A 57671-nucleotide genomic window follows, 5' to 3' on the forward strand; every position below is an offset into this window, starting at 1 on the left:
TTTTATCATGAAAACGCGCAATGATTTCCTTGGCTAAATCTATCTTAACATCCCGTGGATTTAAACCCTGGGCTACGTCCACTTTCAATCTTTTAATATGCTCGATAGAGTTAAAGCTAAGTAGCTCTATATAACGCCACATCAATTCATCAGAGATAGACATTATTTTACCAAACATACTGTCTGCTGGCTCAGTAATACCAATATAGTTATTAAGTGATTTAGACATTTTTTTAACGCCATCTAATCCTTCGATTAAGGGGGTCATAAAAACAACTTGCGGCTCCATACCAAAATGCTTTTGTAATTCACGCCCCATTAATAGATTAAATTTTTGATCTGTACCACCTAGCTCTATATCGGCTTTTAGGGCAACTGAATCATAACCTTGGACTAATGGGTAGAGAAACTCATGAATTGCAATGGGTTGTTCTGTTTTATAACGCTTACTAAAATCATCCCGTTCTAACATTCGCGCCACAGTAGACGTCGCTGCTAGCCGAATTAAATCTGCTGCATTCATTTTACCTAACCATTGAGAGTTATAAGCGATGGTTGTCTTGTCAGGATCTAGGATTTTAAAAACTTGTTGTTGATAGGTTTTAGAATTTTCAAGAATAGCTTCTTGGCTTAATGGCAACCGTGTTGCATTTTTTCCAGTAGGATCCCCAATCATCGCTGTAAAATCACCGATTAAGAAAATAACTTGGTGACCTAATAATTGAAATTGACGTAATTTATTTAATAAAACCGTATGACCTAAATGTAAATCAGGCGCGGTGGGATCAAAACCTGCTTTTATTATTAGAGGGCTATTTTTAGCTAATTTTTTTGCAAGCTCTTGTATAGGAAGGATTTCTTCGCAACCTCTTTGTAGCTCTTCGCTAACTGTTTCTGCAATTAACATACATGTAAAACCTTTTAATGATTGACCTAACTTCTTACAGCGAGTATCTTAGCCCGGTTATTGTGTTCTCGCTAGAGGATAGATGCTGTGTTAGGACTTAATTATAAATGCGTTAAATTCTAGCAGCTTATTATAGCTAATTTATTAGCTAAAGATGACATTAAATTAGAGTCTATTGATACTAACTATCAACAGATTTTAAATATAAAACTTGCTTAACATGATTAACCAAGCAAGATAAAGTAACAGAAGAATTATAAAAATAATCATACCAAACGTTATGATTAAAAAATTAATACTTTATAGTGTGGGTATTCGGAGAGAGGCAAATTTATTGCATGAGCTTGAATCAACATTCAAGGTATGTGTTTTATTGTTTAGTCAAGGCCAAAGTAACTTAGTAAATTAACTTATCTTAAAAGCAAATTTACTAGATACTTTAAGAATAAACTTAAGAGGTATACAAAAAATGGCATGGCTCTTTGCACGGATTGTCAACCGGACTTACTTAATTACCATTTTAAAGATGATAGTAGTAAAGGCGAAACATGGATCAACAACCCAATGTCTCAGTAGATAAATCAAGTAAGCCTTCAAAGATTTTGGCGCTAATAGCAATTATAATTGCATTTGCATTACCGTTTATTTTAGTGAAAACGTTTCATAATAAGCAAAGAATAGCTGTTAATGACACAACTAATTTGCTATTGCCTAGTCTAGAAGAAGAAATAAGTGTTCCTGAAGCGCAAACTGACTTTCCCTCAGAAATGTCAACAGAAATTATAGATAAACCGCAAGAAACACATCTAGAACCTGTTCCTACAGCAAACAGAGAAATGGCAAAGCCGCCAACGGTTGAGCAACCTACAAAGAAAACAGTGGCTGAAGTCAAGCAACCAACATGGAAAATTGTTAAAACACGTGACAAGGATTCTCTAGCTAATGTATTTAGCCGTGTTGGCCTAAGTGCGAAGACTCTGGCTGCGGTTATACATGATATTTCACAGAAACAAGCATTAACAAAACTAAAACCGAATCAAGAATTGCAGTTCTTGATTAAAGATCAATTACTAGAAAAATTAATTTTACCTTACACCGATACGCAATATTTAGTTATTTATCGTGATAATAAACAATACAAGAGTGAAATTAAGCTACGCAAAATGAATAGCTATAATCATTTTTTAACTGCGACAATAAAAGGTTCTTTATACGGTACTGCGAAAAGGCAGAATATACCTTATAAATTAATTCAGCAAATGACAGAAATTTTCACCTGGGACATTGATTTTGCTAAGGATGTAAAAACAGGTGATCAATTTACTATTATGTATAAAGCGTTTTACGTGGAAGATAAGCTTGTAGGAACAGGTGATATTATTGCTGTTTCTTACCGAAACGACCATCGAACCTTTCAAGCAGTGCGTCATACCACCCGCTCTGGTCGTACAGACTATTATACGCCTCAGGGAACCAGCTTAAAAAAGGCATTTACTCGTTATCCGCTAAAATTTAGCCACATAAGCTCTACTTTTAGCCTATCTCGTTATCATCCTATTTTACATTATAATCGTGCTCATAAAGGGATTGATTTAGCTGCACGTATTGGCACACCTATTCAAGCCACAGGTGATGGTAAAATAGAGATGATTGGCCGCCAAAGTGGTTACGGCAATATGATAAAAATTAACCACAATAAAAAATTTAGCACCATTTATGGTCATATGCTGAAATTTCAGAAAGGATTGAGCAAAGGTGATTTTGTCAAACGTGGGCAAGTGATTGGCTATGTTGGCCAAACAGGGTTAGCGTCTGGCCCTCATTGTCATTATGAGTTCCATATTAATCACCAGCCGAAAAATCCTGCAACGGTAGATTTACCCCGAGGGGATCCAATTGCTGGTAAAGAGTTAGCAACTTTTCGCTCAAAAGCGACCACACTTTTAGCGCAATTAAAGCTTTTTGAAGACACTCGATTAGCAAGTAGTACTAAGAAAGGCATACCTGCTAGCTCAAGTAAGGCTTAGGCTACAAATAAAACGCGACATACAACAATACTGGCTATGATTCCTGCTAAATCAGCAAGAAGACCTGCAGGAATTGCATGCCGCGTTCTTTTAATGCCAATTGCGCCAAAATAGACAGCAATAACATAAAAAGTAGTTTCTGTACTTCCCATCATAGTAGCGGCAGCTTTAGCAATAAAAGAATCGCCTCCATGTTGGTGAATAAGCTCAGCCATAATACCTGTTGCAGCACTGCCTGAAAAAGGACGAATTAATGCCAGAGGAAGGAGCTCAGTCGGCATGCCTAGTTTTCCTAAAATAGGAGACAATAAGGTATTTAATAAAGTAAAAAATCCAGATGCTCTTAACATCCCAATGGCTACAATCATCGCAATTAAATAGGGCATAATATTGATGCTTGTTTCAAATCCCTGTTTTGCACCTTTTACAAAGGCATCAAAAACATTAACTTTTTTAATAGCGGCATACAGTGGAATACCAGCAACAAACGATAGAAATAACCAATTGGAAAGATGATTAGCAAAATTAGTCATTTGCATTTAACTCCTTTATGCGGTAAGCAGGAAGTCTAGCCAATCGTTTTACAGCAATAATACCAACTACGGTTGAGCAAGTCGTTGCTATTAAAGAGCTAATAATCACACTGCTAGGATGTAAACTACCATTAGCAGCCAAAAAGGCAATCGCTGTAGCAGGAATTAATTGCACACTTGAAGTATTGACTGCTAAAAAAGTACACATTGCATCCGTTGCTTCATCAATGCGTGTATTTAAGCGCTGTAATTCTTTCATTGCTTTAAGACCAAATGGCGTTGCTGCATTAGCAAGACCCAACATATTAGCGGCAATATTCATAACCATCGCACCCATAGCAGGATGCTCAGCAGGCACATCTGGAAATAAACGGCGCATAATCGGTTTTAACAAGCGAGCAAATTTATTAATTAAACCTGATTCTGCTGCTATTTCCATGATCCCTAGCCAAAAAGCCATAATACCAGCAAGCCCTAATGCTATTTCAAACCCTAGTTTTGCTGAATCTGTCACAGCCTGTACAACTTGATCAAGTCGACCTTGGATAACACCTACAAAGACTGATGTTAAAATCATAGCCAACCATATCACATTAAGCATTCTTGCCCTCCAGATTCATTCTAGGTAAAATTTGTGCTTTACATTTCTATGAAAATAAAAAATGATATTTTTTGCTAAATCACTAAAATTACAACATATCCTGTATTTATTAGCTTTATTCCTAATGCCTTTGCAACTGACTGCTAAGGAGTTAGCAGAACAACAAGCAGATTTAGCAATTAACAAACTATATCATACTCTAAACAGCAACTCGAAGTTGGATATGGCAACTCGCCTTAATGAGATTAGTGCTTCGTTTTTAGGTAAACCTTATATTCTTGGGTCTTTAGGAGAAGGGGCAACGGCACGTTTTGATCAGTTCCCTAGCTATCGTACTGATGGTTTTGATTGTGAAACGTATGTGACTACTGTATTGGCACTAGCGCTGGCTAATCAGCTTAATGATTTTAAACAATGCTTAAAAAATATTCGCTATTATCAGGGTCAAGTTGATTATTTAACTCGCAACCATTTTACAGGCCTTGACTGGAATACTAATAATCAGCGGCAAGCATTTGTAAAAGATATTACTACAACAATTAAAGATGAAAACAATAAGTCAGTAGCGCAATTAGCAGTCGCTTTAATTGATAAGCCTTCCTGGTATCAACACATGACGCCTCAAACAATTCGTTTAATTCAAACTGATAAATCTGAGCAGGCAAAACGTCTAGCGAGATTAAAAAAACGAGGGAGCGAACTTCCCCGCCAGGAAGAACGCGTGCCTTATATACCCCTTAGTGCCTTATTTGATAATAAAGGCAAGCCTAATGCTAAATTATTTAAACAAATCCCCGAAGCAGCTATTGTTGAGATTGTTCGCCCTAATTGGAACTTAAGTAAAGAAATTGGTACACATCTAAATATCTCTCATTTAGGCTTTGTCTTTTGGAAAGAGGGTCAACCTATCTTCAGACAAGCTTCTTCTAACTATGGCAAAGTTGTAGATGTATCGTTGATTGACTACTTGCAGCAGGCCCGCCAAAGCCCTACGATTAAGGGGATTAATATACAAACCATAGTCCCGTTAAAACCTTTAAATAAAGGTTGTCGTTTAGTAAATTAAACTAACTTTGCTGAATGCATTTTCCTAAATTCAGCTTCTGATTGCGAAATCAGAAGCAATGCTTAATAATGGAAAAATTCACGTGTATAAGGAGTGGGAATGTTACGTAGGTTATTTTCCCGACAATTAGCTTCAATAAGCCTTATTGCTTTATTACTTGGTGGCTGTTCTAAGTATCAACCGCCTTATAATAATTTTCAACCCTACAATCGCACCTTTAAAGACTTTGCTATTGGTGCAAGCGCAGGCACTGTAGTTGGTGCAGTTGTTGGGGGCACGCTTAGTACTACGTTAGCAGGTACTGCAATTGGTGCAGTTACGGTAGTTTCTCACGGACTTTATAAGGATGGGAAGCTCAATACATTAAGGGAATTACAGAAGGCTGACGTGCAATACGTTGAATATGGCGATACCACGACCTTAATTGTGCCCACTGATAGGTATTTTCGCTTTAATTCGGCACGTATAAATGAACTTTGCTACCCAGGACTAATGCTCATTGCAAAAGTCATAAAAATGGCCTGTCCCATTGGGCCTGTGTATGTCGCGGGTTTTACCGATAATGTAGGCTCGCGCCAGCATAAAAATAAACTAACCCAAGCACGAGCTGAAGCCATGTTAACCTTCCTATGGGCAAACAAAATTCATGCACGACGCTTAAGCGCCGAGGGCTATGGTGATAAGTATGACGTATCTGATAATCAACTTGTTCACGGAAGCGCTCAAAATCGCCGCCTAGAAATTCAGTGTGCTAGAACACCGCTCGTTGTAGCTGCACCACCGGCTTATATAGGGATGACCAAATAAAATTCTAACAAATTGTATAGATTTTATATTATAATGCAGCTAAGGTATTGATTTACTTAGGCAAGGAACTAATTAAAGGACTATCTAAAATTATGAAACTTAAATGAGAATTAAATGAATTTGAAATTTATTGGTGGCATTCTGCTTATTGTTGGAACGTCTATTGGTGGGGGAATGCTCGCCTTACCTGTTGCCACCGCTGCTGCAGGTTTTTGGTCATCATCACTTTTTTTGCTGCTGTGTTGGGCTGTTATGACACTAGGCGCCTTATTTATTTTAGAAGCTAATTTATACCTCCCTCCTGGTAAACACATGGTTTCTATGGCCGCTGCAACCCTTGGCAATACAGGTTTATTAGTTGCTTGGTTAAGCTATTTGTTTTTACTCTATACCCTTTTGTCAGCCTATATTTCTGGTGGCGCTGATGTCATGGGCAGTTTATTTTCTATGGTTGGGATTTCCTTAAGTCAATGGCAAAGTAGCTTATTATTTACTCTTTTATTTGGTTTAGTCGTTTATGGTGGTATCCATAAAGTTGATCTATTAAATCGTGCCCTGATGTTTGGTAAGCTTGCTGTTTATTTACTTTTAGTGTTTTTAATTGCCCCACATATTCATATGGTAAATTTAAGCGAGGGCCATTACCATTATATTATCGCTAGTATTATGATTTTAATTACCTCATTTGGTTTCGCAATCATTGTCCCTAACCTACGTGACTATTTTAATGATGACCTCGTCACATTGCGTAAAGTTATCTTAATAGGCTCACTAATTCCTCTTTTTTGTTATTTAGCATGGAATGCCGTCATTATTGGCGCATTACCTTCAAGTGGAACAGGCGGGCTCGCAGCTCTCATGCAAAGCGAGCATACTACAAGCGACTTAGCTATGGTATTATCTGCTACTGTACAAAGCCCACTTATTACGTCTTTCTTTAACTTTTTTACTTCCATTTGCATGTTAACTGCATTTTTAGGTGTCTCACTTTGTTTAATTAGCTTTCTAGCCGATGGATTTAAAGTCGACCAAAAAGGCCGCGCCGGATTAATGTTATTCATTTTAACTTTTCTACCGCCCTTATTACTTGTCATTTATTATCCAGGCGCTTATATACATGCGTTAAATTATGCAGGCATATTCTGTGTTATTTTATTACTTCTTTTGCCTGCTTTAATGGTAATTTATGGACGAAAGAAATTTACCTCACGTTATTTGGTGCCAGGCGGAATTTATACTCCCTGGATAGTAATTATTGCTTCTATCCTTCTTTTAATAAATGCGGTAGTGCAATTGTTTAACTAATTTCGATAATTTTGTATAAAAATAGCCCAACGGATATTGACAATAAAATAAACAATAAGGTAGGATTTGGTTTAATGTTAAACAAAGAGATTAAATTAGTGTCAAGCTCAAAACTTATTGGTGGTATTTTATTAATTGTAGGCACCTCTATTGGTGGCGGAATGCTCGCTCTGCCTGTTTCAATAGCTGCCGTAGGTTTTGCAAATTCTATCTTTTTTTTAATAGTCTGTTGGTTGATCATGACTATTGGCGCATTGCTCATTCTAGAAGTTAACTTACGACTACCTGCTGGCAGTAATATGGTGTCTATGGCTAAATCAACCTTAGGATTGCCAGGGCAGATTATTGCCTGGATTACCTATTTATTTTTACTTTATACCCTTTTATCAGCCTATATTTCAGGTGGTAGCGATGTTTTTACAGGCTTATTAAATAGGATGAATGTTGACCTACCAAATTGGGCTACGGCATTATCATTTACCCTACTGTTTAGCTTAGTTGTTTATGCTGGAATTAGCGCGGTTGATTATGTTAACCGGGGATTAATGTTTGGAAAATTAGGTATTTACTTATTACTGGTCATTATTATTAGTCCCCACATTAATATAAATTCTTTAAAAGGCGGCTCAGCACAAGCGATTACAGGTAGTCTTATGATTTTGATTACCTCCTTTGGCTTTGCTTCTATCGTGCCTAGTTTGCGAGATTATTTTAAGGATGATATTAAAACATTAAGAAAAATAATCATTCTTGGCTCACTTATTCCTCTTGTTTGCTATATTGTTTGGGATGCCGTAATTATGGGCGTAGTAGAGCGAGATGGTGATAATGGCTTACTGGCACTTATGACCAGTGAACATGCCACTAGCGGTCTTACCGATGCGTTAAGCAGTGTCGTACACAGCGCTTGGATCACAGGCTTTTTTGGTTTTTTTACTTCTATTTGTATGATTACCGCTTTTTTAGGCGTATCTATTGGCTTATTTGATTTTTTAGCTGATGGTTTAACTTTAAAGAAAACAGGCTTACAAGGAAAATGGGTATTAGCGCTTACTTTTATACCCCCCCTAGCCATTGTACTAATTGATCCAGGCATTTATTTGCATGCTCTAAGTTATGCAGGTGTTTGCTGTGTCATACTCTTACTGCTTCTACCCTCTTTGATGACTTGGCAAGCACGAAAATTAGATGGCGAAAACGCCCTACAAATCGTACCTGGCGGCAATGTTACTTTAATCTTAATTACAATGATTGCTGTTTGTTTGCTTCTTATCGCAATAGCAGCTTAAAAGCTGTTTAAATAACAGCTTTTAATTGAGTACTAACACTCTAGTTCACTAGCCATTAATCTACTTGCTAAAAAATCAGCATCAAGCATGTCTTCGAGTTTTAAGAAATCACACCAATAAGTTTGTAAAAATGATAAGGCTTTAAAACCCATTTCTACATTTTTCTCGATTAGCTGATCTAACAAAGCTACTAACTTAGCATCTTGTGTCCTATCCTCAACTTTAACGGGTATAGCTTCTTCAGCAACCATTTTGGCAAATATCCTATTAAAACAGTCAGCCACCATTTTCGGTACAGGCGTATTACCATCAAACACACGATGATCAGCGCTTATAGAAACAGGGAGAAGATCTTGCTCTTCAAACGCTTTCGTTGCTTTATTCCAAACTAATTTGCGCTCTACTTCCATTAACGTATACTTCATGCCTTCATTACGGCGCAATGGTGATTTACATTGCGTATAACCACAAGCACCAATATTGCTGACTGAGACAACTGGATTTCCTATAACAGGAAAGCCATATAAATCATTGACATATTCATAGGCTGCGTTTTCAACAAGTTCTTGGACTTGCGGATTACTTTTTTCTAAAGCTTCCCGCCTTTTAAAGCAATAAACCATCATTTTCAAAGCCGAACGGATTTTAAGAGATAATTCTTGTAATGTGAGCAGATGACAATTTTCAAAAACAATAGTACTCATCTGATCACCACAATCAGGTAATTTTACGACTAAACCTGCGTAAGCGCTCTGAGTTCGATATAATCGTTTATAGCTAAGATAATGTCGATGAGAATCATTTTCTGACAAAATTAAGCTTACCGCTTGCAACATTAAAGTTGTTACCGTTTCTGGCGGGTATTTTTTACCAAAAAAATCAACACAGCTTATATTAATATTGAATTGGCCTGCCATGGTTGGATCCGTTGGATTATCCCATTGGGTCATCAACACCTTACGAATCGGTGTCATTTCAATTTCTTGATTTTTTTGGTTATAAGCTCTTATTTTAGGCAATAAGGATTCCATAAACTGCATATAATATTGCCAATTTTGGCTAGGTTTTAAATTTAATTTCTCAACCTGCTCGCGGTGCTTTTTGCTTAAAGATTCAATAAAACTAATACTGCCATGCACATTAAGTAATGCCAGTAACGAAAAGATATACTTATGTTGCATAAACAAATTAGTAAATAATTGCTCTTCTAAAAAGGCAAGCTTTCCTTTAACTTCCTCTATATTAGGAAGTCCAATACTTTTATACAGCACAGCCTCGCAAACATGCCGGTGTTCATCTTCAATAATGGTTTCAAAAACTTTAGGTGCTACGCCAGCCCGCTCCAGACTATAAAAAATTTCTTCAATCCAGCCTTCGCCAATTAAATTTAACAGCACAACAGCAGTCTTTGGACATTCTTCGCTGCGTATAAAATTACAAATTATTTCAATATGAGGGTTGTATGGAGGTGGGTAAGCATAAGGAGCACAAAGCATGTATAAAATTTTAGTAAATACGATGCCATGAAAAATCTCATCTAATAATTGTAGGCGCATTCTTTTTCTATGCGCTGCTGATAGCATCTTGCTTTCAAATTTTAAGGGTACTTGTATGGCTAGAACTTCTAATTGAGCTAAGAGAGAAAAAGCGTAAATGTATAACAGCTTGTCTTGTTTCACTTTAAAAGGTAAACCATCCTGAAACATCTTATCAACTCTGGATTTAATTAATTCCTTTTCACTTGCTGTAATTTGTTGCCAACCTTCTAAAATCCATTTCTCAGAGCCCCACGTAGGCCTAAGTAACTCATTAAGTTCGTCCACAATTTCTACCTTAAAACATTAATAGAGCAATCATACCTAGAGCATACTTGAAGCGTCAACTATTGCCTATTTACTTAACATGATCTTTGCAAATAATTAGTCAACAACGTCGAACAATAGCCATCAACAGCATAGAAATCTTAAAGTCATGAGTTTAAAGTGTTATTAGCACAGATTTTTTAAACAAATATTACAAATGCTTAGCTAAGAAAGCTTATTATGCTAGCATTAGGTGCTCTTTTCCAAAGAATTAATGGGAATATTAATGAGGCAATCAATAAAGTATTGGCTGTGTAGTTATTCTAAAGATAATTTATTTATATGACGAAAATTAAGCCTTTTCTTAAATGGGCTGGTAGCAAATTTCGCTGCCTTGATACCATTCTTTCTACTCTACCTAAGGCTAACCGCCTTATCGAACCGTTTACGGGTTCTGGCGCTATCTTTATTAATTCCAATTACCCTAATTATCTATTAGCTGAAAAAAACCACGATCTTATTCTTGTGTTTCAAATGTTACAGCAAGAAGGATTAGCATTCATTGATTACTGCGAACAATTTTTTACTCGGCAAAATAATTGCCAAGACAGATATTATCAATTAAGAGAGCAATTTAACCAATGCCAACAAACGCGTATGCGCGCAGCTTTATTTTTATATTTAAACCGTCATGGCTATAATGGTTTATGTCGCTATAACCAAAAAGGGTTATATAATGTTCCTTTTGGCCGCTATATTAAGCCCTATTTTCCCCGCGCAGAAATGCTGTTTTTTTATGAGAAAAGCCAATCAGTTAAATTTATACAAGGTGATTTTAGAGCGACTTTTAGATTGGCAAAGCCTGGTGATATTATCTATTGCGACCCTCCATACGTTCCTTTATCCAGAAGTGCAAACTTTACCTCTTATACACCGCATCGCAAATTTAATGAACAAGATCAAATTGAACTTGCTCAATTAGCCCAGTATAGCGCTACGAAAGGAATTACTGTCGTCATTTCTAATCATGATACTGAACTTACAAGAATTTATTACCAAGATAGCCATATAATTTCTTTTCCCGTAAGTCGTTTTATTAGCTGTAATTCGTTAAATCGCAAGCCTGCACAGGAACTTGTAGCTATTTTTAAAGCACACTCTTAAGGCATTTAAGTAAAGGTATAAAAGCTGCCTAGCTTAAGGCTTAACAAAAACTAAAATTAATCTTATGGGATAATGCTCTTTTAAATGTTGTCATTCCCGTGGGACATTGTTGCGTGGATAAATTAAAACGTAGCTCAGGCGCAGGCCCCATAGCCGTCAGGCTAAGCAAATAGTTCTCTTAGCACCATAGAAAATAATATGTTTAGCGTGCTGACGGCTTCGCAGCAGAGTTAAGTTTGGGCCCTTTTTGGAACGTTGTTGTACATGGATGCACAACATCGAGCCGCATGGATGGTTTCGGCGCTTCCAAAAAGGGGCCAAATTTACCTCTGCCTGCTTCAATCTTGACTCTTGGGCGCTTAGCCTGACGGCTATGGGCGCAGGCCCAGAGGGCCAAAACCCGGGTTTCACTTTGTTTCACCCAGGCGTTTTGATCACTTATTCTATCCACGCAACAATGCCAACTCGCGTTAATTGATAGTTGAGCGAAAATCCTTCATAAAAAAAGCGAGTATGGTAACTAATAACAAAGAAATAGGTAATATAGATAAAGCCAATTGATAATCAACCACAGTATAAATATGCTCCCCAGCAACAATATTACTATCACCAAAGGTATCTAATAATTTTCCTACTAAAGGTTGGAAAATAACGCCGCCTAACGTCACAATCATATTTACAGCAGCAAAGACTGTTCCTGATAATTGAGCGCCACTGTTTTCTTTAGCCATAATAAAGACAATAATTTCGGTTGAACTAAATACACCGTATAAAAATAGTAATACGTTTAGTGAAGTATAAGATAAACCAGGATAATAAAGGACTAGGCTTATACAGATTAATCCCATAATTGCACCTATTACTAAAGGTAATACTCGGCGCCCACTATGATCTGATAAATAACCCGCTAATGGTGCGCCAACTGCCCACCCTAAAAACATGGCAGAGACTGTTCTAGCAGCTTCAGCCTTAGTTAAATGATGGGCTTGCTCCAAATAACTTTTACCCCACAATTCGCCAAAAACAGATAAAGACGTGTATAAACATGCCCCTACCAGGCCGATTAACCAAACCTGTGGCGAAGAGAGAACATGCCATACTTTTTTAAAAAATTCTGGCAAAGCATATCCGTGTTTTACATGCCCTGTAGGGCTATCTCGGACTACAAAAAAGATAATAACAGTTAAAACCGCGCCAATAGTTGTCATCAGACGCAATACATGTAACCAGCCAAAGTCAGTAGCGATATCAGTAATTTTTACCTCACCATAGACTAATCCCAGCATACCAAGGGTAGTAATTAAGCCAGCTACAAGCGAAAAATACTTACGTGGCAGCCAGCCTAAAGCTAATGATAAAACACCAACAAATGCAAATGATGAGCCAAAACCTACCAAGAAACGCCCACTACCTGCGATTAGCATGGAAGATATATCTGTAAACATCCAGGAGCCGATGGTGCAGCATAAACAGGCAAAGGTAAGCAATCTACGTGGCCCGTAGCGATCCATTAGCATCCCTACCGGCATTTGCATAGGAGAATAGGCAAAATAATAAAAAGCAGACAATTGACCAAATGTTGTCGCTGAAATATGACCAAACGCGGCACTCAGCTCACTTTGCAAAGCGCCCGGAATGATTCGTAATACAAATTCATAGCAATAGAAAAATGCACCTACCGCACAAACCAAACTGCCAAACAGAGCTTGGCTCCTACTAATCGATTTAATCATTTGCAATTGCATAAGTTTCTTTCAAAAAGATGGTTAAAATAGCAGCAATAACGATACCTAACGGTATAATTGACAGCGCAAATTGGTAATCATCTGCCGTATAGAGATGATACATTTTATCAGGTCCTAATTTGTCAATAGCAACCGTGTTGACGTGAGAGCTTAAACTAAAATCTAATAAGCGGCCTACAAAGGGTTGGAAAAACATAGCGCCTAACATAACAAGCATATTGGTCAAAGCCATTGCCGTACCAGCAGCCTCATTAGGACTAAGTTCTCTACCTATGGCAAAAACAATACATTGAACACTGTATAAAAGGCCTAATATAAACATTAAAATATTAATGCTCATTTGATTTAAATTAGGCATATAAAGTATAACCATCATCACTATTGCAGCACCGGCTGCACCTAATAACAAAGGCAATTTACGTCGTTTTATTCTATCCGAGATAAAGCCCATTAAAGGGGCACCAATAGTAAACCCGAGAAAGAGTAACGAGTTAGCGAATGAAGCACCTACTGAAGAAAGGTTATGTGCATGCTTTAAATAAGGAATACCCCATAATTCTGCAAAAACAGTCGTTGGTAAATAAACTAAACAACCAATGGCGCCATTGATCCAAATTTGTTTATTTTTAATAATTAAACCAAGATCAATCATACTTTTATGAAAGCTATTAATCGTTCCACTGGAGGTTTGACTTTTTTTCTTATCCCGGATACCAAACCATAAAACAAAGACTAGAATTATTCCAATATATGCAGTCAAATCAATTGTAGACCGCCAGCCTATAGTATTTACCAATTCACCTAATAAATTATCACCGAGCATAGCGCCAATAGTACCTAACGCTGCTGCCAATCCTGAAACCATAGCTAACTTGTCTTCTGGCAGCCAAATGGTAGCTAACTTTAATACACCGACAAAAGCAAAAGCAGATCCAAACCCTACTAAAAAGCGGCCCGTAGCAGCCACCCAAAAAAGAGTCGTACTTGCAAACAGGAAGGTACCAATAACACAAATAAGACAGGCAAAAGTAATTAAACGCCTCGGTCCAAATCTATCCAATAAAACACCAACAGGTACTTGTAAAGGAACATAAGCGTAATAATAAAATGCAGACAAGAGTCCAAAACCAGTCGCGCTTAAGTTAAAATGATCCCGCAACGCAGGCTCCATGACACTTGGTGAAATTCTTAATAAATACTCATAACTATAATAAAGGGCGCCAAGCCCACAAATTAACCAGGCACTAAGAAAATACCTCTTACTATTTTTATTCTGCAAAATAAGCTCCTTAATGTAAGGTTAAATACTAAATCTAATTATTTTAAATTAAATATTACTTAATAATTTAACCCTCTAGGTAATTACAAATGTCCAAGGCGGCTTACACCACTTGTAACTGCTGCCTTTGCAACAGCTTGAGTTACTCTCTCTCTTAAACGCGGATCAATCGGTTTTGGAATAATGTATTTAGAGCCATACTCCCATGCCGAAACACCCGGATAATTATCTTTAACAATTTGCGGCACAGGCTCTAATACTAATGAACGAATTGCTTCAACTGCAGCAATTTGCATCGCCCGATTAATACATGTCGCGCGAACATCAAGAGCCCCTCGAAAAATATATGGAAAACAAAGTACATTATTAACTTGATTTGGGTAATCACTACGGCCAGTAGCAATAATTAAATCATCCCGAATTTGATAGGCAAGCTCTGGTTTAATTTCTGGATCAGGGTTTGATAATGCAAAAATAACCGGTTTAGGTGCCATGAGCTTTAAAAGCTCAGCATTTAATAAATCTGGTTTTGCAACCCCAATAAAAACATCCGCGTCTAATAAAGCATCAGCGAGCGTGCGTTTATCGGTAGTACGGGCAAACGCATATTTATAGGCATTTAAATCATCACGCTCTGTGTGTACCACGCCTTTAGTATCAAGAAGATAAATATTTTCTTTACGGGCCCCTAATGCCACTAATAACTGCATTGATGCGATACCTGCAGCACCTGCACCAATACATACTATACGCACATCTTTTAGAGATTTATTTTGTAAATCCAAGGCATTTAGTAAACCTGCCGCCACCACAATCGCTGTTCCATGCTGATCATCATGAAAAACCGGAATATTGAGCTGTTCAATGAGGGCTCTTTCAATCTCGAAACACTCTGGTGCCTTAATATCTTCAAGGTTTATTCCACCAAAGGTTGGCGAAATGCGCTTAATTGTTGTTATAAATTCTTGCGGATTTGCCGCATCAATTTCAATATCGAAAGCATCAATTTCTGCAAAGCGTTTAAACAGTACCGCTTTTCCTTCCATCACTGGTTTACTTGCCAAAGCCCCTACATCACCTAAACCTAGTACGGCAGTACCATTAGTAATGACTGCTACTAAATTGCCCTTAGCCGTATAACGAAAAGCATTTTCCGCGTTATCTACTATTGCTAATACAGGTTCAGCAACACCTGGTGTATAAGCTAACGACAAATCATCTTGAGAATTAGTCGGTTTCGTAATATGCATACCAAGCTTTCCTGGAGTTGGAAACTCGTGATAATGCAAGGCACGTTGATTTAATAAATCTTTATCCAAAGTGCTTACTCTCTTTTCATAAAACACAGCGAAAAATCATATAGAAAAATAACAAATATGAACAGTCATTTATGGAAAAAAGGCGCATTTTATTGCGCCTTTAAGTATGTATACACACAATAACACCAAGAAACAGCCAAATTTTTATATTGGTGCTTCATTTTGAATGCCTGCCCTTACACTAGACAGATTTTTAAATTCTACCGCCAGTTAAATAAAAGCATGTTCAGAAAATTTTGTTAAGCGCGCTCTGCTTCACGTTTTTTATAGCGATCACGGAATTTTTGTACACGACCACCGGTATCAACTAATTTTTGCTTACCTGTGTAAAAAGGATGGCATTCCGCACATACTTCAACCGTTAAATCATGACATAACGTCGAACGTGTCTCGAAGGAATGGCCACAACTACAAGTAACTTTAATAGTTTCATATTTAGGATGAATTGAAGCTTTCATAGACGTATCTCTCTTACAAAACGAATATCGCCACCTGAACCTATGCCGGGCACCATACTCTTAATAAATGACGGCAGAGATTAGCAGAATTAGCATTATAAATCAATTTTCAAAAATTGTTTACCCAATTAAATAGTATAAATAAAATTCAATTACTCTAATATTAAATATAATACCTCCTCTACACTATAGTATTAAATTATAGCAGTTCCCCTCTTTCTATACTGATAATAGCAAAAGCTTAGACCAGATACCTTTTATGAAGTTTTAGGCTTTTTAAGTTGTGCTCATGACTAGGAGAGTATGGATACTTCAATTTATCCTAAAATAACTTAGCTTATATTTAATTCAACTAATACAGGAGTATGATCGGAAGGACGTTCTACGGCTCTTGGAAGTTTATCAATTTGGGCAGAGACGCAAGCTTGTGCTAACTCAGCACTTAGCAAAATATGATCAATGCGCAAACCATGGTTACGTCTAAATCCCGCCGCGCGATAATCCCACCAGCTGTATAACTTCTCTGGTTGCGGAAAGAGGCGAAAACTATCATGTAAGCCTAGCGCTAACAAAGCAGCAAATGCTTCTCTTTCCTGCGGACTAACTAAAACACTTCCTTCCCATGCAACTGGATCATGCACGTCCCTGTCTTCAGGCGCAATATTAAAATCACCGACTACTGCAAGTTTCGGATATCGCATCAACTCTTGCTGAATATGAGTATTAAGCTTGGTTAGCCAATGTAATTTATAGTGATATTTATCACACCCTACTGCAGCCCCATTAGGAACATAGAGATTAATTAGCCTTAAATCCCCAATTGAGGTAATTAAGATGCGCCGCTGAGGATCATCAAAATCAGGGATGTCTGTCACACTATTTTCAATGGGCTGCCTACTGATAATCGCAACACCGTTATAGGTTTTCTGGCCAGAATAAACAACATGGTAGCCACGCTCCGTAAAAGCTGCCAGCGGAAAATTTTCATTAGGCGTTTTGGTTTCCTGTAGCGCTAAAATATCAATTTGATGTTGCTCAAACCATGCTAATACTTGTTCAAGACGGATCTTCAGTGAGTTTACATTCCAAGTAGCTAACTTAAGCACACCAATCTCCTTGGTAATCAACAATTAAAGGGGCGTGATCTGACCAGCGGTTTTCACGATGAATAGCGACTTTATGAAGGCTATCTATTAAACCTGGTGTAATGACTTGATAATCAATTCGCCACCCCACATTTTTTTCCCAAGCCTTTCCGCGATGGGACCACCACGTATATTGTTCTTGGTCCTGATTAAGAACGCGAAAAGCATCAACAAACCCTAAAGGGCCAAAAAGCTCATCCATCCATGCTCTTTCTTCCGGTAAGAAGCCTGAGTTTTTTTGATTACTTCGCCAATTTTTAAGATCAATAGCCTTATGGGCAATATTGTAATCGCCACAAATAATTAATTCCCGGCCCTGCTGTTTTAAGGCGAGTAAATGCTCGGTAAAATTTTTAAGAAAATCAAATTTAACTAGCTGCCGTGCCTCACCGCTTGTTCCTGAAGGTAGATAAAGCGAAACAACACTCAATTTTGGATAATCATATTGAATGTATCGTCCTTCATTATCACAAAATTCAAAGCCTAACCCTTTAGTAACAAGATGTGGCTTAAAGCGTGCATAAATAGCCACGCCACTATAGCCTTTTTTTTGAGCATCGTAATAATGACAATGATAGCCAGCCGGATAATAGATGTCTTCTAGTAATTGATTAATTTGTGCTTTGGTTTCTTGAATGCAGATAAAATCAGCATCTTGGTGGACTAACCAATCATAAAATCCTTTACGGGCTGCCGCCCTAATTCCATTTGCATTAAATGTAATAACTCTCACAACATCACTCTTGATAAATTACTATTTTAGCGTCTAGATGCCTTAGTTGCTAAGAACTATAGCAATATATGGCTAGGCAGTAAATGAATTATATAGGTTAGAACTAGGCTTTTAATTGACTAAAAACCAGTTGACTCCAAATTATAAAGCTTAATATTTTCAGGAATTTGATCAAAAATAATTGCAATGTATTTTAATTTGCCAATTTGCAAAAATTGACCGTTAAGAACTGAAATTTGATAGCTTAAAATATCTTTAACGAGGCTTGGGTTAGTAACCACGGCATTAAAATTTTGCTCGCCTTTAGTTGAAATAGCAACAACAATTGCCTTAGGTGGATTAGAAGAAAAATTATTTTTTAATGTTTGATTACTCCACAGCGAGAGAAAATCAGACAGTGAAATTATACCCGCAATACGCTTAGGTTTGCCAATAAAATAAGTCACATATTGCGCTGGCTTATTTAAATTTAAAATATAATTATTTTTATGCAAAGGCGCTATATTAGCTTCAGAAGAAGTAAGAATAAAAAATGAATTGTCAGAGATAGCGAATACACAGCTGCTTAACCCAAATAGTAAAAGCAACATTACTGTTTTCATTGTGTTCCTGTCTTTTTTCTCTATTTATTAAGGTAATCGTTAATTACAAAAATTTCCATTTACACTAATCAACTTACATTCATCACCAGCTACTTTTAATAAGTCGCTTTTTCTCTTTCAGCCAGCTTACTTTCTTCTTTAATTTTTTGAATTTTAATTAATTCCATATAATTATTAAGTTCTCGTTTCTTAACTACCCAAATATTTGCGATTTTTTCAAGAGCAGTGTAAATATTAATAATTCGCATCATCTGCTCTTTCATTTTTTCTAAAACATTAAGCTTGGTTGTTATATCAATTGTAGCTTGTTCTTCTTTAACTATTTCCTTTTTGGTTTTCTCTGCCTCATCATCACGTAAAAAGAGCTTATAATTATTATAAGCATAGGATATGGCATAATAAATTGTTAAAGAAACCGCAATACTAAATTCTACTAGGCGCGCGCTAGGGTTTCTTAATGCTTGAGCAAGCGAATCTAAACCTAGCTCTCTGGCTAAATTAGGCCCGCCGGCAAGGAATACAAACATAGAAGCAAAGCCCCCTAAAAATGTTGGAATAACGCCAGCAATAAGCGTTAATAAATTCTTTCTTACCCACGATTTTTGTTTGATAAAAAGGTCGCGCTTATTAACAGGATTTGACAACACTTGAATAAAAGAACTACTATCGTCTGGCAGTGCAAGATTCCATCCCTTTTTTTCCATCAACTCAACAACACTAATATCGCCCTCAGAATCAGTAATCCAATGAGTAGTTAATAAACCTTGTACACTATTTAAAATTTCATTGAGCCTATCACCGTAAAACTCATAGATTTTTTCTGACTTAACTTCATCACATTTTTTCTTAATTACGAAGCATAAGTCATTAATCCAGCTGATAAAATCGCTATTTTCATTGAACTCGCAATTTTCTACGGCAAGTTTACGACCTACGCTGGGTGTATTTTTAAAAAGATAATTAATTGAATGGTTAAGGTATTTGGTTAATGATTCAATTTGTTCTTGCTTTCTATTAAAAATTAACCTTGTTACATGCAATTGAACATTAAGAATTTTCTGCTTATTAATCGCTGCTTGCGCGTTCAAAGCAGTTAATTTGAAACTAAAATAACCCACTAAGCTGCTGGTCAAAAGGGCAATGAGTGTAATCCCTGCAAGCATGATGAATGAATCGAGATGTAAACCCATAAACGCCGAAAACCCCATCCAAGCACCAAAAGTACTTGTGATGATACAGTTAAGGACTAGGGCAACATTACCCGATTTCTCTTTGCCATTTGATTGGATATTAGTATGCTGCGTGATGTTAAGAGAGCCTAATTGTATTAGGTTTTTGAATTGCCTTTTATTTAAATTTTTCTTTAAATGAGCCTCCCCTAGGCGCAAATGACCTAGCAGTATTTCAAGCTCAACAATATTTAAATCTTCTAAGTTAACACCTGCCATTTTATTACAACTAATTTAAGTTAATATGTTAAAAACATTTAAAAAAACAGTTTAACATAAAAAAAGAATAAATTCGTCCCAGATAGCTAATAATTAAGAATTTGTAGTTGCTTATAACAGCCAAACTATAATAGTTTATTTTGTTAAGCAAAATTAGAGGTTTGATAAGTCTTTGTCTCATACTCTAACATTTATGCACAAGCCAATATTTACTGATAATTTTTAATTAATGCCTTTATTTTCCTAATAACTTTAATGCAGTATGGGCAAGTCGCTTGCCTAAATACTTAGCTAGAGCCACTTCATCCTGACTAATAGGGTTATCATTTGTAACCCCAGCAACATGCGACATGCCATAGGGGCTCCCCCCTGTTTTCGTAGTATTTAATAAGGGTTCTGTATAAGGAATACCTACGAGAACCATGCCATGATGCAAAAGGGGCAACATCATACTGGTGAGGGTTGTTTCCTGGCCGCCATGCACTGTAGAAGTTGATGTAAATACACAGGCTGGTTTATCAACTAATTCACCTGCAAGCCATAAAGCAGTCGTATTATCAAGGAAATACTTAAGTGGGGCCGCCATATTACCAAAGCGCGTTGGGCTACCTAAAGCAAGCCCGCTACAATGGCGTAAATCATCCAAGGTAACATACGGAGCGCCTTGGTCTGGAATAGCACTTTCTGTTGCTTCACACACAGCAGACACGGGCGGAACTGTTCTGATACGAGCTTCTATTCCCTCAACACTTTCAATGCCACGAGCTATGTATTGGGCAATTTGTGCTGTTGCTCCATACCTTGAATAGAATAAAATAAGAACATAAGGATTGATCATCTGCTTTACCTTTTTTATACATTAATCCTGCTCATTACCAGTTAATGTGAGATAAATTTTTACAAATACTTCGCATTTTACAAGATAATGATTAAGTTAAAGTCCTGTTATACCATAACATGATATGCGTTTAAATTTTAATAACTTAAGGCCAGTCCTTTTTACGCCTACAGCCTCTCATAAACCCTCGATATCAAAAATGTATTTTATAAGTATTTATAAAATATGCTGACGCTAAGATTGGGTGATAATCATTTTAAAATGACTTAATTATTTTTTATTGCATCACTTGGTTGATTAATAATTGAATTTGTTAGTAATTTAACCATCATATTTGCAAAAAATCTGCCTATAAAATTAAATAATTTTCTAGAAACTAATGACATTTTAACGCCCTTTCTGTACAATTACAGCTCTATTTACCTTGCTGTATTGGAGTCATAGCATGGCGCATCCATTAATAAATATTTCACGGAAGCAAGCTTTATCCTTTGCTAGTTTTCTGGTGCTCTATCAATTTTTAACTTATATTGCCAATGATATGATTATGCCTGGCATGATTCAGGTTGTTTCATCTTTTCATGGCCCTGAGTCGGCAATAGCCTCTTCTTTGACTGCTTATATCTTAGGTGGAGCAAGCCTACAACTGTTTCTTGGCCCGATTTCAGATCGTATTGGCCGCAGACCTGTCATGCTTGCTGGCGCAATATTGTTTTTCGTATTCACTGTTTTTATTGCCTGCTCTAATTCAATTGGCCAATTTCTATTAGCACGCTACTTTGAAGGCATGGGACTTTGTTTTATTGGAGTAATTGGCTACGCTACTTTACAAGAAATTTTTGCTGAAATGGATGCGGTACGATTAGTAGCAGCGCTAGCCAATGTGGCTTCTTTAGCGCCCTTATTAGGCCCTCTTGCTGGCGCTACTTTTATTCTTTATTTTAATTGGCGCGGTATTTTTGCACTTATTGGCTTTTTTGCTTTACTTGCTTTATGGGGTTTATGGCGATTTATGCCAGAGCCTGTTGGCGCACAAAAAAAAGATGGTCAGGTAATTCCCCGAGTTTCTTTAGCGCCTAAGGTTGTTTTTAAAAATTACCTACAACTATTAACCAATCCTACCTTTATGGTAGGCGCCTGGGTCGCAGGCTTAGTAGGCGTGCCTTGCGTTGCTTGGATTGCTATTTCACCCATTATTATTGTTGCTGACGCTAAATTGAGTGTTATTGCCTATGCACTTTGGCAATTACCCATTTTTGGAGCAGGTTTATTAGGCAATTGGTACTTGCATAAGCTAACTCGCAAGAAGCCTATTAAACCAATTATTCTTTTTGGCTCAATATTATCTTCAGCTGGCCTACTACTTGCTTACCTTCTTCCTGGCCTTATTGGTTCAAACTTTGAGTGGCTTCTACCAGGCTTAACGTTATATGGCTTTGGTTTAGGAGTAACAGCAGCCCCCTTAAATCGATATGTTCTATTCTCAACATCAGTGAGTAAAGGAACAGCTTATGCGATGATTAGTTTAATTAGTATGATTGCTCAAGCCATAGGAGTAGAGGCTGCAAATCAAGTGTATACTCACCATAATAATAATTATTTTGGCTTATACTGTGCCATACTAGGCTTAATTTATTTGCTAGGTTTAGTAGGAATGTTTGTTCTTTCTCTACAAGCAAAAGACGAATTATCTCTATCTGCACCAGCAGTTTAGATAATATACACAAAGATGGGATAGTTTACTGTATAAACAATCCCTATCTTTATAAATGGAAACTCCTATGGATTGGAAGAGAGAAGTCAACGTAAGATGGGGAAAACTAGATCGCTTTGTTCGTTTTGTTATTAATCATTTTATTGAAGATGATTGTACTTATCGAGCCTCAGCGCTAGCTTTTACAAGCTTATTAGCGATAGTACCCTTAATGACCGTTGGCTTTTCAATTTTTTCCTCTTTTCCAGTATTTCATAATTTTAGTAAGCCAGTACAAGACTTCATTTTTGAGAATTTTGTACCTACGACGGGTAAGATTGTCCAAAATTATGTGCAAGATTTTGCAACACAAGTTTCAAAACTTTCTATTTGGGGTGTCGCTTTTTTATTTGTGACAGCCATACTGGTTATGGTGACTATTGAGCGCGCTATGAATAAAATATGGCGTGTCTCTAGTGCTAGAAGAGGCGTTGCCGCATTTTTATTGTATTGGGCAATATTATCACTTGGGCCTATTTTTTTAGGCTTAAGCTTAGCAGCAAGCTCTTATTTGGTATCCATGCCTTTTTTACAAAACCAACAAGCGCCCTCTTTCATTCTAAGTATCTTACCTTTTTTACTTTCTTTAACAGGTTTTACTTTTTTATATGTAGTAGTTCCCAACCGCCCTATTCGATTTGAGCATGGATTCCTTGGTGGCTTATTTGCAACCATATTATTTGAATCAGCTAAACAGGCTTTTGCCTATTACTTATCGCATTATGATACTTACCAACTGCTTTATGGTGCATTTGCTATTCTACCTATTTTCTTTGTCTGGATTTATTGGGTTTGGTTTATTACGTTATTAGGCGCTGAAGTTAGCTATGCTTTATCTGTTCATCATAAAAGACGCAGTGGGAAGCCAATAGATGGGTTTTCCCATGCCTTACTTTGGCTACAGCAATTATGGCTAAAACAGAAAGAAGGTCAAGGTCTTTGTCTAAGCGACCTAATCCAAGCAAGTAACCAACCCTTTGAGATAGATAGTGATCATATGATTAATGAATTACAACGGATAAATCTAATTCACACAGGTGCTGATGGCCATTATTTATTAAGCAGAGACTTAAATGAAATTTCTTTATATTGGTTAAGCAAGCATTTGCCGTACAACTTACCTGATCAGTATGATTTTGAAGGTGCTTCAACTTCTTTTCCTTGGGAAACGATATTTACAGAAAATGATAAATTATTACAACAATCGCTATCTATTAGCTTGGCTCACTTGTTTAACACTGGCGTACCTACAAATAAGAATATAGTAACTATTAAACCCCCTGAAACTTCATGAGATTGATACGATTATGTAATACCGCTGGGTGCCGCGGACAGGTATTGTTGCTTAGAAGAAAACTAAGCTAGAAGAGTTAAGTCGTTGCGAATCTTTACGAAGTAAAGGTGAAGCAATCCAGTCAGGTGCGTTTGTCAAAATCCGAACTGGATTGCTTCGCTTCGCTCGCAAAGACGAGAAATGGATTAAATCAAGTGGCAACTTTAAGACAAAAGCTGAACAGGTTGTTTAGCCTTTAATTAATCTAGGCCGATTTGACCGCTTAGTGTATCCACGTAACAATGCTCCGCGGACAAGCCGCGGTACGTAAGATTTAATTTTGCGTAGAGCAGAGTTAAGCTGCGATAATTTGAGATGAATACGATGTACGTGGCTATCCTTGCAGAATATAGGCGCATCTTAATTAAAGGATATAACGCGCTAAATCCTCATCTTCCACCAGCTTACCTAAGTGTTCATCAACATACGCTTTATCGATATGCACAGATTCACCTGACTTATCTGTTGCTTCAAAAGACACAACCTCTAAAAGACGCTCCATCACTGTATAGAGTCGACGTGCACCAATATTTTCTGTGCGTTCATTGACTTTCCAAGCTACTTCAGCAATTCGCCTAATACCTGTCTCATCAAAGCTTAATTGCAAGCCTTCAGTCGCCATTAAAGCTACATATTGCTCTGTTAGCGAATTACTTGGTTCAGTTAAAATACGTACAAAATCATCCACATGTAATGCACTTAATTCCACACGAATTGGTAATCGACCTTGCAATTCAGCAATAAGATCTGAAGGTTTAGCAACATGAAAAGCACCAGAGGCAATAAATAACACATGGTCAGATTTAACCGGCCCATATTTAGTTGAAATAGTTGAGCCTTCAACTAGAGGCAATAAATCACGTTGAACACCTTCGCGTGATACATCCCCGCCACTGCCATGCTCGGCACGCTTAGCCACTTTATCTATTTCATCAATAAATACGATACCGTTTTGTTCAACATTTTCGATGGCTCTTGCTTTGATATCTTCTTCATTAATTAGCTTAGCTGCTTCTTCTTCTCGCAATAATTTCATTGCCTTACCAATAGGTAATTTACGTGTTTTAGTACGATTACTACCTACCTGATGGAACATTGTCTGCAATTGACTTGTCATTTCTTCCATGCCTGGAGGTGCCATAATTTCGATACCAACTGGGCTTACTGCTAAATCAATTTCAACTTCATTATTATCAAGCAAGCCTTCGCGCAATTGTTTGCGAAAAACTTGCCGGGTTGTGCTATCTCGTTCTGCTGGTGTTAACGTGCCGCGTGGCGGCGGTAACAACGCGTCTAAAACACGATTCTCTGCAGCCTCTTCTGCTAGATGCTCAACTTTCTTCATAGCAAATTGGCGTTCTTGTTTGATAGCAATATCGACAAGATCGCGCATAATTGAGTCGACATCTCGCCCTACATAACCCACTTCAGTAAATTTAGTCGCTTCGACTTTAATAAAGGGTGCTTCAGCAAGCTTTGCTAAACGTCTGGCAATTTCCGTTTTTCCAACCCCGGTTGGACCAATCATTAGAATATTTTTAGGCATGATTTCATTACGCAAATCAGCATCTTTAATTTGCATACGGCGCCACCGATTGCGCAAAGCAATTGCCACGGCACGCTTGGCCTCGTCTTGCCCAATGATATGTTTATTTAACTCCTCAACAATTTCACGTGGAGTCATAGTCATGGTAGTTATATTATTCACAGTCACTTTCCAATTCTTCTATCGTTAAATTATGGTTTGTATAAATACAAATTTCACCGGCTATATTTAAGCTTTTTTCTACTATTTCTCTGGCTGTTAGATCGGTATTTTTTAATAAAGCACGGGCAGCAGCTTGAGCAAAAGGGCCACCAGAACCAATGGCAATTAGGCCACCTTCTTCAGGCTCAATCACATCCCCATTACCCGTAATAATTAAAGAAGCTTTTCGATCTGCTACGGCCAGTAATGCTTCTAAACGTCGTAATATCTTATCAGTACGCCAATCTTTGGCTAATTCAACAGCTGCACGCACTAAATGGCCTTGATGCATCTCAAGCTTACGCTCAAAGCGTTCAAAGAGTGTAAAGGCATCTGCCGTACCGCCTGCAAATCCTGCAATCACTTTATCTTTGTATAAACGCCTTACTTTACGGGCATTGCCTTTCATGACGGTATTGCCCATGGTCACTTGGCCATCACCACCAATAACTACGTTATTTCCTCGCCTTACTGACAGGATGGTTGTACCGCGATACTGTTCCAAAATTATTACCTCTAAATTAAGTTAAACTCATCAATTGGGGGCTTCTTGTAAAAATTCAATAGTACTTGGTAAAAATTTTCACTATTTGATACTGGGCATATGAAAGGCTTCATTATATTTATAGCCTTTAAAAACGCTTATGGCAGGCAAAGATTACTCTCCTCGCGGCAGTTGAAACACGCCCCTTTCAATTCTATGGCTTCTTGATTAAGCGAAAAATGATAGGTTTCTACTAATTGGGCTATTAATTTAAATAAACTCTTATCACAAATTTCATTCACTTGATGGCAGCGCTTACACACAAGTAAAAATTCACTAAGGGATGGTTTGACTGGTTCTTGACAGAGTATATAAGATTGAATTGACTCAATTTTGTGCACGATACCACAGGCGATAAAATAATCAAGCACCCGATAAACTGTTGAGGGTTTTGAATTTTCTTTTATTTGTAATAAACAATCTAATATCTCATAAGCTTTTAGCGGCTTCTTGGTACCCCAAAGTATATATAATACGCTTTTACGTAAAGAGGTAAGCTTAGAATTTAAAGTTTTACAATAATTAATAAACGAAGGTGGATAAGTCATCTTTTATTCCCCTCGCCTACCATTGCATTCTTCCAAATTTAATCCTTGACTGCTTAAATAAAAGATACGCCATGCATGAGCGGGTCGATTTCTAAATACTGCGCCAAACTTTGTCCAATATCGGCGAAAGTCTCACGTCGCCCAATAAATTTACTCGCGATTTTTGGGCCAAAGGCTAAAACCGGAATGTGTTCACGCGTATGATCAGAGCCAGGAAAGGTAGGATCGCAACCATGATCTGCTGCAATAAGAACCAAATCATCAGGCCGTAACTGGGCTAATAAATCAGGAATTCTCGCATCAAACTCTTCTAAAGCATGGGCATAGCCTGGAATGTTACGGCGATGGCCAAACGAAGAATCAAAGTCTACGAAATTAGTAAAAATAAGACTGCCATCTGGGGCCGAGCGCAATGCATCTAGTGTAGCGTCGAATAACGCCATATTTCCATCTGCCTTAATGGTTTTTGTTAAACCTTGATGGGCAAAAATATCAGCAATTTTGCCAATAGCAATCACCTCTCGCCCTTGCTCCTTCAAAAAATCAAGTAACGTGGGTGCGGGTGGAAGTGTTGCGTAATCGCGGCGATTACCTGTACGTTTAAATGATCCAGGTTGGCCTATAAAAGGACGGGCGATAACACGGCCAATTTTATATTCATCAACTAATTGACGCGCAACCTCACAAATTTGATATAACTTTTCTAAGCCAAACTGTTCTTCATGCGCTGCAATTTGAAACACGCTATCTGCGGAGGTATAAACGATAGGCTTACCGGTTTTAATATGCTCTTCACCAAGCTCTTCAATAATCACTGTACCTGAGGCGTGTTTTTGACCAAGTACGCCAGGCAAGCCTGTTAATTTTATAAAATTAGCAATAAGCTCAGTTGGAAAACAAGGGATAGTTTCTGGAAAATAGCCCCAATCAAAGGCCACGGGAACGCCTGCAATCTCCCAGTGACCACTTGGCGTATCTTTACCAAGGCTTTGTTCTACCGCATAACCATAATAGCCAGAAGGCTCTTTTAATTCATCCATAGGCAATAATTTAATGCCTGTGCTTGCCAAAGCTGCGTGATATAAACCTAGTTTAGTTAAATTAGGAATAACAAGTGGCCCTTCGCGAAGCCCGCTTTGTGCGCCTTGGCCTTGCTCACAAGCTAGATGAATATGGCCAAATGTATTTGCACCAACATCACCATAACGAGCGGCATCTAAGCTTGCACCAATGCCAAATGAATCCATTAATAAAATACAAACCCGCCTTTTAGTCATGAATTATTCTTCCAAATTTTTCCCATAGGTTTCCCGTAAACCAAATAAACAAATCAAAGCAATGATAAGACCAATAGGTAAAATACTAGCAGCAAATTGATAATCACCTAAGGAATAGACGGGGATGTGATTTAAAATTTGTACCTCACCATGCTTAATTAAGAGATAGCTATATAGATTTTGATAAATAATATAACCACCTTGCATTAAAATAGAAACTGAGCTTACAGCAGTAGCAGTCATAGCGCTAGGACTACCTTCAGCAACTAAGGCATAACTAATAATTTGTGCGGCGGTAAAAAACCCAAGTAATAGAAAAAGCACTTTCATGACAGCCACACTGGCAGGGAAATATAATATTAAACAGAGTGTAAGTAAGGATAAAAGCGCCCCTATCTTCATAGGCAAAACACGTAAACCTAGCTTATCTGAGATCCAGCCAATAATTGGGCCACCCAAAATAGTGCCTAAAAATAACATAGAATTAATAACTGCTGCATCTTCTTTATTAATATCAAGCCGTTGCATTAAATACAAAGAGCCCATCATGGCGCCAAAGACAGCAATAGCCATATTCATTAAGCTGGCATAGAGTGCGGCACGAATATTTTGTGAGTTTAAATAAGCCTGCTTAGCCGTCATTAACAAGGTCTTTTTATCTTTTGCTTTAGGTAAATCTGTGACTGGTTTATCGACAATTCCAAAATACATTAAAATAAGCATGCTTAAGCCTAACCAGCCCACTTGCATTAAGGCCTCACGCCAGCCAACTTGGCCCACCAATTTAGCCAATGGATACTGCGCTAACATACCACCTGTCATAGCAATTGTTACTATAATACCAGTAATCATCGCCATACGTCGTGGTGGAAACCAGCGCGATGCAAGACGAACCGGACCAAGGAAACAAAATGCACTGCCAATACCAGTTACAAAACGGCAAAATAAGGCTAAATAAAAAGATTGTGCATGCGCTAAAACAAAGGTGCTAAATACACAAAGAAACATGGCAATTAAAATCGTCTTTTTAACCGAATATTTATCAAGTACTACGCCGGCCACTAGAAGAAATATAACATTTGATAGGTAATAAATACTTGACAAATAAGCCATTTTATCGGCTTGCACCTGAAAATCCTGCATAATATTATCTGCGATAGAAGCAAACATATTGCCTTGGATAAACTCATAAAAGAAAAATAATGAAGCACTAAAACAAACGATCCAAGGTAACAATTTATGAGAAACATGGCTTATCTGATTAGTTTCTTGTGCGATATGCATTGCTTTTCCTCTATCTTTACTAGTTACTGAGTCATTGCCGCTGTGTTTAAGAATAATTAGTTACCTTCTAGTAATTGGTACCTTTACAGTTCGTCTCTCTAGTCAATAGCACTGCAATTAAGGCTGCTATTGCTGTTAATGGAAACATCCACATGGCATATTGAAAATCAGCTACGGTATAATGACTATTCATTAAGCCGGCATGATGCTGCATTAATATACCAAATAAGACTTGTCCGATCCCGGCTCCACCCATAATTAAGACTGAGGCAAAACCCGTGGATGCACCAGTATTATCTTTGGTATTACTTTCAGCAATTAATGGGTAGCTAATCACTTGGGTGCTAGTAAAAAACCCCAGCGCAAAAAACAAAATGCTTAGCTGTAATTGACTAAGCGCTATGTCCATAAAAAAAGGGATCACTGTCAGGAGCGTGGCTACTGCCCCTATTATCATTAACGGTTTACGCTTACCCTGATGATCAGACAACCAGCCAACCAAAGGACAACCAATAATGCTGCCGATAAAGATTAAGCTTACAATATTACTTGCAGCTAGCTCAGGTACTTTATGAACAACCTCTAAATAGCTTGCACCCCATAATGCACAAAGTACCATGATAGGTAAATTCAGAAAGGAAGTATAGAAACCTGCTAACCAATTTTGACGGTTTTTGATAGCTAGTAAAAAACTAGTGAAAACATTTTTATGTGAGGTAATTTGTTTTGCTAAGCTTTCATCGGGGCGGTCTTGAATAATTATCGCAATCCACCCTAATAATAAAGCCCCTATAACACCATCGATTAGTAACGCACTGCGCCAACCATATAAGTCATTTAAGTGAGCAAATGGCGTGTGCGCCATCATGCCTCCTAAAAATGCCATGGTTACCAACAACCCAATGACAAAGGCTTGCCGCCTTGGCGGAAACCAATTAGAAACCAAAACCACACAGGATAGAAAACAAAAGGCATTCCCTATACCTGAAAGAAAATGAAAAAAACAAGCCCAAAAAAAAGAATGGGTGATAGCAAAACCAAAAGTGCCAATAACACATAAAAACATCGCAGCTAAGATAGTCGTTCGTGCGGCGAAGCGATCAAGAATAATGCCTGCAGGCAGCAAAAAAAGAATATCTGCCCATAAATAAGTACTAGACATCCAACTAATTTGCGCTGCATCTAATTGAAAATCATGACGTAAAGGCTGGTTAATGACATCAAAAATATTGAGCTGAAAGAATTCATAAAAGAAAAACAGACCGGCTGATAAACAGACGAGCCATGCCATAATACCACCTCGAGGTAACACTGCCCTCGCATCAATCGTCACTGAATTAGACAATTATTACTCCTTAGCATGGACTGCAAAAAATTGCCGAGCATTATAGCAAAGCAGGATTAAACTTGGTATCTTTTTTGAACAAAAAATTTAATCTTTTAAATTAAAATTAAGTATCACCAGGCTAGCTATGCATATAGTTTATAGAAAATTTTGCTTTAATTTTCACATCAATTCACTTAAATGGCTCTGTTATGCTGACCAAAGCAATCAATCGCAATGGTGCCTCAGTCGCGCCTGCAGCTAACATAGGTAGGGCAAGAATATAAGCACCAACAGTTGGTAATTGAGAGGCATTGGCAATGTTTTCAATTAAATATTTACCAGCACCTAAAATAGCTTGATGAACAGGGAAACCACTTTCTGGTAAATCAGCGCTTAAGGTATCAATGCCCAGGCCAACAATATCTCGCTGCAATAGCAATAAAGCAGCTTCATGAGAAACACAAGGGAAAGACAAATCATTACGATACCGCAAGGGTTCAGGCCAAAAGGCACTCCAGCCTGTATAAATAAGAACAAATGAGCCTTTTTTAATTTGCCCGTATTGTCTTTCAAATTGCAAAACATCTTCTACAGATAACACATATCGTTCATCTATACCTGCAGAGACATCAATGACGCAGCAAGGTGCACACAAATCCTCTAATTTTATTAATTCAATCGTCTTGCCATTGCGAACACAATGCGCTGGCGCATCAATATGTGTACCAATACCAGCATAATGGTGCATCTTCTGAATTCTAAAAGACACAGAGCTGTCTTCTAAATAATCACTCGTTATTGTCTGAGAAAAACCACAATCCCCTTCCCAGCAAGGAACATTCGGTGTGAGTATATGAGTTAGATCAATTAACTGAAAAGGAAAATGACTCATACGGCTTCTCTAGCTGCTATTGAGTTAGCTCTATTGTAGCAAAGACTGCGTTTATGACTTATAGTCTTTAGAGAATAATTTATAAAGGATGGTTATGATAACAGCAAAAGGCTATGCAGCGCAGGAAGCTAAAGCACCTTTAACACCATTTTCTTTTGAGCGTCGTGATGTTGGTGATAAAGATGTTTTAATTGATATTCATTATTGTGGAATTTGTCATTCCGATATTCATCAAGCACGCGAAGAATGGGGACCAGCTCTATTTCCTATGGTTCCCGGACATGAAATTGTTGGCATAGTTTCAAAAGTTGGCCCTGAGGTTACGAAGTTTAAGGCAGGGGATATAGTCGGCGTAGGTTGCTTTGTAGACTCATGCCGTCGTTGTGAACCTTGTACTAAGCATCTAGAGCAATTCTGTGCTGAAACGCCAACAACTACTTATAATTGTATGGAGCGTGATGGTAGCAAACTGACGCAAGGCGGTTATTCAACTTGCATCGTAACTAATGAAGACTTTGTGCTACATATACCTGATAATCTTTCTATGGCAGGTGCAGCCCCCTTATTATGCGCCGGCATTACTCTCTATTCTCCTTTAAAGCATTGGCAAGCAGGACCTAATAAAAAAGTCGCTATCGTTGGCTTAGGTGGTTTAGGGCATATGGGCATTAAGCTTGCTCATGCGATGCAAGCAGAGGTCTCTGTTTTAAGCCATTCACCCTCTAAAGAAGAAGATGCAAAACGTCTAGGTGCTGATAAATTTTTTGCGTTAAATAGCGAACAAGCCTTTCGAAATTTACATAATTCCTACGATTTAATTATTAATACCGTGTCAGCCCCTCTTGATTGGAATAAATATTTACAGTTGTTAAAGCTCGATGGCGCAATGGTTGTTGTTGGCGTGCCTGAGCGCAACATTCCTATTAGCGCGGCTACCTTAATTTCAAATCGTCGCAGTTTATCGGGTTCTTTAGTTGGCGGTATTCAAGAAACACAAGAAATGTTGGATTTCTGCAGTAAGCATAATATAACTGCCGATATTGAAATTATTCCGATTCAGCAAGTAAACGAAGCTTATGAGCGTGTTCTCAAAAGCGACGTTCGTTATCGTTTTGTCATTGATATTGCATCTCTTAAAAATACTTAAAAAAAACCATTCATTTAGCCGCAAGTAATTCGTTGTTAGCTTGCGGCCTTGCAAAAGCCAATGACATGAACGCCAAGCAAGTCACTACCAAAAGGTAGAACGCTGGTGCAGTTTTAATCTGGCTATAATAAATAAGGGAAAATGAAATAAACGGCGTAAAACCACCAAAAAAAGCAAAGCCTAAATTGTAACTAACCGCTATTCCGCTATAACGAATCTTTGTGGGAAATAGTTGACTTAAAAAACTTGGAATTGTACCTGCTGAAAAGCCCATTAATAAGGCACTTAATAGCAGCGCTATCATATAAAATTGTGGAAAATAAACGTAAATAGCAAAAATAGGATAAGCAAATAATGCTAATAACAAACAAAGCACTAAAATTAATTTTTTAGTATCAAAATAATCAGTCAAAAAACCAAAAAATAAGGATAAGCAAGAACCCAATGTCACTGCCGCTGTGCGCTCCCAGAGATACGTCGTTGCCGGTAAATTTAATACATCCGTAAAATAAGCAGGAATAAATAAAAAAAGAACTGTTACAATCGCGGCACATAACGCGGTAATTAAAGCACCATTGATAGCATTTTTACCCTGCTGTCTTATTACCGTTACCAGAGGAAACCTCTCGATATTCTTTTCAACAGCCTGAAATTGTGTAGACTCCCGTAATTTTCGTCTCATAGTATAACTTAGTAATCCGAGCATGCCTCCAATAATAAAAGGAAGCCGAAAGCCATAAGCTTGCATTTGCATATCAGTCAGCATACTAACCACCAAAGCATGCACAACTGACCCAACAACGATTCCCATCGTTAATGCACAAAAAATAATCCCACAAGCTAACCCTTTTTGCTCAGGAATAGATTCACTAACATAGGTAATTGCCCCAGGTATTTCGCCGCCAATGGAAATTCCTTGTAAAATACGACAAGCCAATACTATGATTGGTGCAGCAATTCCTATTTGACTGTAAGCAGGCGTACAACCTATACCCAATGTTGCGATAGCCATTAATAAAATAGATACAGTAAACGTACTTTTACGCCCTATACGATCACCAAAATGCCCAAAAATAATACCTCCTAGTGGCCGCACAAGGTAGCCAATTGCAAAGGTCGCAAATGTGAGCATTAAACTAAGAAGGGGACGTGTTACAGGAAAAAAAGTATGCGCTAAATAGCTGGCAAAAAGAGCATAAATGATAAAATCATAAAACTCTAAAACGCCACCTAAGCTAGAAAGAAATAATAGTTTTTTTTGACTGCTCGTCATAAAATCCTTTTTGTTATTTGTCTAAAATCTAAGCCTATCTGTGTTTAATAAAGATAGGCTAGCATATGCATCCTTCAACTGGATAAATTCCAAGCTGGAACAGGTATAAACTGTTTTATTTTAGAATCAATTAAATTATGAGCTATGACAACTAGTACAATTACAAGAAAAATAATATAGCGATTTAAGAAATACAGCAGCCCTCTATTTTGCTGTTCAATGACGTATTGATTAGTTAGCCAGCCAGATATAGCAAGGCAAACTGGCAAATACATTAAAGTAATAATTTCAGCAAAAATACGTGTTTCAGCAACTAATCCTGCGCCTAATAGCCCTAAAAAATAGGCAAAAGTAATGTACCGAATAGACCTATATTTTAAAGGAATGTAATCATAAAATAAAAACCAAAATAGTGTAATCCCAGCAAAAGCAAACACAAACATCAATATATTTTGATCAGCAATAAGCCATTGCATATTCCGTGAGAAATTAGTTTTCGACGTATTATAAATGTACCACTGTATATAAGATCTTGGTAAATTCATAGTTAGAAAAAAAGTCCATAATCGCGCTAATATGTAAGCAAACAAACTAGACAAAAAAGGAAGTAACAAGTTAGGCGTTTGTTTCCAAGAGCGAAAGTGCAAGGCTGGAATTAATAAGACAAGTAAAATACTGCTTTCACGATTTAAGGTAGCAAAAAAAATACAAACTGTTAACCAAAACCATTGGCGTTTTAAACATAAATAAAAACCTAAGAACATAAAAAATAACGTTGACGTATCATACGGATAAAAAATGGCCGCCACGCCGCCATACGTAAAACGATAATTGATGACTGTATAGAGAGGTAGTAACAGAAAAAAGAGCCAACTTAAGAGGAGTGCCACTTTTTTATTAAACTCCAACTCAAGCAGTTTTTTTAAAGTAAAAAAAGTTAAAATGACAAACACAAATTCTAATATAATAAAAATTTCATCCGTTTGCAGTGAAACAATCTTTTTTAGAGAACGCGCTAAAAATGGCACGAATTGGCGCTGGGCAAAAGGAAGAGGTGCTGTGAAATTCATCCAACTGTCAAGAAGCACTTCAAAATAAATGCCAGTTAACATAATATGCATATAGGTATAAGCTAATAGTAAAACGATAGTAGTAAACCAGCATTTATAATTAAAAACTTCTTTATTTAACGCATCCTTAGTTTCAACCATACAATTTCTCAATTCTTTATTAGCAACAAGGTAAACTTCTCATAGAAATTAGCATCTTTTTAAAAAAAATTATATTTTTTATTTTCAGTTAACATTTTGTCCTGAAGAAAATAAATTAGCGGCTAATAACAACCAATTTCTCATTCTCTCTATGCCTTTTAATTGAGTAAAATTAATACTATTTTTAACACTAGAGATTATTATGGTTTATAGTTTGGATAAGAGATCCTTGCTAAGGAAGTAATATGAATGGTGCAGAGCTCGTTGTAAAATGCCTCGAAGCTCACAACGTTGAGTATATATTTGGCTTACCTGGTGCAAAAGTAGATGGTATTTTTAATGCCTTGCTTGATTCAAAAATTAGACTCATCTTGTGCCGCCATGAACAAAATGCGGCTTTTATGGCTGCAGCTTACGGGAGGCTTACGCAAAAACCAGGTGTTGTACTTGTTACCTCAGGACCTGGGGTAGCTAATCTTGCGACAGGTTTGTTAACTGCAACGACAGAGGGCGATCCTGTGGTTGCTATTGGGGGTAATGTCTCGCGTGCTATGCGCTTTAAAACGTCTCATCAATCGGCCGAAAATGCTAAATTAATGGATGCTGTTACCAAATACAGTGTTGAAGCCATGAGCGCAAGTAACATTGCAGAAATGATTGCGATGGCATTTAAACATGCAATCATGCCTCGAGCTGGTGCCTGTTTTATTAGTTTCCCGCAAGATGTATTACAAGAAACAGTAGCAGAAACCGTGATTGCGCCACAAGCTGAGCCTGAAATAGTATTGGCTTGTGAAAGTACGATTAAAAAAGTAGCCGATGTCATTGCCAAAGCGAAACTACCCGTTCTCTTCTTAGGTGAAGAAGCAAGTCAACCTAAAAATACCCAAGCAATTCGTGACCTTTTGACCCAAACAAAATTTGCCACCGTCAGTACTTATCAAGGTGCAGGCGTCATATCACGAGCGCTTTTTCCCTGTTTTGCCGGCCGAGTTGGGCTATTTTGCAATCAGCCAGGCGATCAACTGCTTAAAAAAGCTGATGTAATCATTACTATTGGTTATAACCCCGTTGAATATGATCCAGAAGTTTGGAACCCTAAAGCTGACAAAATCATTTTGCATATTGATGCTGTTTCACCCGAAATACACTATAGCTATCAGCCACGTTATGAGATCTTAGGCTGTATTGCGAGTAATATTTTATTACTTAAAAAGGCGCTGGCTGAGTTAAAAATAACTGGCGATATTACGCATGCCGAAACCTACCATAAAGCACTTAATGACAAAATTGCCCAAGGTAAAAGTAAAAAAGAGTTTCCAATTCATCCGCTACGATTTATTTACGAGTTACGTCAATATTTAGACGACGGCACCATCGTCACCTGCGATATTGGCACCGTCTACATGTGGATGGCTCGCTATTTTTTATCCTATCAACCCCATCATTTAATGTTTAGTAATGGGCAGCAAACATTAGGCGTTGGTCTGCCGTGGGCAATGGCAGCAAAACTTGCTTTTCCTGATAAAAAAGTCATTTCAATTTCAGGGGATGGTGGGTTTTTATTTTCAGCACAAGAATTAGAGACAGCCATCCGAGAAAAACTTAAGTTTGTGCATTTTGTTTGGCGCGATGGTAGTTATAACATGGTTTTAGAACAAGAAATGATGAAATATAACCGTGTCAGTGGCGTCAATTTTGGGCATGTTAATTTAATTGATTTTGCTAAAGCCTTTGGCGCCAAAGGTTATGAGCTTAAAAGCGCCGATGATCTTATTCCTATATTAAAAGAGGCTGAAAAACAGACTGTACCAGTTCTTATCGATGTACCTATTGATTATCGTGATAATCCAGAGCTTTTTGCTATTGTCAATTCAGATGCAATTCATTAGGAGAACAACATGACGACTGCAATTGCTTGGCTAGTTTTACGCATCGTGTTTGCTGGTTTTTTTCTGTATCCTATTTATGGCTTCTTGCAAAACTGGGCAGCAGCCAAACAGACAGCTTTATTACTTTACCCTCGCTATGGCGATTTTCAAGCCATACTTATGATTATTGTCATGATAGTAATTAGCATCTCTATACTCTTTGGTATTTATGGACATATTGGTGGCTTAATTGCCCTTATTTACTGTTTGCTTGGCATCCGTGTGCATTTAGCGCTCGCTCATCAATTAAATACCGCTCAGCTTTCCAATCAAGCAACCGCCGCTGACCAGGCTGTTTTAACTGAAGCAGCAGCAATTGGTAGCGTTGGGCATGTGACCTCCGCGCAAAAAAATTTAGTCATTGCCGCTATTTCATTTTTTTTCATGCTCTTAGGAACAGGGCCGTTTAGCATGACCGGTTAAGGAGAAATAATATGAATCGCTATGAAAAAGGGATGGAAGTATTACGGGAGCACTTAGGTAGAGAAAAGGCAGATGAATACATTAAGACAATTAGTGAAATTGCGCCCTTTTTTGCTAAAGTAAATGTGGAATTTCCTTTTGGCGATTTATATGCGCATGAAAGTTCGCTTGATCAAAAAACAAGGGAACTAGCTACTATTGCGGCCTTAACCGTACTAGGTTATGCCCTTCCCCAACTAAAATTACATATAAAAGCTGCTTTAAATTGTGGGGCAACTAAAGAAGAAATTGTCGAGATTATTACGCAAATGATCGCTTATTGCGGTTTTCCAGCAGCCACAAATGCTATTTTGGTAGCCAGGGATGTTTTCATGGCGCCTTAAATAACTATCTCTTGTTAATAAGAATCTACAATAGAGCAAGAATCTTATGGGGTTTGTGTTTTAAACCGTTGCGCACATGGATGTGCGCACCGATCGCAGGAAGCGGCTTCGTTTAAAACACAAACCCCATAAGGTTCTTGCGGGCCACCTGTACAAATATAGCCAATTTAGCTAAATAGCGGGACAAAATTGTACTTCTGGTGGACTTCGCTATAAACATGATATTAAATCAATTACTGACGAATTAAACGAAAATTTTTATCATTTATAGATGTTTTTTCTGTCGAGCGATAAGGATTAATATCTAAGCCCCCACGACGGGTATAACGGCCATAAACAGTTAATTTTTCTGGCTTACAATACTTCATTAAATCAACGAAAATTCTTTCAATACATTGCTCATGAAATTCATTATGATTGCGGAAAGAAATAAGGTATTTTAATAACCCTTCACGATTAATTTTTCTGCCTTTATAGGCAATTTGTACACTTCCCCAATCAGGCTGATTAGTCACTAAGCAATTTGATTTTAATAAATCGGAATAAAGAATTTCCTCTACTAATTCGTGACTGGTTGATAAGAAATTAGGCTCAACTAAGTAAACAGAACATTCAACATCAAGAACGTCAAGGGATTCACCTGTAAAGGGTTGAATAGTAGTGAATTGTCTAGCCTCTTCTAAAGAATATATTTTAATTAAAACCTCAGATTCAATGCGTTTTTCCAAATCATTTTGAATGATAGATTCTAACTCTAATTTACTGTTAATTTTCATATTATTAAAGGAATTAAAATAGAGTTTTAGTGATTTTGATTCAATTAATTTTGGTGAATTACAATCATAGATAATTTCAGCGATTCCTACTATAGGTTTGCCTTTTTCATTAAGCCAAGATACTTCATAATGATTCCAGCAATCAAAGCCTACAAAAGGCAAAGAGGCAGGATCGATGCCAATTTCCTGCCGCTTGCCGGCTCTAGGAATTGGATATAACCTACTTGGATTATAAGTAGAATCATAATCCGATTTTTTACCTAATTCAGATTCTTTATGAAGCATTTGATATTTATTTACAACGTGATTATTCATTGTATTTAACTCCAGTATTTCAATGATCTTTGTGATGCTTTGCCAATTTATAGGCTGTTTCATTTCTGCTTGGCTTGCAATATAATCTAGCAAGGAAGCAGCTTCATTAATTTTAGCTGCTTGCTCACGTAATTCCTGCGCCTGAATTCCAAGCGATTTAATGACATCAAAGCTTGGATTTGACATAATTTTTTTTATCTGTTTTAAAGAAAATCCTAAATATTTTAGCGTAGTAATTTGTTGTAATAGTAGTAAGTCTTTTTCAGAATAAAGTCGGTAACCTACAGCTGAACGCTTAGAAGGTTTTAACAGTCCAATTTCATCATAATATTGCAATGACCGTACTGTCAGCGATGTTCTGCGACTAATGTCTTTAATTTGATAATATTTCATAAGCTATTTCCTTCCATATAGTTTACTCTATTACGTTACGTAAGGGTCAATAGCTTTTAAGGGATAGCTTATATTTAGAAAAAAATGCCACCCTAAATAGGTAGCTCAGCTTTAAATAGAGATAAGATTGAAGGAAGCGCTAACTTTAACAAGAGAATCTTTGAATTAATTTTAAAATAGATTACGTTAAAAAACGTAATCTATTAGCAACTTAGATTTAATTATCAATAAATCTATCTTAGAAAGGGTTAAAACCCTTATCAAAATAATCAGTTTCCCCATAAGCCGCTTCTTCTTTCTTCTCATTAACAGCAACAATAGCAGTTTGAACACCACGAGAAGCTATTTTTACTAAATTTTCTGGAATTGAAACAGCAGCCATGATAGCCAATACGGGCGTCACTAAGGCACTAACACCACTTAAAATAGCAAATTGCTTGGCGCATGATAAGCGCTCAGAAGTTAATTCTGCATGTCCTTGGGCACGCGAAACACCAGCCATAGCCAGGTAACCCAAGCTCACAAAAGCAGATGCTACGGTAGCAAGGGCTGTAACTACAGAAAGAGCACCCCAAACGAGTGGCGCATAGATGGGAGCCGCTACTGTTTTTATAATATCTTTAGCATCGTTTCTGTAAGGCTTATAAAAACTAGAGGTAGTATTATTGCGCACATCATTTGTGAAAAAATTAAAGGCAGGTGCGTAAACGTGTTCAGCTTTAAAATTTTTGTCAACAAGAATTTTTTTGTTAATAGGAAATTTACTACGCATTTTTAATTCTCCTTATTATACCTATTTAATTAAAATACTTAGAGCAGCCACAGTGTGCATTACGAAGGCATGCTAGTCAACCCAGTAACAGATTATAAGCTGCTTTTAAAATTTAAAAAGATATTTACTATATTTAATTGTTTTATAACCAATTTTGCGGGGGAATGTTAGGGCTTCTTACGGCTAGTAAGGTTAGTAATTTCCCTTAAGATACTATCCTGAGGATAGCGATATAATATAGGATTATTTAGCTGAAATAATTTTTTAAGGCTATAAATAACTTGGTAGTTAGTCAGAAATTTGCGGCTTTTGTCTTAGTAATTTAGTCTGGCTTTGTTTCGATTTTTCTTGTAGTATTTTTTGCTTTGCTCTTCTTGAGCGCCTCTGCTTTTGCCGTTTTATTTTCTCAATCTGCTGCTGCGCTTTCGATTTTTCATCACTAAGAATTGCCTGTAGTTTCTCACACAGCCTTATTCTGGCAAAATAGCGATTATCTTCCCGGCTACGCGATTCTTGACATTTTACTTCTATTTCAGAGGGTATGTGCTTTAAATACACAGTGGAAGCAGTCTTATGTAGGTTTTGTCCACCACGGCCACTACCAATAATAAATTTTTCTATCAGCGTGTTTTCATGAACTTGAAGTTTTTCCATCCAAACTCTTAAACTATCCCATTTTTCTTTGCTAATCATGCAAGGCCTTAAGCGTCAATCTTAATTAAATATCAGGTCGGTATAAAAATAGTAACAACTTTTATACCGAATTGCTCTTTTAATCTCGATTCTATATAAATGCTTCGCATTTAATAGGTTACCGTTAGTTTAAGGGTAACTTATGAGAAAGTTAATCATATCGAAGACACTTGCCATTTTTAGAAGATTTACCAGTTCCTAATAGTATTTTATATTTTATTAAAACTTTCTGTATCTTCTAAATGGTTATCTTCTGGTGAGCTACCAGATGTATCTCCTCTATCGGCTGGCCGAAATAATGTTGGCGAATAGTTAGAACTAGAGCTTGCTTGGACACTTCTAGTTAGGGCTAGCTCTTGTGAATTATATAAAGGAGTAGCATTGCCTTTAACATAGAGCTTTAGTGAGGGAACATCAGAGGCCTCACGCCATATGTCTTCATGGTCTAGGCTGGCGCGTCTTACAATGGCTTGCGTACCACTAAAAGCGCATACCTCAACGTTTTTACCGGGAAATAGTGTAGAAATGGAACCATCGAGGATACATCTTAAAAATACTGGATCTGAGCTAAAGCCTAAATTTACATCACCTGCATATCTAATATTATCAATTTCTTCTTTACCAATTCCTTTGCTTTTATAAAGTTTTTTAATTTGTTTTATATTACTTATAATAGCATCATTGAATAGATCGTTTGAGGAAGGATATTCTTTCTCTAATGTTTCTTTATCTATAACATTAACCGTATCTGCTGTAAATTTTATATATCTTTTAAATTCTGCCTTTATAAGGATTTCTGGTGGTTCTTTCCTTTCCGAATGTACTGCAAGTATACCTAAAGTTTTTGTTGCCTCATTGTAGCCATGAAGGATAATAATTTTCATGATGCCATCAGACCATTAATAGATTAATAGTGGCTTATATTTTATCTTTCAATTATTAACAAAATATTAAGTGTAATATTTTTCAAAAATTAAATTAATTTTTAGGTAAATTAAGTCAAAATAAATAGCAAATATAAGCCAATTTAATTTAAAAAAATAGCGTAAATTTTAAAAATTTTTCTTATTAATTTTAAAGATATTTTTATATTTATTTAAGTATATTTATTAGCAATAAATATAGTTCTAATCTTGCCATATTAACCACCAAAGTTATTTACAATGGTGGCGGATCATTTGTTGATACATAATTGACAGGCCTGCCATTTTCATCCATTTGTGTATGGGCATAAGGCGTGCCGTGATCTACTTTATTAGTAAAGGGCACACACCAGCCGTCTACAGGATTATTATTACTATCAGTTACTTTACAGCTGTCTTTTAAAATAGCATCAACTGGAATTGTGTAATTATTTTGTGGCGTTGGTCCACTCTGGATAATAAATTGATAGATTCTGTCCGCACTGTCTTTAATGGCAACTTTAATCGGAAATTTTTTTATTGAACCTAGTTTAAAGCTCGTTCCACCCGCAGGAATTGGTGTTTGCGGTATACATACAGCCGCATTAACATTACACGCGTCAAACGCTTTCCAGGTAGGCCGGCCATCTTGTGGTTTACCCATGGTGACGGTAACTGCAAGTTTGGGGTTGTAAGGATTCCTATTTACTAAACCCTTGACACCTCCAACTGCGACAACTAGGCCATCTCCTGCTTCCTGCATATTGCCTACGGCATCATCAATTGAAAATGCGTAAGCATCCATATTTAGAAAGTTTTTTCCATGAATTAATTCAACATAAGGATTAAAATTATGCGCATTATCAACGTTGTATTTAGTCTGTGTATAAGCGTATTGTAAATCACGATAAGTTTGATGGGCATCCTGATATTGCGCCGTGCATACTGTAGGATCGGGATTGCTTAAAGCAGGATCTTGCGTATCGGTTGACGTTTTACATAATGAATTGGCAGCAGCGCCTTTTTGACAGTAGTCATTAAAGGGAACCCAACCATAAATTCTCGCCAATAACACCCTATTAAAAGGCACCTTTTGAGCTTTCAAATCTGCTAAAAATTGCGCTGAATCACAGGTTGGATCATTTTGATATTGTTTATAATTTTGCATAAATAATTGGTGTACTTTCCATATATCACTTTTCAATGGATCATCACAACTAATCAATGTTTGACCTTTAAGGAAAGGGAAATCGTAATAATTTGGATTGGGCGACCCTTCTTGAAAGCAACTTTTCCACAATAAAGCGATGTTAGCCAAAGGGGAATTTTTCTTAAGGGGCGTGACTGTCTTGTTTAAAACACCCAACATATAATTATAAGTGCCTGGCAATTTAATGATGGAATTGTCATTACCTGGAATAATATAGTTTGACCAACCAAAACCTACTTCACTAGCAGCAAGAAATTTATTAATATATGCTTTAAATTGTTTGAGTGTCAAAACAGTACCTGTATAACCAATGTATTTATTACCTAGGACGCCCATGGCGATAGGTAGATAAACAGAATCAACATAAGAAACATCCCAATCAACATCCTGCAAAGCCCAAAGCCTCAAACCATTGCCTCCTTCTTGAAGGGGTGCGCCTGCAAACGTGTATTCTGTTAATTGACTTGGTGTATCGTCTTTAAGCGCTCCTAGCCCTGAGTAAATGACTAAATCATTACATTCTGATTTTGGCTCATTAGCACAAGTAACTCCTACACTGGCTGGATTAATACGGTTTTGTTGATCGCGATTATAATCGTCTTGATACGTTATCAGGCTGTTATAGATTTTTATACGCCCACCATTCCACCAATTGATATATTTATCTGGGCCCAAAGCAGGATCTGCCTCATCGGTGAGCTTTGTATAAACAGGCACCTGCAGAGCAACATAGCCATTAGGACTAATACCGCTTAAGCCATTTACATAAATTCTATAATTAAGTGTATGCTGAAACACGCTTGACTCACAAAGTCCAAAATAAGCCTGCAACCATTCATCAACGGAATTGGTACTGGTTTCAATTAAGGGATAAATGACAGCATCAGTATTATTATAAATTCTAATAATTTTAGTGGGAACCGAATCATATTGCTTGGCGGGTGGATTATCGCTCGGGACACACTGTGCTAACGTTTGTTCACTAAAGACAGTTGTCATAATCGTTAACAAACAACCAACCTGCACTTGCAGGCCTTTTCCTAAAAACCGTAACCAGCTCATATGAGCCCCAAAAATTTGAAAAATAATTGTACATTATAATTATTTAATGAATTTATTGCAAAATAATTATAATATTAAAATATAGAAATAATGGGCAAGTAGTAAGTAGCTTGAGTGAACAAATTGAAACCTGGGCTCCGGCCCATTGGGCCTACACCCAGGCTACGTTTACTGCACTTCGTTTAGCCCAACCTATCTTGCTAGCCTTTATACCCAATTTTTGTTAGAAAGCTCCATTGTAGAGGAGTAAAGATGAACATATTAAAGAACTTGAGGATGAACGTTTGAGAGAGCCGTTGTATTAGCACGTTGAACCCGCCTCATACTTAATTTATTAGGTCTGATTACTAACTAAAGCAATCAAACCTAAGCGTTCGAACATACAAAATGGCCATTAAGCCAACCTTTCTCCCTTAGCTTAATTGAGCGACAGGAGAGGCGGAATCATTTATATCGATATAAATTGGAATTGCAGTTTGCAATAAACTATTTAAATTCTCCCAATCCTTGTTTCTTTCATCAAAATTGGCAGCCATTTTGCTAACTAATTTTTTGCACTCAGCATGTATACTATCTATTGATTCTTCAGAGATAAAAGTATGCTCACTTGTCTGGCTGAACATACCTTGTGTCTGCGATGAAGACACTTGGCTAACTAATTTTTTGCACTCAGCATGTATACTATCTATCTCTTCAGAGATAAAAGTATGCTCACTTGCCCCCTGTGCCTGCGATGAAGACACTTGGCTAACTTTATTTATTCCTGTTAAATAATTTAAAGTAGCCTGTAAATTTGATTTATATAAGCACTCTAAAAGGCTTCTTCCTTTCTGGTTAAGTAATAAATCATCTTTATTCGCTACTACATTTTTTAGTAAAGTAATTAATGATTGTGTATCTATATTCGGATTAAGCATATTTAACTTTTCTTCAACTTCTTCGATGAGTGATAGTCGTCTTTTTGCGTCACTTTGCCACTCGCTTATTTTTTTATAAAAATTTTCTTCAATTAGGTTATGTTTTTGAAACAAAGAAGTCAGACGTTTTGCTAGACTAGAGTCATTCAGTTGTTTATTCTCAATAATGGCAGAGAAAAGTGCTAACGCTTCTGAAAGCGTTGTAACCTTGTTTAAATCTTTTATTAATTTTTCTGCGATACTTTTCACTTTTCCAGATTTATTTCTTTCACAGTAATTTTTTAACCAATCCTGATAAACTTCTAATATACTATTTTTCATAATAAACCTTAGCAGCCGAATGTGGCTAAATTATACAATTTAATTATTAAGTAATGATTAAGAACAAATAAAAAACAATATTTAGTGGCACCCTTTCGATTCACTATCGTTTCTTATTAGATTTTATTTAACCAATCTAATTAATAGCTACGCTCCTCAGCAACCAAACACTCCGAATTAAGAGTCGGTGTTGATGAAGCGCCTGTTTTACAGTCGGCGTTATAAAATAGTTGCTGATAAAAAGTTAGGTTGTTAAATTTTCCCTGGTCATTTTGATCAGAATAGACCCAAAGATTGGTTCTTAAAGGTTCAAAGGCAATTGAATCTGGTTTTGGTAGCGTTTGAGGGAAATTTTTAAGCAATGGGGTAAAATCTTTGAATGGCACATTAGACTCTGGCGGAGTAAGCCATTTTACCAATTTATTATAATCATCTTCAGTTGGATTTAAACCCTGCTTATCCCAAGCAATCACCACGGAATATTGTGCTGTATTTCCCTTATTATCTAAGAGCTTTTTCTTAGCGTCATCAGCCCATTGAAAACTACTCCAATACTGGTTTTGGCCATTATCAGTGGTAATAGGAATATTTAAAGCCTCACTTAATTTTTTTACCGTGTCATAGGGGTTTGGACTTGGATTAGGGTTAGGATTGCGGGGACTAACGTTACCGCCCTTATTACTAATACTTATAATTTTACTAATAGGGCATACACATACTGGGCTCTTATTTACGCCTACATTATGAGCGCTACTTAAGTAAGTTGGAAAAAATTTAGCATACAATTCTGCGTGTCTTTGCCCTTCTGGCGTTAAGGCATGCGGTCCTGTTTGCGTGTCTTCTGCATGGCGAATAACAAATATCACTGGCATGCATGCATTATTGTTTTTTAAAGCCCCTTCTTTGGTGCATTCAGAGCCAGCAGACCAAAGACTAGTTGAGATAAGGCCAACACAGCTAAGTAAAATCCTTTTCATAACGATGCACTCCTTTGCCAATTATTTAAAGCTTAGCAGATAAAGTGATTAACATTGGGTCAATAGGAGGCCTAAGTCGGACTTAGCTAATACATTACTAGCAATTTTCTATCTTATAATTTAGCCTAATTTATAATGATTTATACAAAAACTAGCAATATTTAAGTGCGCTAAACCTATAAGGAAAATGAATGCTTTCTATATCTAACTTATTATCTAAATTTGCAACTAGTTTTGATATAAAAGATTGGCAGGGGTTAGAAGATACTTTGGCTGATGATATTTATTGTAATTATCATGATTTACGAGACGAAATTAGAACGTACTCGAAAAAAGACTACGTTGATTCTAGAAAAGCAGCATTAGCGCATTTGCAAACACAGCATTTTTTTTCAAACTTAGAGATTCATTGCCAAGGAAGCACAACTTACTGTCGATTAAACGCATTGATTTATAGAAAAAGCCGCGACGGTAAACAGTTTAACTCCCATGTCATTTATAATTTTATATTAACTAAAACACAACATAATGACTGGAAAATTAAAGAAATAAAGCAAATTGTTTTATGGAATGAAGGGGATCCTTTAATTCACCAAGGATTAAACCAAGTCTAACTATTTAATTAAATTTATTCTAAATAAAAACGCTCGATATGTGCTTCAGAAGGCAAAATAGTCCATTGATTTAAGCAGTTTAAGCCATAGAAGGCGCAAAAAAAAACTGGACGGATGGCTTTATTACGATAATAATGAGCACGCTCATCAAGACAACTAGGTTGTAAACGAGCACCTTTGCAAACCTTAATTGATGGTAAGTAAATCTAGATAAAAAATTTATAAACTAGATTTGGCCTGATAGAAACCTTTTGAAATCGGTAACTATTAGAGCAAGCTTGAACAACTAGAGCTTAGTTATTCAGGAATAAACGGATTTGTTGAGATATTGAAACATAATTAATTATTGGAGGTTTTAATGCTTAATAAAACTATTAGTACTGTTGTACTAGGAAGCTGTTTGATTACTTCTTCTTTTGCCGCTAGTTTTTGGAATAAATATTCACCAATACAAAACCATCACAACCCATCCGTTACTGCTCAAAAAAATAACATCAAACAAAAATACACTGATTTTTCCGGCACCTGGTCTGGAAGTTGTTCAGCAGATGACGAAATAACTACGCTAGTCATTAGTAATGATGATAAGTCTATTGAATTAGATGGCCAATCATACGGCATAGGTCAAATGATAAGTGAATCTTCATCTGATAAATCGTTCTCTTCAAATACTCAATTACTTCTTACCTGGAATGCTGCAGGAACTGTCTTAAAAGGACAATCTGTGTTTGCAGCTACGAGTTGGGTCGATGGTCCTAAGCTAGACCTAATGGCTGGTATCTTTGAAACCACTTTTAAGATGAATGGAAACGAGCTTGTTCTTAATATCAATCTGGTCAACACTGATGGAACGCCTATACCAGGAAATGAGAATAAGTGTACATTTCACAAAGTCTCGTAATTTAAGGCATGATATAGCTCTATATAATGAGCTTAATCCGGATTAAGGTAAAACCAAGATCCGGACTTTCTGGAACTACTCATCCTTGCAATCAATTCTTAAATGCTATAACAAAACCTATCTTTACTCTGTCCCGCCATTAATTAAGTAATTCAAAGTACGATAATGATTTATCAAATAAAATTAAGTGATAAGCATAATTTATACGTGTTTTTTCAAATAAAACAGTAAACTAGTACACCTTCATTAACTAGCAATTGTCCTACTTATGAAAACAATTTGTGTCTACCTGGGTGCAAACCCTGGCAATAATGATTCTTTTAAACACGCAGTTATTGAACTTGCCCATGAAATAGTTAAATTAAATCTTTCTTTAGTTTATGGAGGTTCAAGCCTTGGCTTAATGGGCCTTTTAGCTACAACAGTTAAGGCGCGTGGCGGTAAGGCCATTGGTGTCATTACTAATTATCTTATCGATAAAGAAAAGCCTCTTGCCACGTTGGATAAGCTTTATGTGGTTGACTCCATGCAAGAAAGAAAACAATTAATGCAACAATTAGCAGACTTCTTTGTAGTTGTCCCAGGTGGCTTAGGTACTCTCGAAGAAGCTATTGATACGTGTAACGCTATAAAAATAGGTCAAATAAATAAAAAAATAGGCTTTATTAATGTTGATGGCTTTTTTGATAGCTTGTTTCAATTTATAAACAATTGCAAGGCATGCGGATTTCTTGCTCATGAGTATTTTACACCAGAAATAAACCCCAGTGTAAAAGCCTTATTAAAATCTTTAATGTAAGGGAGCTTAAGAAGAAGCAATTAATAATTTCATATCAAATTAAGCATTTTATGAGCATGCCCTTCATCACACTTGTGATATGTTAGTTTGATATAAATAAAATTTATCATAGCCATATTATTAGCTTTATAGTTAAATGCCAAACCGTTTTTTATACTTAATTCGTCATTAACAAGAAGGAGGAAATGATGAAGCAAGTATTAATTAACAAAATCATTAACGCAAAACTCGCTAAGGGCATTATTGAATGTAAATGTTGTCGCGGCGTAGGCTAAATTTTCTAGACTTATCCTAAATTTAGGATAAGTTTTTATACATCAATAATGGAACTACTATGGCTAAATTACCCACTTTATCCAATGTGTTAGCTTATAATAATACAGCGGTTATCCAACGCTTTAAGCAGAATCATCCCAAAGACAGTACGCGTGCAGAGTTACTCTTTACTGATATGCTACGCTACTTATGGCTTTGCGAAAAGCATTGGTGGGACTGCAAAAATAATCCAAATGAGCCAAAATTAAATTTTATCCCAGTCATGCATGAAGAAATGCGGGCTATTGATAATATGTGGCATGAGTTTATTTTATTAACACGCGATTATCACGATTTTTGTCATTCGTTCTTTGGTCGTTTTCTACATCATGAGCCGAATATGCGCTCTACTTTAGCTTATTCACCAAGTGAATTTACTAATTCCTTAAACTTATTTCTCAATTATATTTACGATAATTTAGGAGAAGACATTCTTATTGCCTGGTTTAAAGAGCATCTAGAGGAAGTCGCTTAGTGCATTTGTGAAACGGTAATATTTTAACTAATTAAATTAGCAATTTTTACTTACAAAATCACGTATATAAGAGAGGATTTTTAATTGCATTAATTATCATTTGAATGGCCTGCACATTTCTATTTTCATTGCGATAAATAAGGCTTATCTCATCATCATAACTAGGGGTGCCGGGAACAGGCTTTAATAAATCAGGATGCATGGCTTTAGCCACGCGTGTAGGAATTATACCAATACCAGTGCCTTTTGAGGTGAGATTGGCTACTACTTCTAAACTATTGGTTGTAATGATGCGCCTACTATCAATCCCTGCTTTTTTAATTGTTTTTAAAAGGTATTGCGCTTGAGGTAGTTCAGGGTTACAAATGATAATCGCATTCTTTGAGTAAATATTTTGCGTTTCTCGCAGCCCCTCTCCCGTCCAAAACGTAACTTTATCATTGCATAATTTTCGAATTACGAGGTCGGGATGTTTTAGAGGGTTTACTACGATACCTATATCAATGGAGAGATTAATGACCTTTTCCGTAATTTTACGAGAAATATCATGTTTTAAATGGATTTCCAATTTAGGATGCTTTTCCAATAAGTCTGGAAGAATTAAAGAAACTAGATAAATTGCAATTGTTGATGCACATCCTAATTTAAAATAACCTTGTATTTCCTGTTCAGATGCCAAAGCACCTGCTTTCGTTTTTTCCCAATATTGTAATAATTGCCGAGTATGCAAAACAAGTTGCTTTCCTGCTTGCGTTAAAGAAACACCATGCTTATGTCTGACAAAAAGCATCGTTCCTAATGACTGCTCTAAGCGTTTCATAGCCAAGCTTAAAGACGGCTGACTAATTCCTAGCCGTTCGGAGGCACGAGAAAAATTAAGTACTTTAGAAATTTCGAGAAAATACTCTAACTCTGCCGGAGAAGGAAGCATAAATAATACCTATAACAATAATAGCTGTTATTTATTTTAAATATAATTGAAACTAAGATAAAGTAGCCTACATCAACTGATTCTATTCACTGATGGAAGGTATCTTATGAAAATTAAACTAGTATCATCGGCATTGTTATTCATTTTGGCTAATAAGTATGTCGCTGCACAACAAATTGACCAAGCCGAATTAAAAGCTGAGCGTGAACATATTATACATCAATATATTATTGATTTAGGAAAGGCAGATCCTGAAGACATTACCTCATTATTTGCCGAAAATGGTACCGTAATTTCTACCTCACAAGGTAAAGTAGATGCCAGTCAATTTTTTAATAATTTCCTGCCACAAATCGAGCAAGCTACTACTGTATTTCATCAATTATTTATCAGCCAAGAAAACGAAAACCACTATACCGCTCGCTTCCATTTTAATTTTACCTTAAAAGATGGCGAGGTGGGCTCAGGCGAGTATATAGATGAATTTATTTTTGCCGCTGATTCTAAGAAACTAACTCAAGTAGCAATGTTTGAGAATCTTAAATTTTAGTTAATACGATTAAAGATAGTTTATGCAACAATAGTATTTGTATGGCCACCCGTGTGCTCTGTAGAACTGGATTAGCTTTGCCGAAGCCTAAGGCCATCATCTATACTTTAATAACTAATAATTACTTAGTGGTCTATTGTTCTGGACAGCAATTATAATTTAATGAGAGCCTATTTTGAAATTTATGATTTCTTTTGGTATCAAACGAATAAACGAATCTTAAGATATATAAGCCCCTTGTTATACTTTTGGTATAAAACTTATGGATTAAGTTATGCAAATTTGCAAGAACTTATACAAGAGCGCGGGCTCATCATTAATGATTCGCAACTCGATAAGTATCTTACCTATGTTTTTAGAATGAAAAAATACATACCACGAGAACCTGTTCTTAAACCTAATTTAGCTATAAAAAAAATACCGCATAAAATAAAAAGTAAATTTGCCTATGTATTAGTCGATCAAACAGGATTAACTTATGATTTTTTTTTAATAAACGAGAGTGAAGACAAGCTGGCTCAGCAATTTTTCCTTGATTCGCTAGATTTAAACGGGTTACCACCTAAAATTAACACGCTAGTTGCTCAGCGAGTAGCAAAAAAAGAATTAAATCAAGACATTGATCTCTTCTAGTAAGCTAGGTTGCCAATTAGCTAGCATGCTTATTGGCACAGCTTACGCGTTATCTTTTGTGGTTATTTCTAATAGTTTATGTAACGCCCCCTAACCTTTTCTTGTCTGATGTTTTACTGCTTCAATTTGATATTCCTGAATTAGTGCTGGATTGGTTGGCGATAAAGCAATGTGTATTTTGATATCCTGCTGCTCCCCATTGATAATGAAATACCCTCGTAGCTCACTTTCGGCAATAAAGGGGTTAATTTGACCGATCTTACCTACTTTCTTAAACAAGGCTTCTGACTCTTTTTTGCGTGCTGCAATTGAAGAGTCTAAGAAAAAATTATCCGCAAATAAGCCACTGGCTTCAACACCTTTCCAATCAGGCAATAATTTAACTAAAGCACTTTGGCGCGCGCTTAATAATTGCGATACTGGCAACTTTCTAGATTGTAGTTTTGCCTCTTTGACCAGTGTATGGAGCACTTGCATATTAATATCAGCTGCCTGAGCATAAGTGACATTGGTTAAGAGAATCACGCCAATACCGTAGTCAGGCAAAATAAACCAATTACTCCCAAAGCCAGGCAACCCACCACTATGTCCTATATAGGTTTTCTTTTCACAATCACAAAGCCAACGCAAGCCATAACCATACGCTTCAACCATAGGACAAGGCTCGCCATTTAAAAATTTATAATCCTTATTGAATTGATTAAATCGCCAGGCTTGTTGCATTTCACGTAATGAGCTTCTATGAATTGGGCCAGTTTCCACATCATCACGTGGTGGCCATGCATTTTGATATAAGGCAACGTAATGACTAAATGCTTCAAGCGACGTAATCATGCCACCCATCGCACCAAAGACACCATCAGATAACATCGGTTCTTGTGTCCAGTTTCCATCAGCCCATTGATAACCTTGCGCCAATTCAGGTGCTGGAACTTTTGCAAAATCCCAAGCCACTTGCTGCATATTTAAAGGCTGCCAGATATGGGTAGCAATATAATCTTGATAAGGCATACCTGATACCTTGTCAATAATCATGCCCAATAAAGCATAACCTAAGTTACTATATTCAAAAGCTGAATCGGTGGTATTAGCTAAAGAAATCCCTTTTAGCAAACTCACAAATTCCTTATGTGTCATACTTAACTGTCTATCACCCCATGGATTATCACTAGGAAACCCTGCAGAATGAGTTAATAAGTGCCTGATAGTCATAGAAGGCGCATCATGCGTTAGCTTTTGATCCTTTAATTCAGGAATATACCAATCAACTGGATCATCTAGCCTTAATTTGCCTTCATCGCGCAACTTTAAAATAGACATCGCGGTAAAGCTTTTCGTCATGGAGGCAATACGAAACATTGATTTGGGCGAAGCAGGTGTTTTCTTGCTAAGATCACTATAGCCACCACTACCAGAATAAATGAGCTTATCATCGACCATAATGCCAAATGCAAAGCCTGGAATATGATGTTCTTCTGCATATCCTTGATATATTTGCAAAATTTTTGGAAAAAGCTCTTTTATTTTTTCTACTCGCTTGGAATCTTCAAAAACTGGTGGTAAGTAAGCGTTTTGACTGTGGGCATGCATGGTGATGAGTAAAGCAAAAAATATAACTCGTAATTGCAGCATAATAACTCTCATTTTCAAATACATTTCTTAAAGAAAGGTGTAATCATACTTCAAGCCCACATCAAATTAAATTTTCATTATTTTAAAATTGGAAATATCAAGGAATATAAGTAGACCAATGATTAAGATGAACCAGTAACTAATAGTAACTAATTGTAGAATTATATTATTTTACATATGCTTAGCATTTATTAAATAATTTAATTAGGAAGCGAGGTTATGGAGCAAAAGCTAGAATACTCCCCAAATTTTTTTTTAGTTATAAAAAATACTGATACCGTACCAGCCTTTCTATATTCAATAAAAATTTATGAAAGTCTAATAGAGGCAGTTCACGGGGGAGGTCGCTATATTACTGAAGTCTTTATACCTTCTAGACAGGCAATCCTGAATTCAGAACATTATATTTTAGCTAGTGATATGCCTCGTAATAAAATGGCCAGCCTTGTTGATAAAGAAACAATTGTACCACTTACAGAAGTCAAAATTTCTAAAAATCTTGCTCAAAAAATCACTGGTATTATTAAACTAACCGAAGAAAAAGCTTGCTTAAAACAAGAATGGCTTTTACTTAGCCAAGCTCATGACATATTTGAGCCTGTTCACGTTATAAAATATAAAATGAAAATTTACGAAGATCTAATGGATGCAATTCATGATGGGGGGCATTATATAACTGAGTGTTTTATTCCCTCTCATTAAGTCATTTATAACAGCGATGATGTTATTTTTCACGCCAATGCCTCAAGAGCTAATAGAACTGATTCTTTATCTCAGATAGTAGAAAATAATTTAGAAATTATACAAATACCTAAAGCACTTGCGGATAAAGTATTAGCTATTGCTAATTTAGAAGAAACAATTAAAAAAGAAAAGGAAAAATTAAAAGCAGATTTTGCCGAAGAACTTAACTTATTATTTAGCAAAGAAACAATTGAGGATGAGCATTTCTTAAAGGAAGAAGATAGCAGGGCATGGTGTTGCCTTTTGTAATTTTTTAATAAATCAAGGAATACCGTAGCAATATAAATTAAAAAAGGAATAATAATGGAAGATCCAAAAAAGCCACAATTTACTGGGTTGTTTTCTGGTGAGCAATCTATAATAAGTCATGCATTTTTAATATCCGTTTTAGCAGCAAACGAAATTGCTAAGCCATTTCTTTATTTATATCAGCATCTAAAAAATAAGTATGAACAATCCAAACCGTCCATGTTTGAAGAGCAAGAACTCAATGATTGGTATAAATACTATAAAGAGTATGGAACCTATCCTGATTATTTAGAAACAAAATATCAGGAAAAATACCCTAACTTACGTGATATATTTCTTGGTAAAGTAAAACACGTAAACCACAGCAATGTAGACACTGCCAAAAAAAATACGAGTATCATTTCATATAGCCAGAATAGAAATGGTTTGTTTGCCACTTCAGCACCAGAAACTGATTCTAGTGATGAAAGTGAAGAGAAATATAATCCTCAAAATTTAAACGCCGTTTAAAAATATAATGTAGCCTGGGTGCAGGCCCATAGGGCCGGAACCCAGGTTTCACTTCGTTCACTCGGGCTACTTGCTAGCACTTCTTTATTAATTTCCTAAACCTTAGCTGTTACTATACACAACCTCAACTCATACAAAAGGATGCCCATCATATGAAGGTAAGAAAATTAAGCTACGCGCAATTTAAAGTTGAAAAGCAAAAAATACTAGCTATTGTGCGTGGCTGGGAAAACACCTATAAAGAATTTTTTGATAAAAATTATTCTATAATGCATAACTCTGACTTACGCTACCACTGGCGTGAATCTATTGTTGACATGATAAATTTTTTAGAAAAAAATATCACTGAACAAACTGGCAGTAATTTGGAAAAAAATGGCTTCGCTCTTTTTATTGCCGAGGATGATAATGAGAATATACAGGGTATGGCTTTAGGCGGTGGTCTGCGCACTTATGGCGGCTATTCTAATACCTTCTTTGGCATGAGTGGGACATTTTATGAAATAAAAGAGATGATAATCTCAGCATCATCTATGCTGTCTCGATGTTACCAAGCAGAAGATAAAGTACTCCATAAAAGTATTGGCAAAGAACTATTAAAAGCTATAATTAACCACGTTCAAACACAGGCTATACCATACCCTATTGCCGCAAGACCGCATCATAGCAATGAGATAGCACATAAATTCTTTGAAAAATACCTCTTCACATTAGGATGTGGCTCTCTTGGACATAGCTATACTTTAAACGTAGCCGAGTTTGGGTACATTGACCAAAGCCATCATAAAGAATGTATAGCAAGCACGACCGTTGTGGTTTTTGACGATTATAAGTCACCAACAATGCACTTTTGAGTGCTTGATTTGAAGTCTAATGGGCTTTAACTAATTAAACCAGCTATGGCATCTATACAATTTAATATGGATACCAAAACTGAGATCCCTACATTGAGAAATTACTGGCATAAGAATAATTCCTTTCACCCTCTAAATTCTCTGCTACTTCATGTAAAGCATCAAGACACTGGGCTACATTTTCAGTCCAGTAACTTTTAATATCTATTAAAGGTAATTTTGGATCAAACTTGTCTTTAAATAAATTAATAAGTATTGGGTCTTTAATCGGCTCATTATAATCAGATACTTTCTCCGATGAAGAAAATCCTTCATAAAAAACAGGTGTTCCTGATGCTTCGCAAGATTTTTTTGCAAGTATTAATAATTTATTGGTAATCGCTTGCGCTTCCCTATCATTTGGAAAGAATATTTTCATCTGTTTGATAATATCAAATTGAAAATTCTTTATGCTAGGATCTAAGCTTTTTGCTTTAAGATAAACATCCTCAGTTTCAAAAAAATATCGCCAACTATTGCACCTAACTAAATCTAGGTCATGGCTAATATTAGCTATTCTATACACTAAAAATGCTTTGTATTTTTTTACATTTGCATCACCAGTATAACCTTCGCTAAAATAACTATCTATTGAGGTGCCTATTGACAGATAGCTAAAACACATCTTCATACTTGCTACTAACTCGGCATTAAAACCCAATTGCAATGTAACCATTGCAAATAGGTTAGCAGAACGCTCTGCATTCGAAGCATCTACGGCTGATCCTAGCTCATTTGTTCTTCCTGAACGGTATAAAAAGATAAGCAAATTCAAGCAAGCATTTTCTTCTGGCGTAAGCTCTTTTAAGCTTTTTTGATAACATTCGAGGGTAGAGCCTAATAGGGCTCTAATGATATAGTCTTTATAGGATAATTTTCGTGAAGAGTGAGTTACATCATGGTTTGGCCGGTAGACAATAAAACCATTGGTATCCGTTATTTCTCGCTTTTCGTCCAGATAAGGTTGATTAATAACGTTGTCACTTAAATATTGCAAAAGTTCTTTAAAGTTTTTATCCAGACAATCTCTTTCCCAAAATTTTGCCCATTGAGTAAGCTTTAAATTTTTTATTCTCACATTTAATTTTTTTATACCACTTAAAGGAGGTATAACTGTGGTACATTTTAACCATTCACTATAAGCACTGATTCCAGCTTGATATATTTTTCTAAATTTTTCTACGTTATTCGATTCAGCCTGTCGATTAACTTCTTTCCAAATACTATTGCGTTTAACAGGAAGAAGAGCTTGCTGTGGTTTAGCAACCAAGGCGGTAATATTTGTCAGTTCTTTTTTAGTGGGTGAATACTCATAAATGCAAACAGGATTGAGGCATTGCAATTTTATTTCTGTTAATATTTCAGCTAAATAGTCGAGATTTTCTTTTTGTCTCTGCTGATATAAATTGTTTAGCTCGTTATAATCTAATGTAGGATTCTCTATTGATAATTTATTTAACATAAAATCAATAAATAATGGATGCTTGACACCTTGTTCGTCTAATTCCTGCAAAAGACTTTTTTTCCGCTCCGTAATAATAATGGTATTGGCAACGGCATTAATTCTACACGCATCACTACTTCCCCATTCCATCCCCGTAATTTCCCAAGGATATACGCGACTTGCAAGTTCATTATGCCTAGCGCCTGTATCAAAATAATCACAATAGCGCTCATAAATGGATTTTCCACCGAATTCTTCATAGTTAATTACTTGACGTGAACTTTTTGAAAGACTGCCTTCAGCGCAAAAAAAGAGCCCTTTTAATTTATTAATCCTATTAATTTCAGCTTGTTTTTTCTTTTCTTTTGTAGGATATGATAAATCATTTTGCAATTCTGTTTGCAGTTCATTAAGTAGCATTTTATTAAAGACTGTTTTGCTAGGCATACCTCTTTGCTGCAAATGTTGCTCCATTATTCTAGCCAATGGATGCGGGCTTAAA

Annotated in this window: 53 protein-coding genes and 1 pseudogene (2 of these 54 running past the window's edge); 21 read left to right on the forward strand and 33 right to left on the reverse strand. The window is 36.6% G+C overall.

What is annotated here, in order from left to right; genetic code table 11:
* Positions 1–907 carry the 5' portion of a tyrosine--tRNA ligase gene (gene tyrS / locus DYE47_RS12255; protein WP_115303549.1) on the reverse strand. The gene continues 305 nt to the left of window position 1, outside the view, so the window shows 907 of its 1212 coding nt (coding positions 1–907); the start codon lies at positions 905–907; the stop codon falls past the left edge of the window.
* 548 nt (positions 908–1455) lie between these two features.
* Here tyrS and DYE47_RS12260 point away from each other — a divergent pair.
* Positions 1456–2934, forward strand: a complete 1479-nt coding sequence (locus DYE47_RS12260; protein ID WP_115303550.1) for a M23 family metallopeptidase — start codon at positions 1456–1458, stop codon at positions 2932–2934.
* On the opposite strand, the gene DYE47_RS12265 is transcribed toward DYE47_RS12260, so the two are convergent.
* The gene (locus DYE47_RS12265) at positions 2931–3467 is read right to left on the reverse strand and encodes a spore maturation protein (protein WP_115304088.1); all 537 of its coding nucleotides are present in this window, start codon (positions 3465–3467) and stop codon (positions 2931–2933) included. The two genes, DYE47_RS12260 and DYE47_RS12265, sit on opposite strands and share 4 nt — an antisense overlap.
* Positions 3460–4068, reverse strand: a complete 609-nt coding sequence (locus DYE47_RS12270; RefSeq protein ID WP_115303551.1) for a nucleoside recognition domain-containing protein — start codon at positions 4066–4068, stop codon at positions 3460–3462. Before DYE47_RS12270 ends, DYE47_RS12265 begins: the two co-directional genes overlap by 8 nt.
* A gap of 61 nt (positions 4069–4129) precedes the next feature.
* On the opposite strand from DYE47_RS12270, the gene DYE47_RS12275 reads away from it, so the two are divergent.
* The 4 genes from DYE47_RS12275 (at position 4130) to DYE47_RS12290 (ending at position 8535) form a co-directional block, all read left to right on the forward strand.
* Positions 4130–5134 (forward strand): N-acetylmuramoyl-L-alanine amidase-like domain-containing protein, encoded by a 1005-nt coding sequence (locus DYE47_RS12275; RefSeq protein ID WP_115303552.1) that lies wholly within the window; start codon positions 4130–4132, stop codon positions 5132–5134.
* A gap of 99 nt (positions 5135–5233) precedes the next feature.
* Positions 5234–5941 carry a C-OmpA-like family protein CmpA gene (cmpA, locus tag DYE47_RS12280; RefSeq protein ID WP_115303553.1) on the forward strand — a complete coding sequence of 236 codons (708 nt, stop codon included), beginning with the start codon at positions 5234–5236 and terminating at the stop codon, positions 5939–5941.
* Positions 5942–6055: 114 nt separating this feature from the next.
* Positions 6056–7246 carry an amino acid permease gene (locus DYE47_RS12285; protein ID WP_115303554.1) on the forward strand — a complete coding sequence of 397 codons (1191 nt, stop codon included), beginning with the start codon at positions 6056–6058 and terminating at the stop codon, positions 7244–7246.
* 74 nt (positions 7247–7320) lie between these two features.
* On the forward strand, positions 7321–8535 hold the full coding sequence (locus tag DYE47_RS12290) for an amino acid permease (protein WP_115303555.1): 1215 nt from the start codon (positions 7321–7323) through the stop codon (positions 8533–8535).
* A gap of 32 nt (positions 8536–8567) precedes the next feature.
* On the opposite strand, the gene DYE47_RS12295 is transcribed toward DYE47_RS12290, so the two are convergent.
* Entirely contained in the window at positions 8568–10358 is a 1791-nt protein-coding gene (locus tag DYE47_RS12295) for a 2-oxo acid dehydrogenase subunit E2 (protein ID WP_115303556.1), read from the reverse strand.
* A gap of 321 nt (positions 10359–10679) precedes the next feature.
* On the opposite strand from DYE47_RS12295, the gene DYE47_RS12300 reads away from it, so the two are divergent.
* Positions 10680–11501 carry a Dam family site-specific DNA-(adenine-N6)-methyltransferase gene (locus DYE47_RS12300; RefSeq protein WP_115303557.1) on the forward strand — a complete coding sequence of 274 codons (822 nt, stop codon included), beginning with the start codon at positions 10680–10682 and terminating at the stop codon, positions 11499–11501.
* 470 nt (positions 11502–11971) lie between these two features.
* Here DYE47_RS12300 and DYE47_RS12310 read toward each other — a convergent pair whose 3' ends face one another.
* The 9 genes from DYE47_RS12310 to wrbA form a co-directional block, all read right to left on the reverse strand.
* Positions 11972–13234: an MFS transporter gene (locus tag DYE47_RS12310; protein ID WP_242604232.1), complete on the reverse strand. Its 1263-nt coding sequence runs from the start codon at positions 13232–13234 to the stop codon at positions 11972–11974.
* Positions 13227–14525 (reverse strand): MFS transporter, encoded by a 1299-nt coding sequence (locus DYE47_RS12315; protein ID WP_115303560.1) that lies wholly within the window; start codon positions 14523–14525, stop codon positions 13227–13229. Before DYE47_RS12315 ends, DYE47_RS12310 begins: the two co-directional genes overlap by 8 nt.
* An 83-nt stretch (positions 14526–14608) precedes the next feature.
* On the reverse strand, positions 14609–15844 hold the full coding sequence (locus tag DYE47_RS12320; RefSeq protein ID WP_115303561.1) for a malic enzyme-like NAD(P)-binding protein: 1236 nt from the start codon (positions 15842–15844) through the stop codon (positions 14609–14611).
* A gap of 239 nt (positions 15845–16083) precedes the next feature.
* Entirely contained in the window at positions 16084–16302 is a 219-nt protein-coding gene (gene rpmE / locus DYE47_RS12325) for a 50S ribosomal protein L31 (protein ID WP_115303562.1), read from the reverse strand.
* Between the two features lie 332 nt (positions 16303–16634).
* Positions 16635–17408: an exodeoxyribonuclease III gene (gene xth, locus DYE47_RS12330; RefSeq protein ID WP_115303563.1), complete on the reverse strand. Its 774-nt coding sequence runs from the start codon at positions 17406–17408 to the stop codon at positions 16635–16637.
* Positions 17401–18180 (reverse strand): exodeoxyribonuclease III, encoded by a 780-nt coding sequence (locus DYE47_RS12335; protein ID WP_115303565.1) that lies wholly within the window; start codon positions 18178–18180, stop codon positions 17401–17403. The genes xth and DYE47_RS12335 overlap by 8 nt, the downstream gene beginning before the upstream one ends.
* A 119-nt stretch (positions 18181–18299) precedes the next feature.
* A complete protein-coding gene (locus DYE47_RS12340; protein ID WP_115303567.1) occupies positions 18300–18782 on the reverse strand; it encodes a hypothetical protein in 483 nt (160 codons plus the stop codon).
* 95 nt (positions 18783–18877) lie between these two features.
* A complete protein-coding gene (locus tag DYE47_RS12345; RefSeq protein ID WP_115303569.1) occupies positions 18878–20230 on the reverse strand; it encodes a hypothetical protein in 1353 nt (450 codons plus the stop codon).
* 235 nt (positions 20231–20465) lie between these two features.
* The gene (gene wrbA, locus DYE47_RS12350) at positions 20466–21068 is read right to left on the reverse strand and encodes an NAD(P)H:quinone oxidoreductase (protein ID WP_115303571.1); all 603 of its coding nucleotides are present in this window, start codon (positions 21066–21068) and stop codon (positions 20466–20468) included.
* Between the two features lie 445 nt (positions 21069–21513).
* Here wrbA and DYE47_RS12355 point away from each other — a divergent pair, with 445 nt between their 5' ends.
* Both DYE47_RS12355 and DYE47_RS12360 read left to right on the forward strand, forming a co-directional pair.
* Positions 21514–22782, forward strand: coding sequence for an MdfA family multidrug efflux MFS transporter (locus tag DYE47_RS12355; protein WP_115303573.1), 1269 nt, complete (start codon positions 21514–21516; stop codon positions 22780–22782).
* 67 nt (positions 22783–22849) lie between these two features.
* Positions 22850–24115, forward strand: coding sequence for a YihY family inner membrane protein (locus DYE47_RS12360; RefSeq protein ID WP_115303575.1), 1266 nt, complete (start codon positions 22850–22852; stop codon positions 24113–24115).
* A 403-nt stretch (positions 24116–24518) separates the two neighbouring features.
* Here DYE47_RS12360 and hslU read toward each other — a convergent pair whose 3' ends face one another.
* The 7 genes from hslU to DYE47_RS12395 form a co-directional block, all read right to left on the reverse strand.
* Positions 24519–25844, reverse strand: a complete 1326-nt coding sequence (gene hslU / locus DYE47_RS12365; RefSeq protein WP_174224123.1) for an ATP-dependent protease ATPase subunit HslU — start codon at positions 25842–25844, stop codon at positions 24519–24521.
* Between the two features lie 10 nt (positions 25845–25854).
* The gene (hslV, locus tag DYE47_RS12370) at positions 25855–26406 is read right to left on the reverse strand and encodes an ATP-dependent protease subunit HslV (protein ID WP_115303577.1); all 552 of its coding nucleotides are present in this window, start codon (positions 26404–26406) and stop codon (positions 25855–25857) included.
* A 137-nt stretch (positions 26407–26543) separates the two neighbouring features.
* Positions 26544–26993, reverse strand: coding sequence for a Fur family transcriptional regulator (locus tag DYE47_RS12375; RefSeq protein WP_115303578.1), 450 nt, complete (start codon positions 26991–26993; stop codon positions 26544–26546).
* Positions 26994–27046: 53 nt separating this feature from the next.
* Positions 27047–28270 carry a phosphopentomutase gene (locus DYE47_RS12380; protein ID WP_115303580.1) on the reverse strand — a complete coding sequence of 408 codons (1224 nt, stop codon included), beginning with the start codon at positions 28268–28270 and terminating at the stop codon, positions 27047–27049.
* Positions 28271–28273: 3 nt separating this feature from the next.
* Positions 28274–29554 carry an MFS transporter gene (locus DYE47_RS12385; protein ID WP_115303582.1) on the reverse strand — a complete coding sequence of 427 codons (1281 nt, stop codon included), beginning with the start codon at positions 29552–29554 and terminating at the stop codon, positions 28274–28276.
* 67 nt (positions 29555–29621) lie between these two features.
* Positions 29622–30899 (reverse strand): MFS transporter, encoded by a 1278-nt coding sequence (locus DYE47_RS12390; RefSeq protein ID WP_165482056.1) that lies wholly within the window; start codon positions 30897–30899, stop codon positions 29622–29624.
* A 172-nt stretch (positions 30900–31071) separates the two neighbouring features.
* A complete protein-coding gene (locus DYE47_RS12395; RefSeq protein WP_115303584.1) occupies positions 31072–31773 on the reverse strand; it encodes a cyclase family protein in 702 nt (233 codons plus the stop codon).
* A gap of 94 nt (positions 31774–31867) precedes the next feature.
* On the opposite strand from DYE47_RS12395, the gene DYE47_RS12400 reads away from it, so the two are divergent.
* Positions 31868–32920 carry an NAD(P)-dependent alcohol dehydrogenase gene (locus DYE47_RS12400; protein ID WP_115303586.1) on the forward strand — a complete coding sequence of 351 codons (1053 nt, stop codon included), beginning with the start codon at positions 31868–31870 and terminating at the stop codon, positions 32918–32920.
* Between the two features lie 10 nt (positions 32921–32930).
* Here DYE47_RS12400 and DYE47_RS12405 read toward each other — a convergent pair whose 3' ends face one another.
* Complete coding sequence (locus DYE47_RS12405; protein WP_115303588.1) at positions 32931–34193, reverse strand: MFS transporter; 1263 nt, start codon at positions 34191–34193, stop codon at positions 32931–32933.
* Between the two features lie 74 nt (positions 34194–34267).
* A complete protein-coding gene (locus DYE47_RS12410; RefSeq protein WP_115303589.1) occupies positions 34268–35404 on the reverse strand; it encodes a hypothetical protein in 1137 nt (378 codons plus the stop codon).
* A 245-nt stretch (positions 35405–35649) separates the two neighbouring features.
* On the opposite strand from DYE47_RS12410, the gene alsS reads away from it, so the two are divergent.
* Genes alsS through DYE47_RS12425 form a run of 3 tightly spaced genes read left to right on the forward strand, consistent with a single transcriptional unit; the run spans position 35650 to position 38141 of the window.
* On the forward strand, positions 35650–37296 hold the full coding sequence (gene alsS, locus DYE47_RS12415; RefSeq protein ID WP_115303591.1) for an acetolactate synthase AlsS: 1647 nt from the start codon (positions 35650–35652) through the stop codon (positions 37294–37296).
* A 9-nt stretch (positions 37297–37305) separates the two neighbouring features.
* Positions 37306–37758 (forward strand): hypothetical protein, encoded by a 453-nt coding sequence (locus tag DYE47_RS12420; protein WP_115303593.1) that lies wholly within the window; start codon positions 37306–37308, stop codon positions 37756–37758.
* An 11-nt stretch (positions 37759–37769) separates the two neighbouring features.
* Positions 37770–38141, forward strand: coding sequence for a carboxymuconolactone decarboxylase family protein (locus tag DYE47_RS12425; protein ID WP_115303595.1), 372 nt, complete (start codon positions 37770–37772; stop codon positions 38139–38141).
* Positions 38142–38374: 233 nt separating this feature from the next.
* Here DYE47_RS12425 and queF read toward each other — a convergent pair whose 3' ends face one another.
* The 8 genes and pseudogenes from queF to DYE47_RS12460 form a co-directional block, all read right to left on the reverse strand.
* Entirely contained in the window at positions 38375–39232 is an 858-nt protein-coding gene (gene queF, locus DYE47_RS12430) for an NADPH-dependent 7-cyano-7-deazaguanine reductase QueF (RefSeq protein WP_242604237.1), read from the reverse strand.
* Between the two features lie 240 nt (positions 39233–39472).
* Positions 39473–39625, reverse strand: a pseudogene (locus tag DYE47_RS16420) (MerR family DNA-binding transcriptional regulator); the annotation flags it as partial.
* Positions 39626–39863: 238 nt separating this feature from the next.
* Positions 39864–40397, reverse strand: a complete 534-nt coding sequence (locus DYE47_RS12435; protein ID WP_115303599.1) for a hypothetical protein — start codon at positions 40395–40397, stop codon at positions 39864–39866.
* 288 nt (positions 40398–40685) lie between these two features.
* On the reverse strand, positions 40686–41090 hold the full coding sequence (locus DYE47_RS12440; protein WP_115303601.1) for a peptide chain release factor family protein: 405 nt from the start codon (positions 41088–41090) through the stop codon (positions 40686–40688).
* Positions 41091–41299: 209 nt separating this feature from the next.
* Positions 41300–41974, reverse strand: coding sequence for a hypothetical protein (locus DYE47_RS12445; RefSeq protein WP_115303603.1), 675 nt, complete (start codon positions 41972–41974; stop codon positions 41300–41302).
* 274 nt (positions 41975–42248) lie between these two features.
* Positions 42249–44264 carry a hypothetical protein gene (locus DYE47_RS12450; RefSeq protein WP_115303605.1) on the reverse strand — a complete coding sequence of 672 codons (2016 nt, stop codon included), beginning with the start codon at positions 44262–44264 and terminating at the stop codon, positions 42249–42251.
* A gap of 413 nt (positions 44265–44677) precedes the next feature.
* Positions 44678–45502 (reverse strand): hypothetical protein, encoded by an 825-nt coding sequence (locus DYE47_RS12455; RefSeq protein ID WP_115303607.1) that lies wholly within the window; start codon positions 45500–45502, stop codon positions 44678–44680.
* A 140-nt stretch (positions 45503–45642) separates the two neighbouring features.
* Positions 45643–46479 (reverse strand): hypothetical protein, encoded by an 837-nt coding sequence (locus tag DYE47_RS12460; RefSeq protein ID WP_115303609.1) that lies wholly within the window; start codon positions 46477–46479, stop codon positions 45643–45645.
* A gap of 191 nt (positions 46480–46670) precedes the next feature.
* Here DYE47_RS12460 and DYE47_RS12465 point away from each other — a divergent pair, with 191 nt between their 5' ends.
* The 4 genes from DYE47_RS12465 (at position 46671) to DYE47_RS12480 (ending at position 49583) form a co-directional block, all read left to right on the forward strand.
* Positions 46671–47093, forward strand: coding sequence for a nuclear transport factor 2 family protein (locus DYE47_RS12465; protein WP_115303610.1), 423 nt, complete (start codon positions 46671–46673; stop codon positions 47091–47093).
* 358 nt (positions 47094–47451) lie between these two features.
* Positions 47452–47994, forward strand: a complete 543-nt coding sequence (locus tag DYE47_RS12470; RefSeq protein WP_115303613.1) for a hypothetical protein — start codon at positions 47452–47454, stop codon at positions 47992–47994.
* A gap of 268 nt (positions 47995–48262) precedes the next feature.
* Positions 48263–48793, forward strand: coding sequence for an LOG family protein (locus DYE47_RS12475; RefSeq protein ID WP_115303615.1), 531 nt, complete (start codon positions 48263–48265; stop codon positions 48791–48793).
* Positions 48794–49127: 334 nt separating this feature from the next.
* On the forward strand, positions 49128–49583 hold the full coding sequence (locus tag DYE47_RS12480; protein WP_115303617.1) for a glycine-rich domain-containing protein: 456 nt from the start codon (positions 49128–49130) through the stop codon (positions 49581–49583).
* Positions 49584–49641: 58 nt separating this feature from the next.
* On the opposite strand, the gene DYE47_RS12485 is transcribed toward DYE47_RS12480, so the two are convergent.
* A complete protein-coding gene (locus tag DYE47_RS12485) occupies positions 49642–50514 on the reverse strand; it encodes a LysR family transcriptional regulator (RefSeq protein ID WP_115303619.1) in 873 nt (290 codons plus the stop codon).
* 106 nt (positions 50515–50620) lie between these two features.
* On the opposite strand from DYE47_RS12485, the gene DYE47_RS12490 reads away from it, so the two are divergent.
* Together DYE47_RS12490 and DYE47_RS12495 are read left to right on the forward strand one after the other, a co-directional pair.
* A complete protein-coding gene (locus DYE47_RS12490; RefSeq protein WP_115303621.1) occupies positions 50621–51064 on the forward strand; it encodes a nuclear transport factor 2 family protein in 444 nt (147 codons plus the stop codon).
* 162 nt (positions 51065–51226) lie between these two features.
* Positions 51227–51697, forward strand: a complete 471-nt coding sequence (locus DYE47_RS12495; RefSeq protein ID WP_115303622.1) for an IS6 family transposase — start codon at positions 51227–51229, stop codon at positions 51695–51697.
* A 90-nt stretch (positions 51698–51787) separates the two neighbouring features.
* Here the strand turns inward: DYE47_RS12495 and DYE47_RS12500 are convergent, their stop codons facing one another.
* Positions 51788–53329, reverse strand: coding sequence for a serine hydrolase domain-containing protein (locus tag DYE47_RS12500; protein WP_115303624.1), 1542 nt, complete (start codon positions 53327–53329; stop codon positions 51788–51790).
* Between the two features lie 219 nt (positions 53330–53548).
* Between DYE47_RS12500 and DYE47_RS12505 the strand changes: the two genes are divergently transcribed.
* The 3 genes from DYE47_RS12505 (at position 53549) to DYE47_RS12515 (ending at position 55686) form a co-directional block, all read left to right on the forward strand.
* Positions 53549–54031, forward strand: a complete 483-nt coding sequence (locus DYE47_RS12505; RefSeq protein ID WP_115303626.1) for a hypothetical protein — start codon at positions 53549–53551, stop codon at positions 54029–54031.
* A 345-nt stretch (positions 54032–54376) separates the two neighbouring features.
* Positions 54377–54832 carry a hypothetical protein gene (locus tag DYE47_RS12510; RefSeq protein ID WP_115303628.1) on the forward strand — a complete coding sequence of 152 codons (456 nt, stop codon included), beginning with the start codon at positions 54377–54379 and terminating at the stop codon, positions 54830–54832.
* 152 nt (positions 54833–54984) lie between these two features.
* Positions 54985–55686 (forward strand): hypothetical protein, encoded by a 702-nt coding sequence (locus DYE47_RS12515; RefSeq protein WP_115303630.1) that lies wholly within the window; start codon positions 54985–54987, stop codon positions 55684–55686.
* A gap of 88 nt (positions 55687–55774) precedes the next feature.
* On the opposite strand, the gene DYE47_RS12520 is transcribed toward DYE47_RS12515, so the two are convergent.
* Positions 55775–57671: the 3' portion of a SidE phosphodiesterase domain-containing protein gene (locus tag DYE47_RS12520; protein ID WP_115303632.1), read on the reverse strand. It continues 698 nt past the right edge of the window; 1897 of the gene's 2595 nt are visible here — the last part of the coding sequence; its start codon lies beyond the right edge, outside the window; it ends in the stop codon at positions 55775–55777.

It is taken from the genome of Legionella beliardensis, from assembly GCF_900452395.1.
GTDB classification, from domain to species: Bacteria; Pseudomonadota; Gammaproteobacteria; order Legionellales; family Legionellaceae; genus Legionella_C; species Legionella_C beliardensis.

Coding starts and splice junctions, on each gene's coding strand:
- DYE47_RS12400 (WP_115303586.1), top strand. CDS start 31,868: ATGATAACAGCAAAAGGCTATGCAGCGCAGGAAGCTAAAGCACCTTTA.
- DYE47_RS12375 (WP_115303578.1), bottom strand. CDS start 26,993: ATGACTTATCCACCTTCGTTTATTAATTATTGTAAAACTTTAAATTCT.
- cmpA (WP_115303553.1), top strand. CDS start 5,234: ATGTTACGTAGGTTATTTTCCCGACAATTAGCTTCAATAAGCCTTATT.
- DYE47_RS12420 (WP_115303593.1), top strand. CDS start 37,306: ATGACGACTGCAATTGCTTGGCTAGTTTTACGCATCGTGTTTGCTGGT.
- queF (WP_242604237.1), bottom strand. CDS start 39,232: ATGAATAATCACGTTGTAAATAAATATCAAATGCTTCATAAAGAATCT.
- DYE47_RS12475 (WP_115303615.1), top strand. CDS start 48,263: ATGAAAACAATTTGTGTCTACCTGGGTGCAAACCCTGGCAATAATGAT.
- DYE47_RS12395 (WP_115303584.1), bottom strand. CDS start 31,773: ATGAGTCATTTTCCTTTTCAGTTAATTGATCTAACTCATATACTCACA.
- DYE47_RS12345 (WP_115303569.1), bottom strand. CDS start 20,230: ATGGCAGGTGTTAACTTAGAAGATTTAAATATTGTTGAGCTTGAAATA.
- DYE47_RS12355 (WP_115303573.1), top strand. CDS start 21,514: ATGGCGCATCCATTAATAAATATTTCACGGAAGCAAGCTTTATCCTTT.
- DYE47_RS12360 (WP_115303575.1), top strand. CDS start 22,850: ATGGATTGGAAGAGAGAAGTCAACGTAAGATGGGGAAAACTAGATCGC.
- DYE47_RS12265 (WP_115304088.1), bottom strand. CDS start 3,467: ATGACTAATTTTGCTAATCATCTTTCCAATTGGTTATTTCTATCGTTT.
- DYE47_RS12510 (WP_115303628.1), top strand. CDS start 54,377: ATGGAAGATCCAAAAAAGCCACAATTTACTGGGTTGTTTTCTGGTGAG.
- DYE47_RS12380 (WP_115303580.1), bottom strand. CDS start 28,270: ATGACTAAAAGGCGGGTTTGTATTTTATTAATGGATTCATTTGGCATT.
- DYE47_RS12440 (WP_115303601.1), bottom strand. CDS start 41,090: ATGATTAGCAAAGAAAAATGGGATAGTTTAAGAGTTTGGATGGAAAAA.
- DYE47_RS12310 (WP_242604232.1), bottom strand. CDS start 13,234: ATGATTAAATCGATTAGTAGGAGCCAAGCTCTGTTTGGCAGTTTGGTT.
- DYE47_RS12270 (WP_115303551.1), bottom strand. CDS start 4,068: ATGCTTAATGTGATATGGTTGGCTATGATTTTAACATCAGTCTTTGTA.
- DYE47_RS12500 (WP_115303624.1), bottom strand. CDS start 53,329: ATGCTGCAATTACGAGTTATATTTTTTGCTTTACTCATCACCATGCAT.
- DYE47_RS12485 (WP_115303619.1), bottom strand. CDS start 50,514: ATGCTTCCTTCTCCGGCAGAGTTAGAGTATTTTCTCGAAATTTCTAAA.
- DYE47_RS12275 (WP_115303552.1), top strand. CDS start 4,130: ATGATATTTTTTGCTAAATCACTAAAATTACAACATATCCTGTATTTA.
- alsS (WP_115303591.1), top strand. CDS start 35,650: ATGAATGGTGCAGAGCTCGTTGTAAAATGCCTCGAAGCTCACAACGTT.
- DYE47_RS12470 (WP_115303613.1), top strand. CDS start 47,452: ATGCTTAATAAAACTATTAGTACTGTTGTACTAGGAAGCTGTTTGATT.
- DYE47_RS12290 (WP_115303555.1), top strand. CDS start 7,321: ATGTTAAACAAAGAGATTAAATTAGTGTCAAGCTCAAAACTTATTGGT.
- DYE47_RS12260 (WP_115303550.1), top strand. CDS start 1,456: ATGGATCAACAACCCAATGTCTCAGTAGATAAATCAAGTAAGCCTTCA.
- wrbA (WP_115303571.1), bottom strand. CDS start 21,068: ATGATCAATCCTTATGTTCTTATTTTATTCTATTCAAGGTATGGAGCA.
- DYE47_RS12435 (WP_115303599.1), bottom strand. CDS start 40,397: ATGCGTAGTAAATTTCCTATTAACAAAAAAATTCTTGTTGACAAAAAT.
- DYE47_RS12425 (WP_115303595.1), top strand. CDS start 37,770: ATGAATCGCTATGAAAAAGGGATGGAAGTATTACGGGAGCACTTAGGT.
- DYE47_RS12480 (WP_115303617.1), top strand. CDS start 49,128: ATGGCTAAATTACCCACTTTATCCAATGTGTTAGCTTATAATAATACA.
- rpmE (WP_115303562.1), bottom strand. CDS start 16,302: ATGAAAGCTTCAATTCATCCTAAATATGAAACTATTAAAGTTACTTGT.
- DYE47_RS12405 (WP_115303588.1), bottom strand. CDS start 34,193: ATGACGAGCAGTCAAAAAAAACTATTATTTCTTTCTAGCTTAGGTGGC.
- DYE47_RS12455 (WP_115303607.1), bottom strand. CDS start 45,502: ATGAAAAATAGTATATTAGAAGTTTATCAGGATTGGTTAAAAAATTAC.
- DYE47_RS12410 (WP_115303589.1), bottom strand. CDS start 35,404: ATGGTTGAAACTAAGGATGCGTTAAATAAAGAAGTTTTTAATTATAAA.
- DYE47_RS12460 (WP_115303609.1), bottom strand. CDS start 46,479: ATGAAAAGGATTTTACTTAGCTGTGTTGGCCTTATCTCAACTAGTCTT.
- DYE47_RS12300 (WP_115303557.1), top strand. CDS start 10,680: ATGACGAAAATTAAGCCTTTTCTTAAATGGGCTGGTAGCAAATTTCGC.
- DYE47_RS12515 (WP_115303630.1), top strand. CDS start 54,985: ATGAAGGTAAGAAAATTAAGCTACGCGCAATTTAAAGTTGAAAAGCAA.
- hslU (WP_174224123.1), bottom strand. CDS start 25,844: ATGACTATGACTCCACGTGAAATTGTTGAGGAGTTAAATAAACATATC.
- DYE47_RS12505 (WP_115303626.1), top strand. CDS start 53,549: ATGGAGCAAAAGCTAGAATACTCCCCAAATTTTTTTTTAGTTATAAAA.
- DYE47_RS12385 (WP_115303582.1), bottom strand. CDS start 29,554: ATGCATATCGCACAAGAAACTAATCAGATAAGCCATGTTTCTCATAAA.
- DYE47_RS12495 (WP_115303622.1), top strand. CDS start 51,227: ATGAGAGCCTATTTTGAAATTTATGATTTCTTTTGGTATCAAACGAAT.
- DYE47_RS12465 (WP_115303610.1), top strand. CDS start 46,671: ATGCTTTCTATATCTAACTTATTATCTAAATTTGCAACTAGTTTTGAT.
- DYE47_RS12285 (WP_115303554.1), top strand. CDS start 6,056: ATGAATTTGAAATTTATTGGTGGCATTCTGCTTATTGTTGGAACGTCT.
- DYE47_RS12445 (WP_115303603.1), bottom strand. CDS start 41,974: ATGAAAATTATTATCCTTCATGGCTACAATGAGGCAACAAAAACTTTA.
- DYE47_RS12340 (WP_115303567.1), bottom strand. CDS start 18,782: ATGAAAACAGTAATGTTGCTTTTACTATTTGGGTTAAGCAGCTGTGTA.
- DYE47_RS12490 (WP_115303621.1), top strand. CDS start 50,621: ATGAAAATTAAACTAGTATCATCGGCATTGTTATTCATTTTGGCTAAT.
- DYE47_RS12450 (WP_115303605.1), bottom strand. CDS start 44,264: ATGAGCTGGTTACGGTTTTTAGGAAAAGGCCTGCAAGTGCAGGTTGGT.